General features: G+C 64.9%; 52 protein-coding genes, 1 tRNA gene and 1 pseudogene. 28 read left to right on the plus strand and 26 right to left on the minus strand.

Annotated features, from left to right (window positions below; all coding sequences use genetic code 11):
• Window positions 1–167, minus strand: a pseudogene (locus tag K289_RS50900) (IS5/IS1182 family transposase); the annotation flags it as partial.
• Window positions 168–558: 391 nt separating this feature from the next.
• On the opposite strand from K289_RS50900, the gene K289_RS0132800 reads away from it, so the two are divergent.
• Window positions 559–903 (plus strand): hypothetical protein, encoded by a 345-nt coding sequence (locus K289_RS0132800; RefSeq protein ID WP_027555326.1) that lies wholly within the window; start codon window positions 559–561, stop codon window positions 901–903.
• A gap of 80 nt (window positions 904–983) precedes the next feature.
• Here K289_RS0132800 and K289_RS0132805 read toward each other — a convergent pair whose 3' ends face one another.
• On the minus strand, window positions 984–2,039 hold the full coding sequence (locus K289_RS0132805) for a polysaccharide deacetylase family protein (protein WP_027555327.1): 1,056 nt from the start codon (window positions 2,037–2,039) through the stop codon (window positions 984–986).
• Window positions 2,040–2,295: 256 nt separating this feature from the next.
• On the opposite strand from K289_RS0132805, the gene K289_RS0132810 reads away from it, so the two are divergent.
• Complete coding sequence (locus K289_RS0132810) at window positions 2,296–2,604, plus strand: hypothetical protein (protein WP_027555328.1); 309 nt, start codon at window positions 2,296–2,298, stop codon at window positions 2,602–2,604.
• Between the two features lie 175 nt (window positions 2,605–2,779).
• Entirely contained in the window at window positions 2,780–2,995 is a 216-nt protein-coding gene (locus tag K289_RS0132815; RefSeq protein WP_027555329.1) for a hypothetical protein, read from the plus strand.
• Between the two features lie 127 nt (window positions 2,996–3,122).
• Here the strand turns inward: K289_RS0132815 and K289_RS0132820 are convergent, their stop codons facing one another.
• Window positions 3,123–4,811 carry an MFS transporter gene (locus K289_RS0132820; RefSeq protein WP_027555330.1) on the minus strand — a complete coding sequence of 563 codons (1,689 nt, stop codon included), beginning with the start codon at window positions 4,809–4,811 and terminating at the stop codon, window positions 3,123–3,125.
• Between the two features lie 147 nt (window positions 4,812–4,958).
• Between K289_RS0132820 and K289_RS0132825 the strand changes: the two genes are divergently transcribed.
• The 7 genes from K289_RS0132825 (at window position 4,959) to K289_RS0132855 (ending at window position 12,692) form a co-directional block, all read left to right on the plus strand.
• Window positions 4,959–6,326: a hydrolase gene (locus K289_RS0132825; RefSeq protein ID WP_027555331.1), complete on the plus strand. Its 1,368-nt coding sequence runs from the start codon at window positions 4,959–4,961 to the stop codon at window positions 6,324–6,326.
• A 50-nt stretch (window positions 6,327–6,376) separates the two neighbouring features.
• Window positions 6,377–7,744: a cytochrome P450 gene (locus K289_RS0132830; RefSeq protein WP_027555332.1), complete on the plus strand. Its 1,368-nt coding sequence runs from the start codon at window positions 6,377–6,379 to the stop codon at window positions 7,742–7,744.
• Window positions 7,745–7,796: 52 nt separating this feature from the next.
• Window positions 7,797–9,206 (plus strand): adenylate/guanylate cyclase domain-containing protein, encoded by a 1,410-nt coding sequence (locus tag K289_RS0132835; protein WP_027555333.1) that lies wholly within the window; start codon window positions 7,797–7,799, stop codon window positions 9,204–9,206.
• Window positions 9,207–9,357: 151 nt separating this feature from the next.
• Window positions 9,358–9,846, plus strand: a complete 489-nt coding sequence (locus K289_RS0132840; protein WP_027555334.1) for a TerB family tellurite resistance protein — start codon at window positions 9,358–9,360, stop codon at window positions 9,844–9,846.
• A 230-nt stretch (window positions 9,847–10,076) separates the two neighbouring features.
• A complete protein-coding gene (locus K289_RS0132845; protein ID WP_027555335.1) occupies window positions 10,077–10,856 on the plus strand; it encodes an SDR family oxidoreductase in 780 nt (259 codons plus the stop codon).
• Window positions 10,857–10,982: 126 nt separating this feature from the next.
• The gene (locus tag K289_RS0132850) at window positions 10,983–11,783 is read left to right on the plus strand and encodes a glutamine amidotransferase (protein ID WP_027555336.1); all 801 of its coding nucleotides are present in this window, start codon (window positions 10,983–10,985) and stop codon (window positions 11,781–11,783) included.
• Between the two features lie 96 nt (window positions 11,784–11,879).
• Entirely contained in the window at window positions 11,880–12,692 is an 813-nt protein-coding gene (locus K289_RS0132855) for an enoyl-CoA hydratase (protein ID WP_027555337.1), read from the plus strand.
• Window positions 12,693–12,805: 113 nt separating this feature from the next.
• On the opposite strand, the gene K289_RS0132860 is transcribed toward K289_RS0132855, so the two are convergent.
• Window positions 12,806–12,881: transfer RNA gene (locus K289_RS0132860), tRNA-Ala, on the minus strand.
• A 189-nt stretch (window positions 12,882–13,070) separates the two neighbouring features.
• Here K289_RS0132860 and K289_RS0132865 point away from each other — a divergent pair.
• From K289_RS0132865 to folD, 3 genes are read left to right on the plus strand one after another with little or no spacing between them, the layout of a single operon-like run.
• On the plus strand, window positions 13,071–13,361 hold the full coding sequence (locus K289_RS0132865; RefSeq protein WP_027555338.1) for a YggT family protein: 291 nt from the start codon (window positions 13,071–13,073) through the stop codon (window positions 13,359–13,361).
• An 18-nt stretch (window positions 13,362–13,379) separates the two neighbouring features.
• Window positions 13,380–13,712 (plus strand): DUF167 domain-containing protein, encoded by a 333-nt coding sequence (locus K289_RS0132870; protein WP_027555339.1) that lies wholly within the window; start codon window positions 13,380–13,382, stop codon window positions 13,710–13,712.
• Between the two features lie 23 nt (window positions 13,713–13,735).
• Window positions 13,736–14,620, plus strand: coding sequence for a bifunctional methylenetetrahydrofolate dehydrogenase/methenyltetrahydrofolate cyclohydrolase FolD (folD, locus tag K289_RS0132875; protein WP_027555340.1), 885 nt, complete (start codon window positions 13,736–13,738; stop codon window positions 14,618–14,620).
• 167 nt (window positions 14,621–14,787) lie between these two features.
• On the opposite strand, the gene ppa is transcribed toward folD, so the two are convergent.
• Window positions 14,788–15,324 carry an inorganic diphosphatase gene (gene ppa, locus K289_RS0132880; protein WP_027555341.1) on the minus strand — a complete coding sequence of 179 codons (537 nt, stop codon included), beginning with the start codon at window positions 15,322–15,324 and terminating at the stop codon, window positions 14,788–14,790.
• A gap of 177 nt (window positions 15,325–15,501) precedes the next feature.
• A complete protein-coding gene (locus tag K289_RS0132885; RefSeq protein WP_027555342.1) occupies window positions 15,502–16,011 on the minus strand; it encodes a GNAT family N-acetyltransferase in 510 nt (169 codons plus the stop codon).
• A 265-nt stretch (window positions 16,012–16,276) separates the two neighbouring features.
• Here K289_RS0132885 and K289_RS0132890 point away from each other — a divergent pair, with 265 nt between their 5' ends.
• From K289_RS0132890 to K289_RS0132905, 4 genes are all read left to right on the plus strand, one after another.
• Entirely contained in the window at window positions 16,277–17,176 is a 900-nt protein-coding gene (locus K289_RS0132890; RefSeq protein WP_027555343.1) for a S9 family peptidase, read from the plus strand.
• Window positions 17,173–17,640, plus strand: coding sequence for a DUF2269 domain-containing protein (locus K289_RS0132895; RefSeq protein WP_027555344.1), 468 nt, complete (start codon window positions 17,173–17,175; stop codon window positions 17,638–17,640). The genes K289_RS0132890 and K289_RS0132895 overlap by 4 nt, the downstream gene beginning before the upstream one ends.
• Before the next feature lie 8 nt (window positions 17,641–17,648).
• Window positions 17,649–18,968 carry an SDR family oxidoreductase gene (locus K289_RS0132900; protein WP_027555345.1) on the plus strand — a complete coding sequence of 440 codons (1,320 nt, stop codon included), beginning with the start codon at window positions 17,649–17,651 and terminating at the stop codon, window positions 18,966–18,968.
• A 61-nt stretch (window positions 18,969–19,029) separates the two neighbouring features.
• Complete coding sequence (locus K289_RS0132905) at window positions 19,030–19,437, plus strand: thiol-disulfide oxidoreductase DCC family protein (protein ID WP_027555346.1); 408 nt, start codon at window positions 19,030–19,032, stop codon at window positions 19,435–19,437.
• Between the two features lie 131 nt (window positions 19,438–19,568).
• Here K289_RS0132905 and K289_RS0132910 read toward each other — a convergent pair whose 3' ends face one another.
• From K289_RS0132910 to K289_RS0132920, 3 genes are all read right to left on the minus strand, one after another.
• Window positions 19,569–20,816, minus strand: coding sequence for an NAD(P)/FAD-dependent oxidoreductase (locus K289_RS0132910; protein WP_027555347.1), 1,248 nt, complete (start codon window positions 20,814–20,816; stop codon window positions 19,569–19,571).
• Between the two features lie 182 nt (window positions 20,817–20,998).
• The gene (gene typA, locus K289_RS0132915; protein ID WP_027555348.1) at window positions 20,999–22,825 is read right to left on the minus strand and encodes a translational GTPase TypA; all 1,827 of its coding nucleotides are present in this window, start codon (window positions 22,823–22,825) and stop codon (window positions 20,999–21,001) included.
• Window positions 22,826–23,102: 277 nt separating this feature from the next.
• The gene (locus K289_RS0132920) at window positions 23,103–23,873 is read right to left on the minus strand and encodes a Crp/Fnr family transcriptional regulator (RefSeq protein WP_027555349.1); all 771 of its coding nucleotides are present in this window, start codon (window positions 23,871–23,873) and stop codon (window positions 23,103–23,105) included.
• 184 nt (window positions 23,874–24,057) lie between these two features.
• Here K289_RS0132920 and K289_RS0132925 point away from each other — a divergent pair, with 184 nt between their 5' ends.
• A complete protein-coding gene (locus K289_RS0132925; RefSeq protein WP_027555350.1) occupies window positions 24,058–24,450 on the plus strand; it encodes a response regulator in 393 nt (130 codons plus the stop codon).
• Between the two features lie 6 nt (window positions 24,451–24,456).
• On the opposite strand, the gene K289_RS0132930 is transcribed toward K289_RS0132925, so the two are convergent.
• Complete coding sequence (locus tag K289_RS0132930; RefSeq protein ID WP_027555351.1) at window positions 24,457–26,004, minus strand: alkaline phosphatase; 1,548 nt, start codon at window positions 26,002–26,004, stop codon at window positions 24,457–24,459.
• A 237-nt stretch (window positions 26,005–26,241) separates the two neighbouring features.
• Window positions 26,242–27,687, minus strand: coding sequence for a TAXI family TRAP transporter solute-binding subunit (locus K289_RS0132935; protein ID WP_027555352.1), 1,446 nt, complete (start codon window positions 27,685–27,687; stop codon window positions 26,242–26,244).
• A 147-nt stretch (window positions 27,688–27,834) separates the two neighbouring features.
• Here K289_RS0132935 and K289_RS0132940 point away from each other — a divergent pair, with 147 nt between their 5' ends.
• Entirely contained in the window at window positions 27,835–28,137 is a 303-nt protein-coding gene (locus K289_RS0132940; RefSeq protein WP_027555353.1) for a 4a-hydroxytetrahydrobiopterin dehydratase, read from the plus strand.
• 88 nt (window positions 28,138–28,225) lie between these two features.
• Window positions 28,226–28,621 (plus strand): YkvA family protein, encoded by a 396-nt coding sequence (locus tag K289_RS0132945; protein ID WP_027555354.1) that lies wholly within the window; start codon window positions 28,226–28,228, stop codon window positions 28,619–28,621.
• A gap of 225 nt (window positions 28,622–28,846) precedes the next feature.
• On the opposite strand, the gene K289_RS0132950 is transcribed toward K289_RS0132945, so the two are convergent.
• From K289_RS0132950 to K289_RS0132960, 3 genes are all read right to left on the minus strand, one after another.
• Window positions 28,847–30,013 (minus strand): TAXI family TRAP transporter solute-binding subunit, encoded by a 1,167-nt coding sequence (locus K289_RS0132950; protein ID WP_027555355.1) that lies wholly within the window; start codon window positions 30,011–30,013, stop codon window positions 28,847–28,849.
• An 18-nt stretch (window positions 30,014–30,031) separates the two neighbouring features.
• On the minus strand, window positions 30,032–30,898 hold the full coding sequence (locus tag K289_RS0132955; RefSeq protein WP_027555356.1) for a hypothetical protein: 867 nt from the start codon (window positions 30,896–30,898) through the stop codon (window positions 30,032–30,034).
• Window positions 30,899–31,380: 482 nt separating this feature from the next.
• Window positions 31,381–32,355 carry an NADPH:quinone oxidoreductase family protein gene (locus K289_RS0132960; RefSeq protein WP_027555357.1) on the minus strand — a complete coding sequence of 325 codons (975 nt, stop codon included), beginning with the start codon at window positions 32,353–32,355 and terminating at the stop codon, window positions 31,381–31,383.
• A 217-nt stretch (window positions 32,356–32,572) separates the two neighbouring features.
• On the opposite strand from K289_RS0132960, the gene K289_RS0132965 reads away from it, so the two are divergent.
• From K289_RS0132965 to argG, 6 genes are all read left to right on the plus strand, one after another.
• Entirely contained in the window at window positions 32,573–33,412 is an 840-nt protein-coding gene (locus tag K289_RS0132965; protein WP_027555358.1) for an SDR family oxidoreductase, read from the plus strand.
• 113 nt (window positions 33,413–33,525) lie between these two features.
• Window positions 33,526–34,161 carry an invasion associated locus B family protein gene (locus tag K289_RS0132970; protein WP_027555359.1) on the plus strand — a complete coding sequence of 212 codons (636 nt, stop codon included), beginning with the start codon at window positions 33,526–33,528 and terminating at the stop codon, window positions 34,159–34,161.
• 184 nt (window positions 34,162–34,345) lie between these two features.
• A complete protein-coding gene (rlmN, locus tag K289_RS0132975; RefSeq protein WP_027555360.1) occupies window positions 34,346–35,548 on the plus strand; it encodes a 23S rRNA (adenine(2503)-C(2))-methyltransferase RlmN in 1,203 nt (400 codons plus the stop codon).
• A 170-nt stretch (window positions 35,549–35,718) separates the two neighbouring features.
• Entirely contained in the window at window positions 35,719–36,213 is a 495-nt protein-coding gene (locus tag K289_RS0132980; protein WP_027555361.1) for a hypothetical protein, read from the plus strand.
• Window positions 36,214–36,270: 57 nt separating this feature from the next.
• Window positions 36,271–37,047 carry a phosphatase PAP2 family protein gene (locus tag K289_RS0132985; RefSeq protein ID WP_027555362.1) on the plus strand — a complete coding sequence of 259 codons (777 nt, stop codon included), beginning with the start codon at window positions 36,271–36,273 and terminating at the stop codon, window positions 37,045–37,047.
• Window positions 37,048–37,141: 94 nt separating this feature from the next.
• Complete coding sequence (gene argG, locus K289_RS0132990) at window positions 37,142–38,479, plus strand: argininosuccinate synthase (RefSeq protein ID WP_027555363.1); 1,338 nt, start codon at window positions 37,142–37,144, stop codon at window positions 38,477–38,479.
• A 273-nt stretch (window positions 38,480–38,752) separates the two neighbouring features.
• On the opposite strand, the gene K289_RS49270 is transcribed toward argG, so the two are convergent.
• The 11 genes from K289_RS49270 to K289_RS45980 form a co-directional block, all read right to left on the minus strand.
• Window positions 38,753–40,933: an OmpA family protein gene (locus tag K289_RS49270; RefSeq protein ID WP_084788812.1), complete on the minus strand. Its 2,181-nt coding sequence runs from the start codon at window positions 40,931–40,933 to the stop codon at window positions 38,753–38,755.
• Window positions 40,934–41,103: 170 nt separating this feature from the next.
• Complete coding sequence (locus tag K289_RS52505) at window positions 41,104–41,364, minus strand: hypothetical protein (RefSeq protein ID WP_084788813.1); 261 nt, start codon at window positions 41,362–41,364, stop codon at window positions 41,104–41,106.
• Between the two features lie 80 nt (window positions 41,365–41,444).
• Window positions 41,445–41,831: a VOC family protein gene (locus K289_RS0133005; RefSeq protein ID WP_027555366.1), complete on the minus strand. Its 387-nt coding sequence runs from the start codon at window positions 41,829–41,831 to the stop codon at window positions 41,445–41,447.
• 24 nt (window positions 41,832–41,855) lie between these two features.
• Window positions 41,856–42,680 carry an FkbM family methyltransferase gene (locus K289_RS0133010; protein WP_027555367.1) on the minus strand — a complete coding sequence of 275 codons (825 nt, stop codon included), beginning with the start codon at window positions 42,678–42,680 and terminating at the stop codon, window positions 41,856–41,858.
• A gap of 87 nt (window positions 42,681–42,767) precedes the next feature.
• A complete protein-coding gene (locus K289_RS0133015; RefSeq protein WP_027555368.1) occupies window positions 42,768–44,723 on the minus strand; it encodes an ABC transporter ATP-binding protein/permease in 1,956 nt (651 codons plus the stop codon).
• 53 nt (window positions 44,724–44,776) lie between these two features.
• Window positions 44,777–46,915: a hybrid sensor histidine kinase/response regulator gene (locus K289_RS0133020; RefSeq protein WP_027555369.1), complete on the minus strand. Its 2,139-nt coding sequence runs from the start codon at window positions 46,913–46,915 to the stop codon at window positions 44,777–44,779.
• A gap of 192 nt (window positions 46,916–47,107) precedes the next feature.
• Window positions 47,108–47,890: a succinate dehydrogenase iron-sulfur subunit gene (locus K289_RS0133025; RefSeq protein ID WP_027555370.1), complete on the minus strand. Its 783-nt coding sequence runs from the start codon at window positions 47,888–47,890 to the stop codon at window positions 47,108–47,110.
• Between the two features lie 24 nt (window positions 47,891–47,914).
• Window positions 47,915–49,750 carry a succinate dehydrogenase flavoprotein subunit gene (gene sdhA, locus K289_RS0133030; protein WP_027555371.1) on the minus strand — a complete coding sequence of 612 codons (1,836 nt, stop codon included), beginning with the start codon at window positions 49,748–49,750 and terminating at the stop codon, window positions 47,915–47,917.
• Between the two features lie 3 nt (window positions 49,751–49,753).
• Entirely contained in the window at window positions 49,754–50,158 is a 405-nt protein-coding gene (gene sdhD, locus K289_RS0133035) for a succinate dehydrogenase, hydrophobic membrane anchor protein (protein WP_027555372.1), read from the minus strand.
• Complete coding sequence (gene sdhC / locus K289_RS0133040) at window positions 50,155–50,553, minus strand: succinate dehydrogenase, cytochrome b556 subunit (RefSeq protein ID WP_027555373.1); 399 nt, start codon at window positions 50,551–50,553, stop codon at window positions 50,155–50,157. Before sdhC ends, sdhD begins: the two co-directional genes overlap by 4 nt.
• A gap of 411 nt (window positions 50,554–50,964) precedes the next feature.
• The gene (locus K289_RS45980) at window positions 50,965–51,936 is read right to left on the minus strand and encodes a LysR family transcriptional regulator (protein WP_084788814.1); all 972 of its coding nucleotides are present in this window, start codon (window positions 51,934–51,936) and stop codon (window positions 50,965–50,967) included.
• 111 nt (window positions 51,937–52,047) lie between these two features.
• Here K289_RS45980 and K289_RS0133055 point away from each other — a divergent pair, with 111 nt between their 5' ends.
• On the plus strand, window positions 52,048–52,905 hold the full coding sequence (locus K289_RS0133055) for a sulfite exporter TauE/SafE family protein (RefSeq protein WP_027555374.1): 858 nt from the start codon (window positions 52,048–52,050) through the stop codon (window positions 52,903–52,905).
• Between the two features lie 181 nt (window positions 52,906–53,086).
• Here the strand turns inward: K289_RS0133055 and K289_RS0133060 are convergent, their stop codons facing one another.
• Entirely contained in the window at window positions 53,087–54,616 is a 1,530-nt protein-coding gene (locus tag K289_RS0133060; protein WP_027555375.1) for a malonyl-CoA synthase, read from the minus strand.
• Window positions 54,617–54,726: 110 nt separating this feature from the next.
• Between K289_RS0133060 and K289_RS0133065 the strand changes: the two genes are divergently transcribed.
• Window positions 54,727–55,488: an SDR family oxidoreductase gene (locus K289_RS0133065; protein WP_027555376.1), complete on the plus strand. Its 762-nt coding sequence runs from the start codon at window positions 54,727–54,729 to the stop codon at window positions 55,486–55,488.
• Window positions 55,489–55,587: the final 99 nt, after the last annotated feature.

A 55,587-nucleotide genomic window follows, 5' to 3' on the forward strand; every position in this document is an offset into this window, starting at 1 on the left:
AGTCCAGGCTGCCCCGGCCCTGTTTGGCACACCGAACCAAAGCGCTCATCCAAAAACTTCCAGTCGATCAGCGCCGCCAACCGCACCAGCGGATGGCCCATATCGATGATTTGATCCAGCGCCGGAAGCAGCAGGTCTTTCTGGCGATCGTCCCGCGGTTTGCTCATCGCCCTCTCCAATGCCGATGACCCGCTGTCAGGGAATCACGAATCGCTCCAGAGCAAAATCCCAAAACGCCAGAAAGCCAGGTCCAACACCCAGCTTTCCTGCAAAATCGAATACCTTATCGAGACAAATTCTTTCTATCTTTCAGGCGGATCTGCATTCTTCACGAAGGACTATCTGGGCCATCTGCGTCGCGGGGAACAGCGGATCGTCAGGGCCGAAGCGGAGCTCGTGCGACCAGCGCTTTCCCGAACATGTCCAATGCTGTGCTGCAGCGTCCCGTGCAGTCCATTGTCCTGGCGCACGGCAACGGCGTCCGGATGTGATCGCCGTCACATAACCTCGCTTCGGTCTTTCCTAGTGTCCGCTCACGCAAACACGGGGAGACGCCACATGCGCAAGATCATTCTGGTTGCCGCCATGGTTCTGGCCTCGGCCTCCGCACAGGCTGCTGGTACGCGCAGCTTGACCCTGGCTTCCGCCGAGACGCCCGCAGCTACGAACGCTACTCCTGCGGCAGCACCGGCAGAGACTCCGAAATACGTGGACCGGCCTGCCGCCGTCCCGACCACGCCTGCGGCCGCGACGACGACGCCTGCAACGAACTGCGCGCCCAGCAACGACGCCGCCAAGCCTGCACCGAAGACCACGGCGAAGGCCGACAAGCCCAGGCGCCACCGTGGCTGGACCGAGGGCCGCATCATCGGCGAGCTGCATCGCCACGGGATCTATTGGTAAGCGGCCGCTCGCCTCTCTCAAAATGCAAATGGCCGGGGTGAACCCGGCCATGCGCATTCAGGAGAGGGCTTGGTTCGAGCTTACTGCGAGACCGTCTGCACCACGCTCGAGATCGGACGCGCGCTCGACGTCGGCACTTTCAGGTCCTTGAGCAGCGCTTCGTCATATTCCGGCAGCGTCTGGAAGGTCGTCTTGGCCTTGATCTGCACGACCTTGTAGCCGCCGGCCTTCAGGCGCGCGAGCAGCGTCGGCAGCGCTTCGCCGGTGTGCTTCTGGAAGTCATGCATCAGGATGATGCCCTTGCCGAGCTTGTCGAGCTTGGTCATCACGTTGCTGACGATCTTGTCGGGCGTGCTCTCCTTGCGGAAATCGAATGAGTCGAGATCGGTCGAGAACATCGCGACGTTGCGGGTGCCGAAATAACTCACGATCGCCGGATTGTGCTGGAGCTGCGGGAAGCGGAAGAACGGTGCCGGATTGGTGCCGAGCGCGAACTTGACCGCGCTAAAGCCCTTCTCGACCTCGTCCTTGGCTTGGCTCTCCGTCATCTTCTTGCTGTTGAGATTGACGTGCGACCAGGTGTGCGCGCCGACGGTATGGCCCTGGGCCAGCACCTGGCGCAGGATTTCCGGATGATAAGTCGCGTGCTTGCCGACCGCAAAGAACAGGCCCTTGGTGCATTCGTCGGCGAGCGCCTTCAGCACGGCCGGCGTGTTGTTCGGCCACGGACCGTCGTCGAAGGTCAGCACGACCTCCTTGTCGGTCAGGAAGTCGAACTGCTTGAAGTGCTCGAAGCCGAAGCCGGGGCCGCCGGTGGTGTCGATCTCGACCACGCGGGCGACGCCAAGGGCGTTCGGATTGGCGCAGGTCGATTTCTGCTGAACCGGCATGGCCGGTGCGGGAGCGGACGCCTGAGCGACCGCAAGTGTCGCCGGCTTGCCCGAGAGTGCGGCGGTGACCTCGATGTCATCCCTGGCGGCCAGTTTCGCCGGTGCCGGCAACGGATCGGCGGCACGGGCGGCAATCGTCTTGGGCGCGGCCTGTTCGGCGCGCGAGGAATAAAAGAACCAACCTCCGGCGGCGATCACGACCGCCGCAATTACACTGGCCAGCATCAGGCCCAACGCATTACGCATCGCGCTACTCTTTCCAATTACGCAACCAAACCAGCGGTTTCTTTCCCGCGCCGAGCTATTAATGCGAAGGAAGAGTTAACGTGACACCAACACGACAGCGGTTCCGAAGGAATTTCAGGGAGGTGCGCCAAAGTGACCGATGTCACAGTGGCTGACTGTCCCGTGACCGTCATCACAGTGGAAACGACTTTGCTGGAACATCGTAGCTCCCATCAACAACCGGCCCCGCTTTCCGCGGCGCCAATGGGAGCTTCAAATGACCAAGTCTTTGATGAGCACGTCTCCGAGGAGCAAGATCCGCGACGCCAGCCTGGCTCTGGGCTTTGCCGCCATCGTCTCCATCCTGTTCGCGACAGCCAGCTTCGCGTTCTCGTCCGAGGCGCAGCAGATGTGCACCGGCGACGCCTTCCGCCTGTGCTCGTCGGAAATCCCCAATATTCCGAAGATCACCGCCTGCATGATCAAACACCGCACCGATCTCAGCGCCGGCTGCCGCGCGGTGATGGACAAGGACCTCGCCAAGGGCGCGTCACGCAAGGTCGCTGACGCCCAGGACAACAAGTAACAGCGCACACGACGAATCCGTCGTTTACGTCCTTTAGCTCCATCGCGACGTGCCCCGGCGTGAAAGCCGGGGCCACGCGGCAGCGCCAGCGCGGTCCACCAACAAAGCCGTTGCGGCGGTGGAACCATCGCTTTAGCTTCGCCCGCCTATCGTTCGGGTACGAGGCAATGACGCGATGAGCAGAATTCTTTTGATGATTCCGTTGGCCCTGATCGCATCGAGCGCATCGGCGCAGCAGCAGCCGGGGCACGACGCCTGCGCGCGCGATGTCTCGCGTCACTGCCGCGCCGTGATGAACAATGGCGATTCAGCCGTGCTCGCCTGCCTCAAGCAAAACCGCACGCGCCTCAGCAAGGCCTGCGACAAGGTGCTGACCGAGCACGGGCAGTAGTTTCTCCCCCGTCATTCCGGGGCATCGCGCGGCGATGAACCCGGAATCCATCGAGCCGCATTCGCCTGGAGGAATGGATTCCGGGCTCGCGCCTGACGGCGCGCCCCGGAATGACGAGGGAGAAGGCTTACGTACTGCTTCCCGCCGCGGTCGCGACCACCGGCAGCACTTCGGCGCTTGCGCGGTCCGGCGTCTCTTCCTTCCAGCGCACCGAGCCGAACGGGCGCTCCAGCATGCGGCGGATCCGCACCGGCTCGGGGCCGATGTGGAAGTCGATCGCGCTCTGGTGCAGCGCGCGTTCGGATTGGGTCGAGCGGTTGCGCTGGCGCAAATAATCGAGCCAGGTCGGGCAGTGATAGCGTTCGGTCCACAGCTCCGGATCGGCGATGTCGCGCGCGATCGACCAGCCATAGGCGCCGTTGCGCTGGCGACTGAGCTGCACGTCCTGCATCACATTGTGGAAGGCGCGCGCATTCTCCTGCGCCACGCGATATTCGATCTCGACCACGAGGGGGCCGCTGCGCCCCGTCAGCGACAACCGCACTTCCGGATCGGCCAGCACCTCGGCATCCTCGTTGCGCGCGCCGACGCGCGGCATCGCAAGCCAAAGTCCCAGGAGCGGCGAGATCAGCATCAGGCCAGCCGCGACCAGCAGCGCGACCTCCACGCCGGCGTAGTCGGTGAGGTGACCCCAGCCCCAGGCGCCGATCGCAATGCCGCCCGAAATCGAGGCCTGGAATGCCGCGAGCGATCGTCCTGCGACCCAGCGCGGCGCCGAGAGCTGCACGCCGATATTGAACAGCGCGACGGCGGCCATCCAGACCGCGCCCGCCAGCACCAGCGCGGTCGCGGTCAGCACCGGCTCGCTGCTCAAGGCAAGCGCGGCCATCGCGAACGCCATCGAGATGGTGCAGGCGCGAATCGCGGCCTCGCCGCTCATGCGCTTGCGCAGCTCGTGAATGTTGAGCGCGCCGACGACCGCGCCCATGCCGAAGGCGCCCAGCATGATGCCGTAGGTCTGGGCGCCGCCATGCAGGAGGTCGCGCGCGACCAGCGGCATCAGCGCCATGATGGCGCCGCCGATCAGGCCCATCACCAGCGTGCGCAGCAGCACAATCTTGATCGGCGGCGAATTGGTGATGTAGCGGAAGCCGGAGACCATGGCCCGGTTGAGCTTTTCCCGCGGCAGGCGCGAGGGCTCGGTGGTGCGTCGCCAGAGCAGCAGCACCACCAGAAGGGGCAGATAGAGGATGGCGTTGCAGGCAAAGGCGGCGACCGCGCCGGCCGCGGCGACGATGACGCCGCCGACCGCGGGACCGAAGCTGCGCGCGATGTTGTAGCTGATGCCGTTCAGCGCGACCGCCGACGGCAGCGCATCCGGCGGCACCTGTTCACTGACCGACGACTGCCAGGCCGGACCGAACAGCGCATTGCCGCTGCCGACGACGAAGCAGAAGGCGAGCAGTGTTTCCGGGGTGATCAGCTTGAGCCCGGCCAGGATCGTGAGCGCGGTCGCGCCGATCAGCGCGATCGAGAGCGACACCAGGGTCACGATGCGGCGGTCATACATGTCGGCGATGGCGCCGGCCGGCATCGAGATCAGCATGATCGGCAGCATCAGCGCGGTCTGCACCAGCGCCACCTTGTCGGCCGAGGCCGCCATCTGCGTCATCGCCCAGGCGGCGCCGACGCCCTGGATCAGGAGGCCAAGATTGGAGAGCAGGCTGGCGAGCCAGATGCGCCGGAACACGGTGTACCGCAGCGGTGCGGTGATGCCGTCGGCGGCAATTCTCTGACGTCTCGGCTGCTCGGTCATATCCCCTTCCATTTGGGTTGGCAGAAGTGGTCTTGGCAGTTTCGGCGATTCCAGCGGGTTCAGTGATGCCCGCGAAAGTCCTTCGCTGTCCAGTGCTTAGACGTCTATAAGCGGTGCAAAGGCGTGAGTTCGCCCGAAAGGAACATGATGAAGCTGTCGCGACGGACCATCCTGCAAGGCATCAGTGCCCTGCCCTTCGCGGCTGCGAGCGTCCGGATCGACGCCTTGGCCCAGACCGCGCCCGCGACCTCCGAGGTGCCGCCGATCCTGTTCGTCCATGGCAATGGCGACTACGACGCGCTCTGGATGACCACAATGTGGCGGATGGAATCGAACGGCATTGCGCGCGATCGCCTGCTGGCAATCAATTTCACCGATCCCCTGGCGCGTAGCGACGACAAGGTCGAGCAGGCGGGCCGCTCCTCAACCGCGGACCAGCGCCGCGAGCTCGCCGCTGCCATCGCGGAGCTGAAGCGCCGCACCGGTGCGACTCGCGTGGCGCTGGTCGGCAGCTCGCGTGGCGGCTACGCGATCCGCAACGTCATCAAGAACGGCGGCGCTGATGATGTCAGCCACGCCGTGCTGTGCGGCACGCCCAACCACGGCGTCTTTGCGACCGACGACGCGCTCGGCAGCGAATTCAACGGCCGCGGTGCGTTCCTGCGTGGTCTGAATGAAGGCGAGAGCGAGGTGACGCCGGGCCCGGCCTTCCTCACGCTGCGCAGCGACGGCATGGATAAGTATGCGCAAGCCGATGGCCGCTTCATCGGCAAGCCCGGCATGCCGACCGGCGTCACCACAGAGGGGCCGGAGCTGAAGGGCGCCACCAATCTCGTGCTCGGCGCACTCGATCATCGCGAGGTGGCGTTTCATCCGCGCGCCTTCCGCGAGATCTACAAATTCATCGCGGGGCGTGAGCCCGCGCGCATCGCGGTTCTGCCGGAGCAGAGCGTCAGGCTGAGCGGCCTCGTCACGGGCACGCCCGGCGGCGTGCCGACCAATCGCCCGGTCGCCGGCGCAACGGTCGAGATCTTCCGCGTCGATCCCGAAAACGGCGAGCGCAAGGGCAGCAATGCGGTGCATAGCTCGACAACGGCGGCCGACGGCCGCTGGGGGCCGGTACAGGTCGACCCCTCCTGGTCGCTCGAATTCGTCCTGACTTCGCCGGACGCGCCGACGACGCATATCTACCGCTCGCCGTTCCCGCGCTCGTCCGACGTCGTGCACCTGCGTGCCGCGCGTCCGCTCGGGCCGGCCGACAAGGATGCTGGCGCAGTCGTGATCATGTCCCGCCCGCGCGGCTATTTCGGCCTGCCGCGGGACGTGGTGCTGTTCGACGGCAAGGAGCCGGCCGACGTCAAGCCGGGCGTGCCCACGGATGCGGCAGCAACCCTGCGCCTTCTGCTCGCCGACGTCGGGCGTAACATCGTGGCCGAATTTGGCGAAGAACGGATTGTGGCGCGGGCCTGGCCTGCCGCCGAGAACAGGATTGCGATTGCCGAACTGACTTACTAGCTATTTGGCCACGCGAGACTTCTCAACGAACGATCTGCGGGGAGAGAGCCATGAACATCGCCAGCGTGCGTCGGCCTATCGTCCCCCCAGCCCCGCCGCGCGCGCCGGACGACATGTCGTTCCTGAGCAAGCTCGCGGTGATCCGGCGAAACATGATCGCGACCTGGGGGCAGCGTGCCTATGAGGAAGAGATCATCCCGGGCCGCTTCATCTTCCGCAACAGTTTCATCCTGAACCGCCCGGATGCGATCCGGCATGTTCTGCTCAGCAACTACGAGAACTACACGCGCACGCCGGCGGGCATCCGCATGCTGCGTCCCGTGCTCGGTGACGGTCTTCTGATCGCGGAAGGTCATTCCTGGACGTTTCAGCGCCGCACCCTTGCGCCGGCGTTTACGCCGCGCGCCACCGCCAACCTCGTCCCGCATATGACCGCGGTGCTCGACGAGACCATCGCGATGCTGGATGGGCGCGTGGGCGAAGCTGTCGACCTCCGCGAGGTCATGCAGCGCATGACGCTCGAGATTGCCGGACGCACCATGTTCTCCTTCGGCATGGACCGGCATGGTCCGACCTTGCGCAACTTCATCATGGAATATGCCGAGCGGCTGGGACGGGCGTATTTCCTCGACATGGTGCTGCCGGTGTCCTGGCCGAGCCCGATGGATTTTGCCCGCGCCCGCTTCCGCAAGCGCTGGACCGAATTCGTCGCGATGCTGATCGCCGAACGGCGTGCGGTGGGCAAGAAGGACGGTGCACCGCCGCGCGATCTGTTCGATCTCATGGACGAGGCGCGCGATCCCGAAACCGGCAAGGGCTTTTCCGACGCGCAGCTCGTCGATGAGGTCGCGACCATGATTCTCGCGGGTCACGAGACCACGGCGACCGCGCTGTTCTGGGCGTTGTATCTGCTCGCGCTCGATCCGGAGACGCAGGGGGAAGTTGCCTCCGAGACCCGCGGCGAACACCTCGACAGCATCGCGGACATCGATCGCCAGAAATTCACCCGCGCGGTGATCGAGGAGACGATGCGGCTCTATCCGCCCGCCTTCCTGATTGCGCGGGCGGCCCGCGACAAGGACAATGCGGCGGGCGTCGCGATCGGCAAGGGCGACATCATCATGATCGCGCCGTGGCTGTTGCACCGCCACGAGAAGCTGTGGGATCAGCCGAACGCGTTCATCCCGAAACGCTTCATGTCGGCCGAGGCACCCGACCGCTTCGCTTACTTGCCATTCGGCGCGGGGCCGCGCGTCTGCGTCGGCGCGCCGTTTGCTCAGGCAGAATCCGTGCTGGCGCTGGCGAGGCTCATCGGGGCGTTCCGCGTCGAGCTCGTCGACACCAATCCCGTCATTCCGCTCGGCGTCGTCACGACCCAGCCGGATCACTCACCCATGTTCCGCATCACGCGTCGGTGACAGGCGATTGCCATCGCCGATGGCGTGATACACCCGAGATAGAGCCCCCGCCATGAGCGACACACAGGCGCAGTTTTCCGTTCTGAAGCAGACCGCAGATCCGAAGGTCGTCGACGCGATTGAGCAACTGGTCGCGCAGGGCGGGGATCACGAGCTCAATCGCATCAATGTCATCGACTTCTCGAAGCGACATGATCTCGACGAAGAACGCTCGATCTCGGCTTTCCTGCATTCGGCGCGACTAGGCCTGTTCGATCTCGGCTGGAACGTGCTGTGCCCGGGTTGCGGCGGCGTGCTTGGGGCGCACTCGACCCTGAAGGCGCTCAAGCCCGATGATTATCACTGCGCGCTGTGCGCCTGCGGCTACAAGCCGAACGTCGACGATCAGGTCGAAGTGTCATTCACGGTCAACCCCCGGGTGCGGCGAATTGCTGCCCATGATCCCGACACGCTGCCCGTGTGGGAGTACTACAAGCAGATGTACTGGAGCTCCGGCGTCGATTTCACGGAGGAATCGGTTGCAACGCTGGCGAACGAGGTGACGCTGGAGACACGCGATCTGCCGCGCGGCGAAACAACGACAATCCTGCTGCAGCTTCCCCAGCAGTTCATCATCGTTTTCGAGCCGATCACGCACGCTGCGCTGTTCATCGACGTGCAGGGCGAGCCGGTCAGCGAGCCGCAGGAGCTCTCGATCACCTACACCAACGAACCGGCGCCGACAAAGACGGTCAACCTGCGCCCAGGTCCGCTAAACCTCACGCTCAAGAACCGGGCGAGCACCCGCGCGCTTCCATCGATATTCATCGCGGCCGAGGCGCTCCATCATCTCATCGGCAAGCGCAAGCCGTTCCTCACCGCCAAGCGGATGCTGTCGAACCAGACCTTTCGCGATGTGTTCAAGGCCGACAACCTCAACATCGACCAGCGGCTCCAGATCACCTCGCTGACGTTCCTGTTCACTGATCTGAAGGGCTCGACCGCGCTCTACGAGCGCGTCGGCGATCTCGCCGCCTTCGATCTCGTGCGCGCGCATTTCCACGCATTGCTTGAGATCATCTCTTCGGAGAAGGGCGCGGTGGTGAAGACCATCGGCGATGCCGTGATGGCGACCTTCATTCGTCCCGAGCATGCGATCGTCGCGGGCCTGAGGATGCGCGCGGCCATGGACAAGCTCAACGAGCAGCGCGGCACCACCGATCTGATCGTCAAGATCGGCATCCATGAAGGGCCGTGCCTCGCGGTGATGCTCAACGAGCGGCAGGACTATTTCGGCCAGACCGTCAACATCGCCGCGCGCGTGCAGAGCCTGTCGACCGCGCAGGAGATCCACATCACCGGCCCGGTGCTGGATGCGCCGGCTGTCGCCGAGCTCCTGGAGCAGCGCGCGATCAGGCCGATCCAGAAACAGGCCGCGCTGCGCGGCATCGCCGACAAGATGGTGGTGTACGAGATACCGTGATGTTGTCGTCCGGCGAAGGCCGGGACGACAACAGATTGCAGAAACGTAATGCACACGCCGAACTGACGCACGTTGCGCCGGTTGAGTTTCCTGCTCATATAATGGCTTGTAGAAGCCGCTTCCCGCGGCTTCATCGATTTCGGTGGGACTCATGCTGGACGGCCTGCGCCAATTCATCGCTGAGATTGTTGCTCCCCATGCCCAGGACCGCGCCTTCGGCGACAGCGATTACCGGCTGGCGGCAACCGCGCTGTTGATCCATGTGATCTCGCTGGACGGCCAGCCGACCGAGGCCGAGCAGCGCAAGCTGCATAGCCTGATCGAAAGCCATTTCGGGCTGGATCACGGCACCGCGGACCGCCTGATCGCGGACGCGACCCAGGTCGAGGGCGAAGCCGTCGATCTCTACCATTTCACCAGCGTCATCATGCGTTCGGTCGACGAAGACGGACGCAAGCGCATCGTCCAGATGATGTGGGAGCTGGTCTATGCCGACGGCCAGGTGACCGAGTTCGAGGACAACGTCGTCTGGCGCGCGTCCGACCTGCTCGGCGTGTCGCAGCGCGACCGCATCGACCTGAAGCACGCCATCGCCAATCGCGCAGGTGGTCAGGTGAAGGATGGCGTCGTCGACGCCTGAGCCGGTTCGTCCCGCCGCTCGCTCCGGTGGTGATCACGACATGACGAAACTTTAATGTATCGGCGGACCGCCCTCGCCGCAGAAAACGCCTGCAAATCAGCGGGTTTTTCCGCTTTGCCTATCATTCGTGCAACGCGCCATGCCGCCGGGCAGCTTGCGTCGCGCACAGGGCCCATGCTCTCGTTTCGGCGTTGTCGTTAGCATTTTCCCGCCGTCAAGAGATTTGGATCGTGACCGAGCGCGTGACGCTGATTACCGGTGCTTCGGCCGGCATAGGTACGGAACTGGCGCGCGTGTTCGCCGCGAACGGACACCGCCTGGTGTTGACGGCGCGCAGGGCCGATCGCCTCGAGGCACTGGCGAACGAGCTCTCGGCCAAGAGCGGCAAGAAGCCGATCATTGTCCCCTGCGATCTCGAAGCGGCCGATGCCGGCGAGAAGATCGCGGCAGCGCTCGCGGCCGAAGGCGTCGAGCTCGATCACCTCGTCAACAATGCAGGCTTTGGCGTGTTCGGCGATGCGATTGAGTGTGATCGCGCCGAGCAGCTCGGCATCGTCGACGTGAACATCCGCGCGTTGACCGATCTGTCGCTGCGCTTTGCCGACCAGCTCGTCAAGAATAAGGGCGGCATTCTCAATGTCGGCTCGATCGCCGGTTTCCTGCCCGGCCCCGGCATGGCCGTGTACTACGCATCCAAGGCCTATGTGATCTCCTTCACCGAGGCCTTGCGATCCGAACTCGGCAAGCGCGGTGTTCGCGTCACCGTCCTGTGCCCGGGTCCGGTGCCGACGGAGTTTCAAGCGCGCGCGGGCTTTGCTCCGGGATTTGATTCCGTGATCCTCAACGTCTCGGCTGCCGATGTTGCGCAGGCCGCCTATCGCGGTCTGATGGCCGATAAACGGGCGGTCCTGCCCGGGCTCGGCATCAAGATCGTGCCGTTCCTGCTGCGCCTGTTTCCGCGCGGCTTCATCCTGGCCGCGGTCGGCCGGTTTCAGACGCGCAAGCGCTAGGATACGGGCGCGGCAGCCCGTATTGGCCCGGGGCTTGCTTCATGAACCCCGTGTGCGCGAACTCACACGAAATTAACGATCGCTTAGCTATGCTGGCGGTCTGAATCGATAGCACCCGCAGAGGCAATGTCGTTCCGGACGGACAGGTTTGGTGGCGCAGAGGTGGTGCCCTTCCCGCGAAGGGCGCCCGGCGCGGCCGCCTCCGATCGCGAGAGCCGTCTGCCGGTTCTGATCGTCCTGCACCAGGAATCCTCCACCCCCGGCCGTGTCGGCAACGCCTTGCGCGCGCTCGGCCATCGCCTCGACATCCGCCGGCCGCGCTTCGGCGATCCCTTGCCCGAAACGCTCGAGAAGCATGCCGGTGCCGTGGTCTTCGGCGGGCCGATGAGCGCCAATGATTCCGACGACTACATTCGCCGCGAGATCGACTGGATCGAAATTCCGCTCCGCGAACAGCGCCCGTTCCTCGGCATCTGCCTCGGCGCGCAGATGCTCGCGATGCAGCTCGGTGCCCGCGTCGCGCCGCATCCCGACGCGCTGACGCAGATCGGCTATTACCCGATCCGCCCGACCGCGGCAGGACGAGCGGTTTGCCCGGATTGGCCGGGGAAGGTCTATCACTGGCATCGCGAGGGTTTTGAGCTGCCTGTCGGCGCCGAACTGCTCGCCGAAGGCGATGATTTTCCGGTGCAGGCGTTTCGGACCGGCAATGCCGTCGGCGTCCAGTTTCATCCTGATGTGACCTACGCGATGATGCATTGCTGGACCACGCGCGGCTATGACGGTCTGAGCGCGCCCGGCGCGCGGCAGCGGCATCATCATTTCGCGGATCGCGCCGTCTATGACGTCGCGGAGCGCGCCTGGCTCGATCATTTCATCGAGGGCTGGCTGGTGCGCCGGCCGATGCTGGCACAAGCGGCCGAGTGATCGCGCGCCGCGCCTTGTCCTTGCCTCATCGCTGGATGTGCTAGGCTTGCTCCCAATGAGCACGCGCATACGCGTGCGGATAAAAGGGAGAGCGCCGTGGCCTATGAACACATTCTCTATGAGGTGAGCGACAAGGTCGCGACCATCACGCTCAATCGCCCCGATCGCATGAATGCGTGGACGCCGATCATGGAGCGCGATGTGCGCCACGCGATAGAAGCGTCAGCCGCTGACGAGAATGTCCGCGTCATCGTGCTGACCGGCGCGGGCCGCGCCTTCTGCGCCGGTGCCGACATGGATGCGCTGAAAGGCCTCGATCCCGATGACGTCAGGCGCGCATCGAACCTGCCGCCCTTCGACATGAACCGTCGCCCGGACTGGCAGACGCGCTATGGCTTCTATCCGTCGATCGGAAAACCCGTCATCGCGATGCTCAATGGCGCCACCGCCGGCATCGGGCTCGTGCACGCGCTCTATTGCGACCTGCGCTTTGCCGCCGACAACACCGTATTCACCACCGCCTTCGCGCGGCGCGGGCTTATCGCCGAGCATGGAATCTCCTGGATGCTGCCGCGCATCGTCGGCCATGCCAATGCAATGGATCTGTTGCTGTCGGCCCGTCGCGTTGCAAGCGACGAGGCGCTGCGGATCGGGCTGGTCAACCGGCTCTGCCCGCCCGAGAAGCTGCGCGAGGAGACCTTTGCCTACGCCCGCGATCTCGCCGATTTCGTCTCGCCGAGTGCCATGGCCGTGATCAAGCGGCAGCTCTACGAGGCGCCGTTCCAGACGCTGGCCGAAGCCACGATCGAGGCCAACCGGGAGATGCTGATCGCGCTGGGCGGCAGCGATTTCAGGGAGGGCGTGGCGAGCTTCATGGAGAAGCGGCCGCCAAGGTTTACGGGGAGGTAGGGCTGAATTTGGGGACTTCGGTCCGTCTTCGCCCTTTGGGCTTCGCCTGACACCGCGCTTCGCCGTTCAGGCTCCGGCGTGGCTGCGCCACGCGTAGCCCGAAGGGCGAAGCGTGGTGGAGCCAGGCGGGATCGAACCGCCGACCTCGTCATTGCGAACGACGCGCTCTCCCAGCTGAGCTATGGCCCCGTCGCGGGCCGCTCTGGTAAACGCGGCCGACAACCGGGCGCCATTTAAGTCCCCGCCAAGGTCAAGTCAAGGACGGGCGTAACCCGGTTTTAGCCTTATCCGGGCCCGGACTTCCCTTGTTTGAGCCGGGGGGAACCGATATCTAGCAAAAGGCGTCACATCCCCACCGGAACCAGAGTTTCCCCAGCCATGCGTGCCGTTCTCGACATCGTCATCATCGTGCTCGACCTCTACGTCTGGCTGCTGATCATCTCCGCGATCCTGTCGTGGTTGATCGCCTTCAACGTCGTGAACACCCGCAATCAGTTCGTCTCGGCCGTGGCGGAGTTCCTGTACCGGATCACCGAGCCGGTGCTGGCGCCGATTCGCAACTTCATGCCCAATCTCGGTGGCATCGACATCTCGCCGATCATCCTGATTCTGATCATCATGTTCATCGAACGGGTGATCATGTACTACATCTACCCGAACGTGCTCTAACGCGGCGCGGGCGGAGCCTTGGTCGCAAGCGAGCCCTGGCGCATCTCCGCCTCGGGCATCAGCATCGCTTTGCGGGTGACACCGCGCGGCGGCCGCGACGGCATCGACGGGATCGAGCAGCTTTCCGACGGCCGCAGCGTGCTCAAGGTGCGCGTGCGTGCCATTGCCGATGGCGGCGAGGCCAATCGGGCGGTATTGGCACTGCTGGCGAAATCGCTCGGCGTGCCCAAGGCCAGCGTGAAGCTCCTGTCCGGAGCAACGTCGCGCTTGAAGCAGATCGGGGTCGATGGCGATCCGGAGCGGCTCGGCGACACGCTGCGGCAGCTCGCCTCGGCCAAACCCAAGACCTAAAGGACGAGACCTAAGGAACCGACATGACGGCCAAGATCATCGATGGGAAAGTCATTGCCGCGGAGCTTCGCGGCCGCGTCGCCGACGAGGTCGCCCGCGTCAAGCGCGAGCACAATCTGGTGCCGGGGCTTGCGGTGGTGCTGGTCGGCAATGACCCGGCGAGCGAGGTCTATGTCCGCTCCAAGCACACCCAGACCCAGGCCGCGGGCATGGCCTCGTTCGAGCACAAGCTGCCGGCCGATGTGTCGCAGGCCGACCTGCTGGCGCTGGTCGCAAAGCTCAACCGCGAGCCCGCCGTGCACGGCATTCTGGTGCAGCTGCCGCTGCCGAAGGGCCTCAACACCGAGGCCGTCATCAATGCCATCGATCCCGCCAAGGACGTCGACGGGCTGCATCCGAACAATGCCGGCCGGCTCGCCGGCGGATTCGAGGCGCTGTCGCCCTGCACGCCGCTCGGCTGCATCATCCTGACCAAAAGCGTGCACGCCTCGCTCGAAGGCATGAACGCCATCGTCATCGGTCGTTCCAACCTGGTCGGCCGTCCGCTGGTGCAATTGCTGCTGAACGAGAACGCCACGGTGACGATCGCGCATTCGCGCTCGCGCGACCTGCCCGGGCTCGTGAAGCGCGCCGACCTCGTCTACGCCGCGGTGGGCAAGCCCGAGATGGTGCGCGGCGACTGGCTGAAGCCGGGCGCGACCGTGATCGACGTCGGAATCAACCGCATTCCGAAGGATGACGGCAAGACCCGCCTCGTCGGTGACGTCGCCTATCAGGAAGCACTTGGGGTTGCCGGCGCGATCACGCCGGTGCCGGGCGGGGTCGGCCAGATGACGGTGGCCTGTCTCCTGGTGAATACGCTGCGCGCCGCCTGTGCGATCGCAGGCCTGCCGAAACCGGCGGTGTAGGATTTCTTCACCTCGCCCAGCTTGCGGGGAGAGGTCGGCGCGAAGCGCCGGGTGAGGTGGACTCTCCGCGAGTCTCTTTGTCACCGAAGTTGCGGAGGCAGCCCCTCATCCCAACCCTCTCCCCGCAAGCGGGGCGAGGGAGCAGAGCCGGGTCCGGGACACAGAGCTCAGGCCTTCTTTTTCTTCTCGCGATCCATGCCTTCGAGGATCAGCTTGTGCGCGTCCTCCGGGCCGCCCCAGCGCAGGATCTTCACCCACTTGCCCTTCTCGAGATCCTTGTAGTGCTCGAAGAAGTGCTGGATCTGCTGCAGCGTGATGTCCGGCAGGTCGCTGTACGACTTCACCTTGTCGTAGCGCTGCGTCAGTTTTGACGATGGCACCGCCAGAATCTTCTCGTCGCCGCCGGCTTCGTCCTCCATGAACAGCACGCCGACCGGGCGCACGCTCATCACGGCGCCGGGGATGATGGCGCGGGTGTTGACGATCAGGACGTCGCAGGGGTCGCCGTCGTCGGACAGCGTGTGCGGGATGAAGCCGTAGTTACCGGGGTAACGCATCGGCGTGTAGAGGAAGCGGTCGACGACCAGCGTGCCGGCCTCCTTGTCCATCTCGTATTTGATCGGTTCACCGCCCACAGGCACTTCGATGATGACGTTGACTTCGTGTGGGGTGTTGGTCCCGATCGAGACCGCATCGATACGCATTCAAGGCTCCGTTGTTGCCGAGGTGAAATCGCGCCCGGCAGCGATTTTGGCATTGTCATACGCGGGCTGGGCCCGCCTATCCATCGAACTTTTGTGAAATTATGAATCCAGCGACCACCGGCTCAAAAGGCAACGGTATCGACGGAGGGAATCGCTGCCGGCTGACGTTTCAGCAGCTCAATTGGTCCAAGCGAAGGCGACCTTGTCGAGCGATTTCGGCCCGAACCGCTCCGAGGAGCGCGCCACCATGCGGCCACCCAGCGCCCGGTAAAACTCCGTCGCCGGATCGTTGTCGGAGAGCGCCCACACCACCATGCTCTTCAAATTGCTCTGCATCAGGTCGCGGCGGGCGGCGGCGAACAGGCGCCGGCCGAAGCCGAGGCCCTGGAATTCGGGACGCAGATAGAGTTCGTAGATCTCGCCGTCGAAATGCAGGCTACGGGCGCGGTTGCGACCGTAGTTGGCGTAGCCGGCGATCTTGTCGCCGAATACCAGCACGCTGACGCGGCTGCCCTTGCGGATCGCGCTGTCCCACCATTGCGGACCGCGGCGGTTGATCAGCTTTTCCAGCTCTGCGCCGGGAATGATGCCCTGATAGGCCGAGCGCCAGGCTTCGTCATGGGTGGACGCCACCGCAGTCGCATCTGCAGCTTTGGCCGGCCGGACCTCGATCAGGGTTGTGCTCATGGACACGATCAAACCAAGTCGCCGCGCCGGCGGCAAGACCTATCGTTAATTATGGGTTAACCTGTGGACTTTCTGCATCAGTATTTTGACCATGTTGTACCGAAAGAGGACAAGACGGCGCTTTGACCGGCAATGGCTTGTCGTACGTCGGTGCAAAACTGCGTTGCGGCAGCGAATGGACGGCAGGAGCTACGCAGAAAGTCCGCCCAGAATGATTCGTTCCTACTAGTCTGGCCTTCGCGATCCCTCTCGCTTCCAGCGATTCATGCGGTTTTCTTACGCGCTTGCCCTTCTGCCCGTACTGGCCGCGCTCATCGCGCCGCCGCTGCGCGCGCAAGTCGCGTTGGGTCCCTCTGGCGAGGAAGGCGAGCCGTTTCGGCGGCAGCAATGGCGCGTGCCATCGCCGGGCAGTGAGGTTGCGTCACATGCCCTGCTCTTTCGTCCCGCAGGCGACGGGCCGTTTCGGCTCGCCGTCATCGCCCATGCCTCGACGCAGAACGTGCTGCGTCGCGCGCAAATGCCGCAACCGGAATACCGCGCGCTCGTTGCGTTTCTCACTGTGCGCGGCTTTGCCGTGCTTGTGCCGGAACGGCTCGGCCATGGCGCGACCGGCGGCCGCTATGTCGAGGACCAGGGCGGCTGTGACGAGGCCGATTATGTGCATTCAGGCCGCATCACCGCGGACGAGATTTCGTTCGCTCTGGAATTCCTGCGGAAGCAGGATTTCGTCCGCAAGGACGGTGCTGTCGTGATCGGCCATTCCGCCGGCGGATGGGGCGCGCTGGCGCTCGCCAATGCCGATCCGAAGACCATTTCCGCGATCATCGTATCTGCGCCCGGCCGCGGCGGCCACGCCAATGACGTCCCGGACAAAGTTTGCGCGCCAGATGCGCTGAAGCTCGCGGCGGGTGAATTCGGCAAGGCCGCACGCGTGCCTGTGACGTGGTTCGTGGCGGCGAACGATACATATTTTTCGCCGGCCTTCGCGGGGCAATTGGCCGATGCGTTTCGCAGCGCCGGTGGCAAAGTGGATTTCCAGGCGGTGCCGGCCATTGGCAGCGAAGGCCACTGGATGATCGAGACGGAGGCGGGCGTCAAAGCCGCGGGCAAGGCGCTCGAACGTGCGCTGAACCTGCCAAGGCCGGTTGCGACCAAGAAGCCATGACACTGTATTTCCTGATCAAATATCTGCATGTGCTCGGCGCCATCGTCATTCTCGGCACTGGAGCCGGCATCGCCTTCTTCATGCTGATGGCGCATCGCACGCAGGACGCGGAATTCATTGCGCGCACCGCGTCGGTGGTGGTGATCGCGGACGCGATCTTCACGTTCTCGGCCGTGATCATGCAGCCGGTCAGCGGCGGTCTCCTGATGATGCTCTCCGCCACGTCGATCACGGAGCGCTGGCTACTCGCCGCGCTCGCGCTCTATGTCGTGGCCGGTCTGTTCTGGATCCCCGTCGTGCTCATGCAGATCGAGATGCGCGATCTCGCGCGCAAGGCCGCCGACCAGCGCACCGCCCTCCCACCGCGCTATTTTGTGCTGTTCCGCCGCTGGTTCGCGTTCGGCTTTCCCGGCTTCGGCGCGACCATGCTGATCCTCTGGCTGATGATCGCAAAGCCGTTTTGAGGGACGCGATGAGTAAGGCCAACGTTCTCCTGCTCGGCGCTTCCGGCCTGATCGGCCGCTTCGTCACCGATGATCTCCGGGCGCGAGGCTTTCGCGTGATCGGTCTCGCGCGGAGCCTGTCGCCAGCGCAGAAGATGAGCCCGCTGGACATCGAACTGCCGATCCTCTTCCTCGATGCGGCCGCGCTGACGCATCTCTTGAACGAGCACGCGGCCGACGTCGTCGTGAACTGCCTTGGCGTGCTCCAGGACGGCGCTGGTAGCGACACCAATGCCGTGCATCGCGATTTCGTCGCGCGCCTGCTTGAGGCGATCGGCGATAGCGGCCGTGCGATCCGCCTCGTGCACGTCTCGATCCCCGGGACGGCTGAGGCCGATCGCACCGCGTTCGCAACGACCAAGCGCGAGGCCGAGCGGGTGATCGCGGCCTCCGGCATCGTCCATGCGATCCTGCGGCCTGGCTTCGTGGTCGCACCGTCAGCCTATGGCGGCAGCGCCCTGCTGCGGGCGCTCGCCGCGTTTCCGATTGATCTGCCGGACAAGGAGATGGCGACGCCGTTCCGGCCCGTCGCAGTCGAGGATATTGCCGCCACCATCGCCTGGCTTGCCGCGCGCGATATCGATGATGCGTCGGTGAAGGCCGTGAGCTGGGACCTGATGCAATCAGAGCCGGTCACGATGGCCGGCGTCATCAAGCAGTTTCGCGTTGCGTTCGGCACGGCCGGCTGGCCGCATGTTGCGATGCCGTCGTTTGCACTCGAACTCGGGGGGAAACTAGGCGATGTCGCCAATTATCTTGGCTGGATGCCGCCAATGCGTTCGACGGCCATCACTGAGTTGCGCCGCGGTGTCAGCGGTGATCCCTCGGCGTGGATCGCCGCGACCGGAATTGCGCCGAAAACGCTGACGGATGCGATCGGCCGGCATCCGGCCACCATCCAGGACAAATGGTTCGCGCGGCTGTTTCTGGTCAAGGCGCTGATCATCGGGAGCCTGGTGGCGTTCTGGGTCGTCTCCGGCTTCATCGCGTTGTTCGTCTCCTACCGCGCCGCCGCCGGCATCCTGACGGCGCACAACTTCCCATCGGCGCTGGTCGATCCTATCACGATCGGCACGAGCCTGATGGATATGAGCATCGGCGGGCTGATCGCCTTGCGCCGTACGTCGGCCTTCGGCCTCGTCGCAGGTATCATCGCCTCGCTCGGTTACATGGTCGGCTCTGCGATCCTCGCGCCCGATCTCTGGATCGAGCCACTCGGCGCGCTCGTGAAGACCGGACCTGCCATCGTGTTGATGCTGGTGGCGCTCATGATGTTGGATAACCGATAGCGTTTTCGAGCGAAGTGGTCGCCGGTTCGCGCGAAGAAAACGCGTCAAGAAAGAGACCCTGATGCCCAAATGGCCCGACGACGACGTGATCCTGTTCGACGGCGTCTGCATCTTCTGCTCGCGCTGGGTCCGCTTCGTCGCGCAGCGCGATACGGCGAAGCGTTTCCGTTTCACGCCGATCCAGTCGGACTACGGGACGCGGCTGGCGAAGACGTTCGGGATTGATCCTGAGGATCCCGACACCAACGCCGTAGTTCACGGCGGCGAGGTATTCTTGAAGTCAGACGCTGCGCTGACGGTGCTGTCGCAGCTCTCCGGTTGGGGCTGGGTGCGCGCGCTGCTTGCCGTGCCGAAGCCGCTGCGTGATGCCGTGTACAGTCTCATCGCGCGCAACCGCTACCGCATTTTCGGCAAGTATGATGCGTGCTTCGCGCTTGACGCGGACTTGCGGGCGCGGGTGATCGAATAGCCTGTCATTGCTGCGAGCGCTGCGAAGCAATCCAGGATGTTTCCGCGGTGACAGTCTGGATTGCTTCGCGGAGCCTGTCATCGGGCCGCGCTTTGCGCGGACCCGGTGGCTCGCAATGACGGAGTCTGCTGCTACGCCTTCGGCATCGCCGCCAGCACTTCCTTCGCCGCCCGCTCCCCACTGTCCCGCGCCCCGTGCGCGGTCGTGAAGAAGTTCGGCGACGTCGCTTCCCCCGCGAAGAACAACCGGCCGTCGACCGGCGCGGCCAGAATGGCGCGGTCGCCGGCGTGGCCGGGCAGGGCGTGCGAATAGGAGCCGCGTGCGAAGGGATCCAGGGCCCAGCGGGACTCATAGAGCGGCTTCAGCTTGCGGCGGATGTCGTTGCCGAGGAAGCCGGCGATCTCGTTGATGCTGTGCGCAGCGATGGCACCATCACCGGCGTCTTCCAGCTCGCGCGCAAAACTGCCGCCGAAAAAGCCCTCGATACAGGGCTGGCCGAACGGGCGGATATGATAGGTGCCCATCTCTGTGCGCATGGTCGCGCCGCGCAGGTTTCCTTCCTTGGGGAAGGCATCCGCGCCGTCGAGTGCAAGCGTCACCTTGTCGTCGACGCCGAGCGGCAGGCCGCGAGCGGCATCGACCTTGGCGCGCAAAGGCGGCGAGAAGCGAATTGCTTCGTCAGCGATCAAATTGGTCGGAACGGTGACGATCACCTTGTCCGCGGTCAGCGTGCCCTGCGATGTTTCGAGACGGATGCGCTTGCCGGAATGATCGATCAGCGCGACATTGCAGTTCAACGCCACCGGGCAGTTTTCGCCATAGGCCGCAATCAGCGCGCCATAGCCGAGGCGGATGCGCCAGTTGAGGTTGCTGTCCTCGTAGGCGTCCCAGTCCAGCGTCGACATATCCTTCAGTTCGCAGCCGTTGATGTAGGTCGAGATCGCGTCGATCATCGGATTCCAGCGATTGCCGGGCTCAAGGCTTTGGCTCGCCGGCTCGTCCTTGCCTTTTTGCGCGGCGTCCCAAAGACGTTCATAGAATGCGTCTATTGCGCGCATGAATTCGTCGCGTTCGCTTTGCGGAAAAGCGTTGCCATAGGCGCGCTCGCGCCATGGCGGCAGGTCTTTGTTGATCTCGAAATCAAGCCGTTTGGCGATCGGGACGAAGGAGTTGTTGTCCGCCGAATGCAGCCAGCCACAGCCGACGTCGAACGTCACCTCCGGCGAGGCCTGCACGGTCCACGCGCGTCCGCCGGTGCGGTCGCGCGCTTCAAGTACGACCACGGACAGGCCGGAATCCTTCAGTGCATGCGCCGCGCCGAGCCCGGCAGCGCCGGCACCAATGATCGCGACGTCGACTGAGGAGGGGAGGGAGCTCATGCGCTGCCTCTAGCACGTTCGCAATGCGCGCTGAAGCCACCACAATGTGAGCGTCATCACCCGCCTTGTGCGCAATTGCGCACTGGAGCGGGCGGTTCAGTAGTCTAGAGGCGGTGACGAATACGGAGAAGCTGCGGCGTACTGGATTCCCCGCTTTCGCGGGGAATGACAGCGGGGTGGCCTTACGCCACCGCTTCCTTGGCCTTTTCCGCGCGCTTGCGCTCGTTCGGATCGAGGTGCTTCTTGCGCAGGCGGATCGACTTCGGGGTGACCTCGACGAGCTCGTCGTCCTCGATATAGGCGAGCGCCTTTTCCAGCGTCATCTTGATCGGAGGCGTCAGACGCACCGCTTCGTCCTTGGACGTGGTGCGGATGTTGGTGAGCTGCTTGCCCTTGAGCACGTTGATCTCGAGATCGTTGTCGCGCGTGTGCTCGCCGACGATCATGCCGCGATAGACCTTCCAGCCCGGCTCGATCATCATCGGGCCGCGGTCTTCCAGCTTGAACATGGCGTAGGCCACCGCGTCGCCCTGGTCGTTGGAGATCAGGACGCCGTTGCGGCGGCCCTGGATCTCGCCCTTGTACGGGGCATAGCCGTGGAACAGGCGGTTCATGATCGCGGTACCGCGGGTGTCGGTGAGGAGCTCGCCCTGATAGCCGATCAGGCCGCGGGTCGGCGCGTAGAACACCAGGCGCTGGCGGTTGCCGCCGGACGGCTTCATCTCGATCAGCTCGGCCTTGCGCTCGCTCATCTTCTGCACGACGACGCCGGAATGCTCCTCGTCGACGTCGATCACGACCTCCTCGATCGGCTCCATGGTGGCGCCGGTGGCTTCGTCCTTCTGGTACACGACGCGCGGGCGCGACACCGAGAGCTCAAAGCCTTCGCGGCGCATGGTCTCGATCAGGATCGCGAGCTGCAATTCGCCGCGGCCCGAGACTTCCATCGCGTCCTTGTCGGCGGCCTCGACGACGCGCAGCGCGACATTGCCTTCGGCCTCGCGCAGCAGACGGTCGCGGATCATGCGGCTCGTCACCTTGTCGCCTTCGGTGCCTGCGAGCGGGGAGTTGTTGACGATGAACGACATCGACACGGTCGGCGGATCGATCGGCTGCGCCGGTAGCGGCACTTCGACGGTGGGATCGCAGAAGGTGTCGGCGACGGTGCCCTTGGTCAGGCCCGCGATGGCGACGATGTCGCCGGCTTCGGCTTCATCGAGCGGCGTGCGCTCGAGGCCGCGGAACGCCAGGATCTTGGTGATGCGCCCGGACTCGACCAGCTTGCCGTCGGCGTTCAGCACCTTGACCTGCTGGTTCGGCTTGAGCACGCCGGACGAGATTCGGCCGGTGATGATGCGGCCGAGATAGGGATTGGCCTCCAGGATGGTGCCGATCATCTTGAACGGACCTTCCTCGACCTTCGGCGGCGCGACATGGCGCAGGATCAGGTCGAACAGCGGCTCCATGCCCTTGTCCTTCGGACCCTCGGGGCTCTCGGCCATCCAGCCCTGCTTGGCCGACCCATAGAGGATCGGGAAATCGAGCTGCTCCTCGCTGGCGTCGAGCGCGGCGAACAGGTCGAACACCTCGTTGATGACTTCGGTCGGGCGCGCGTCGGGGCGGTCGACCTTGTTGATGACGACGATCGGCTTGAGGCCGACCTTGAGCGCCTTGGAGACCACGAATTTGGTCTGGGGCAGCGGGCCCTCGGCGGCGTCGACCAGCACCAGGGCGCCGTCCACCATGTTGAGAATGCGCTCGACCTCACCGCCGAAATCGGCGTGGCCGGGAGTGTCGACGATGTTGACGCGGGTTTCCTTCCACTGCACCGAGGCCGCCTTGGCCAGGATGGTGATGCCACGCTCACGCTCCAGATCGTTGGAGTCCATGGCGCGTTCGGTCACCTTCTGGTTCTCGCGGAACGTGCCGGATTGCTGGAGGAGGCGGTCGACGAGGGTCGTCTTGCCGTGGTCGACGTGGGCGATGATGGCGACGTTGCGAAGGTTCATGAGTGAGCTTCTTTGCGGTCGAACAATGGGTTAAGCGCGATCTCGCCGGTCAGACCGGGACCTCTTCTCGAAACAACGCTGGAAGACAGGAAACGGGGGCGCTTTCGGCCCAAAAAGGAAACCCGGCCAGCCAGCCGGGCACCCTACGCGTTTGCAGCGCAATATAGGCAAAAAACGCCAAAAAACAATGCGTTCTTACGCGCTTGGTTGACTGAATTTTGTCCGGGAATCCCCGGGGCTTAGCGGGGCGTCGGGGGACTTGGCCGGTGTTCCGGCCTCAGGCCGGGCTCCGATCCGCCTCCTCGGTCGGGTAGACCCCGCGCAGGACCTCCTCGAAATGGGTCTTGACCGCGTCATTGCACAGGCAGGCGCGCAGGCGCAGGCCGTCGCGGCTCCGGACCAGGATCGAGCCGCGGCGGGTATCGAGAATGCCCTCCGCCTTGAATGACTGGAGGACGCGGCTGGCATAGCTGCGACCGACACCGAGCAGGGTCGCGAGCTGCTCATGCGTCAGCGGCACGCTGCTCTCGTCGCCGGTCCGCTCCATCGCCGCCAAAATCCACTTTGCGGTCCGTTGCTCGATCGAGTGGATGGCGTTGCACGCGGTCGACTGGAAGATCTGCGCCAGCAAGCAATCGGCGTAACGCGCGAAAACGTTGCGCAACGATGGCGAATGCAATTTGGCCGCTTCCAGCTTGCCGACATGGATGCGTGCAAACGGCCCGCCGAACTTCACGCAGATGCGAGTATAGGCCGGCAGAAACCCCTCACTGACGATGCCGCCGACTGCACCTTCACGGCCAACCAGAATGGTCTCGACGTCGCGGCCGTCCTCGTTCGGTACGAGGAAGGTGGCAAGCGATGGCCCACAGGGAAAATGCACGACCTGGACATCGTCGCCGGGATTGTAGAGCAGATCACTTGCCGCAGCGTTCTCAAACGCGACGTGCGGCGCGAGCAGCGCATAATCCGCCGCGCTCAAGCACCGCAGCAGATTGTTGGCAGGTCGACCATCGACCGCGAAGGCCTTGCCCGTGCGTGCAACCATCGTATGTCCCCTGCTCTCCTTTCGACATTAGCGAGGTCCGTTCGTCGGCTGTGTGCACAAGTGGACAGACGTAAAAACGGCTCTGTGGTGAGCTTTGTTCCGGGAACCCTCCGATGCGCTGGGCGCGGGCGTCGGGCTGAGGCTGTCCTGACCCGAAAAAATGCAGCCTTCGATAACCAGGATCATGGAACCTGCTCTCCCGGACGACTTGGTCGGCGTTCCCGCCGATGTGTTGATCGTCGAGGACGATCCGATCATCGCGATCGATTTCGAGGATCGCCTGATGGGATTCGGTGTGAAGAGTGTGCGGACAGTGGCCTCGGTCGCACAGGCGCTCCAGGCGATCGCGAAGCGCGCACCCGATTTTGCATTGCTCGATGTCGAACTCGTCCGCGAGAAGAGTTTTGCCATCGCGGAACGCCTGGCCGTGCTGAAGATCCCGTTCGTCTTCGTCACCGGCTATGGCGCCGAAGCAAGCATTCCGCCGGAATTTTCCAAACGGGCGCGACTGCAGAAACCGTGTTCGAGCGACGCGCTGGAGGCGGCGCTGCAGGTGCGCGCCGCCAGCTCGCGCTGAGGCGCATCAGGCCGGCATCGGGTCCAGTGTAGTCGACCACAGCGCGACATCAGCGCGGTCGCGCAAGGTCACCGTCATCTGACCGGACGCGCCATCGATCTTGACGTGACCGAAGAACTGCATGCCGGCGGACGGCGGCAGGTTCTGCTTGTCGAGGCCGGGCGCCTTGATGAAGCGCACGTCAGGCCCGAACGTATTGTCGAGCTCGTTCGGACCGAAGGTGCCGGCGTGCAGCGGGCCCGAGACGAATTCCCAGAACGGTTCGAAATCCTGGAATTGTGCCTTGTTCGGGTCGTAATAGTGCGCGGCGGCGTAGTGCACGTCTGCGGTCAGCCACACCGTGTTCCTGATCGGCGCCATCTTGATGAAGCGCAGGAGATCGGCGATCTCGAGCTCGCGACCGCGCGGCGGTCCGTCGCCTTGCGCGAAGGCCTCCGAGCCCTTCTTGTTCGCCGCATCGTCATAGACGATCAGGCTGAGCGGCATGTCGGAGGCGATCACCTTCCATGTCGCGCGCGAGTTGAGCAGGCCGCGCTTCAGCCAGGCCATCTGATCCGGCCCGAGGAAGTAGGCCGCTGGGCCGTAAGCCGTCTCCTGGTTCGCTCCGTTCGGGCCGCGATAACTGCGCTCGTCCAGCACGAACACGTCGAGGTGCGGGCCGTAGGAGATCTGGCGATAGACCCGACCCGGCTCCACGATGCTCTCGCGCATCGGATACATCTCGTGGAAGGCTCGCGCGGCGCGCGCCGCCAGCAGCGTGATGTTGCGCTCCTTGTAGGTCGCGGGCAGCTCTTTCGACGGCGACCAGTTGTTGGTCACCTCGTGATCGTCCCACTGCACGAAGATCGGCACCTCGGCATTGAAGGCGCGGACATTGTCGTCGGTGAAATTGTATTTGTGCGCGGCGCGATACTCGTCCAGCGTCTCGGCGACCTTGGCCTTCTCGGGGATCGTGACGTTCTTCCAGATCTTGCCGTCGGCGAGCTTGACCTCGGACGGGATCACGCCGTCGGCGTAGATGGTGTCGCCCGAGTGCAGCAGAAAATCCGGACGGTGCTTGCGCATCGCCGAGAAGGTGAACATGCCGCCATCATCGGGATTGATGCCCCAGCCTTGACCTGCGACGTCGCCGCCCCAGACGAAGCTGACGTCGCGGCGATCGGCCGGCGCGGTGCGGAAGCGGCCGACCGCCGGCTCGCCTTCGATCGCGGTGTGGGAGAGGTCGCGGAAGCGGACGCGGTAGAAGATATCCTGGCCTGCGGGAAGGTTTTCCAGCAGCATCTTCGCGGTGAAGTCGCTTTCAGGCAGCGCCGCGATCGGCGGCAGCGCGCGGGCGTCCTTGAACGACTCCGTCGTCGCCACGTCGACCAGCATCTGCGACGGACGGTCGGCACGGGCCCAGACCACGCCGCCATCGACGGTGACGTCACCGGATTGCACGCCATGGCTGATCGCCGGCCGGTCGGCCGCGCGCGACAGATGCGGCATCGCGATCGCGCCAAGTGCACCGGCGCTGGTCGAGAGGAAACGGCGGCGGGAGAATTTGATTGTCATGGCGGGTTCGTTTCGAGAGGGGCGTCGCAGACAGCACCGACATACCGGGTGGCAGTACCTGGTTTCCGCGGATTCTTACGTTCGTCATTCCGGGGCGCGCCGTTAGGCGCGAGCCCGGAATCCATTCCTCCCGGCCTATGCGGTTCGATGGATTCCGGGTTCGCGCGTCGTGCGCCCCGGAATGACCACGAAAGCTATATTGAGACAATGTGACGCAGCAATAACGCACGCAAGTGCTTACGCGTTGCCGGCGGCCCGGAATTGCGCGCCGGCGCGTTGCAGGCTTGCCGGCATGCTGAGCAGCAGCGCCTTGCGGTCGGCGACCGCCACGTGGAATTGCTCGAGCGCGATGTTGAAAGCCGTGAGCGCACTCTCCTCGATCGCGCCGTGATCGAAGCAGCGCAGCGTGTCGCGCAGGATGTCGTCGGCCTCGGCCTGCATCTGGTCGAGCTCTTCGGTGGTCTCGCTCTTCCGCGCGGCGGCGATCATGTCGAGCAGTCGCTCACGCAGGTGGCTGTTGCCGTCGCGCTCGTCCTTCTTCAGATAGCCCGCGAACCAGGCGCCGATCGAGCCCATGGCGGAGAGCGCCATCAGGCTCCACCAGATGTAGTCGCTGTATTTGTCGAGGAAGGTCTTTTCCTCGCCGTCGACGAAAGCGGCCGCTCCGGGATGCACCGGAATCACGGCGTCCTTGTCGGTATCGGGCGTTTCGATCTTCGCCGCCAGCGGGAACTCCGCCACCAATTGCTGACGCACGGCGAAGAGCTGCCGGGTGAAGGCCGCGACGGTGGTCTCCGACAGGCCTTTGCGCGCCACGATGTGATGGGAGAAGCTGATCGTCTTGACCTCCTCGTCGGGACGGTCGGGCGAGCCGCCATAAGTGCCGGCGGGGATTTCGGCGGATTCATAGGCCGGATGGTTTTGCGCGATCGCATCGGCGGAATCGATGGCGAGGAAGGTCGGCGAACCGCCCTCCTTGACCGATGCCGCAATCGCGTCCGACGTGATCTTGCTGTTGACCGGACCGGCCGCGAGATAGACATCGGCCTTCTGAGCCTTGATCGCCTCGGCGACCTCACTGGCCGGGAATTGCACGACCTCGACTTTGGCGGGATCGACGCCGTATTGCTGCAGGATCACCTTGAGCAGATTGACGTTGGCCTGCGTGCGGCCGACGACGCCGACACGACGGCCGGCTAGCTGCGCGATCTTGGTGATCTTGGCGCCCTTCTTCTTGCCCTTGCCCGCGACGGCCCACAGCACGACGACGTTCTTGCGCAGGGTCGCGACGGCTTGCGCGTTCTTCGGCACGTCGAGATCGCCGCGCACGATGGCGAGATCCACCTTGCCCGCTGCGAGCGCGTCGGCGCTTGCAGTCGCGCCCTCGGTCTGGATCGGGCGCAGCCGCACATAGCCCTTGCTCTGCGAGAAGGCCTGCGTCAGCGTCTGCACGACCTTGACGTCATCGCTGTTGGCGGGGCCGACCGCGATCTTCAGCGTGACCGGCCGCATCGCGAAATAGTAGCCGCCGGCGAGCGTGCCGACGATCGCGAGCACCAAAGCCAGGGACACGAGCGCCGTCTTCCGCGCCGCGGATCGCGGCGAAGGCGGCGTGGGCGCTTCGGCGAGGTCCAGACCCCCGGTCATCGATCTTCCAAACAGGCGTTTCAGGCTCGGTTTCATCTTGGCCGGCGATTTAGGCCCGTAATTGTAGCAAATTTCCTGTCCAGCGCGGGTTACATCTGCGTCATGGTTAGCGGACGAAATCCGGATGAACCAGGGCGCCAGCACGGTGTTAGGGTAAAGTTCCGCTGAAGGACGGAGGCGATCATGGCAGAGCGGCTGTCGGCAGATGCACGAAAGCAGGCGTTGAGCGGGATACCGGGCTGGGCCGAGCTGGGGGGCCGCGAGGCGATCGGGAAGACCTTTGTCTTCAAGGATTTCAACGAAGCCTTCGGCTTCATGACGCGCGCGGCGTTGGTCGCCGAGAAGATGGATCACCATCCCGAATGGCGTAACGTCTACAAGACGGTCGAGGTGGTGCTGGCGACCCATGACGCCGGCGGCGTCACGGCACGCGACATCGAGCTCGCCAAAGCGATGAACGCGATCGCCAAGCTTACACCTACCTGACGTCTTGCGGGGGGCGGCGGCATCCCCATCTTGTGATCAGCACCGGATGCGGCGATCCGCCGCGCCGGGCTGAACGGGGAGTTTGACCATGTCCGCCGAACAGAGTGTCGGCTTCGAGCCGGCCGATCGGCTCGCGGAAGATCGTGAAGGCGTGCGCCGCCGCTTCTGGCGCAAGCTGAAGCGTGTCGTCGCGCGTCTGCCGTTCGCGGAGGATCTGCTCGCCGCCTATTACTGCGCCTTCGACAGGCAGACGCCGCGCCACGTGCAGGCGTCGCTACTTGGCGCGCTCGCCTATTTCATCCTGCCGTTCGACTTCGTCCCCGACATGATGCCGATGCTCGGCTTCACCGATGACGCCGCCGTGCTCGCCACCGCCATTCGTCTGGTCGCCGGCCACATCACGAATGAGCATCGCGAAGCCGCGCGCGCTGCGCTGAAGCGTGGCATGAGTGAAGCGGAAGTGGAAGTGGAAGCTGCGTCGTAACGAACCCGCACGTTCCACTGTCGTGCGCCGCGGCCTCTGTATCCTCGCAGTGTCTCTGGAATACTGGATCGCCCGCTCCAGTGCGCAATTGGGCACAAGGCGGGCGATGACGTCGTGTGTGTGGGCGGCGCGCACCACAAGCTCGTCACTGCGAGCGAAGCGAAGCAATCCAGAGATGTCTCCGCGGCGATTGCTTCGTCGCTTCGCTCCGCGCAATGACGCCCCTTACTTCTTCTCCGGCTTCGCCTGCGCCCGCGCATTCTCGGCGTCCCAGGCCTGGAATTGCTTGAACAGCGTTTCCCTCTCTGCGTCGGACACCTTTGCGGCCGCGGGATTCTGCTTCAGGAACGCTTCGAAGCGCTGCCGCGTCACTGGCTCGATGCCATGCTTGTCGAGCCATTGCTGCGCCACGGGCAACCTGTTCCAGCCGGCCAGCGGCGCTGCGAGCGAGACCTCCTTCCACTTGGGATGGAACGGCGGATTCTGCAGCGCCGGGAATTTGGTGAAGAACGCGTCCACGAACAGCGACAGCTTGCGATAGCGCTCGGTGTTCGGCGCCCAATTATAGGCCGCGAGCACCGCAGGCACCGCGATCGTGTCCACGGTCTCGCCTTCCTTGATCAGGTTCGGATAGTCCTTGGACGTCAGCGTCGCCGGCAGATAGTCGCTCTGCAGCGGCTTTGCATAATCCACGCCTGCGAGATGGAAGCGGCCGTCATTGCTGAAGGTCGAGACCGATTTGTACGGCTTGCCGCCGACCACGATGACGGCGTCGATCTGGCCGGCCTTCAGCTTCTCCATCGCGATCCGCTGCTCGATATAGACGAAATTCGCCTTGATCCCGAGCCGCTCGAACACCGTGAGCGCGGTGACGAAGGTGCCGCCATTGGGCAGGTCGACGCTGACCGTCTTGCCTTCGAGATCCTTGAGCGTGGCGATCGATTTCGGCGCGATCACCTGCATCTCTTCGTTGTAGAGCTTCGTCACATAGGTGAACTGCTTCTTGATGTCCTTGGCAAAACCCTTGCGCTCGAGATAGTCGAGCGTGTCGGCACGCACGACGCCGAGATCGACGCCTTGCAGGAACAGGATGTCGGCGACGCTCTGCACCGAGCCGCGGCCGACGATCGGCAGAACGCGGATCTTGTTGCCGTCGTCGAGCACGGACGCGAGGTCGGCGCCGAATTGCACATAGGTGCCGCCGATCGTGCCGGTGATCAGCGTGACGGTGTTGGCGTTCAGCGCCTGCTTGGTCGAGCTCGATCCGAACTGGAAGATGGCCTTCAGGCTGTCCGAGACCTTGGCCGGATCGTATTCGGTCTGTTCGGCGCGCGCCGCGAAGGCACAGACGGTCATGATGGCGGCCAGCGCCATTCTCAAAGCATTACGCATGATATCCTCTAAAAAGTTCTAGTTCTGAAGCTGGGTGAGGCGCTGCCGCGCCTCCGCCGATCCGAGACCCGCCGCCTTCTGGTACCAGTCGCGCGCGACCGTCGCGTCGGCGGTGATGCTCCGCGTGTCGTTGGTGCCGAGCACCGCCGCGTCATAGGTCTGCGCCAGCAGAAACGCCGCGGTCGCATCCTGTGCATTCGCCGCCCGTTCGAGCAGCAAGCGCGCGGAAACGATATCGCCGACCGTCAACAGGCTCTTCGCGCGCGTCATCAGCCCGGCCAGCGTGTCGGCATCGAGTGTTCTGGCGGGGAGTGCCTTGGCGGGCGGAGGAGGAGGCACAGGCACAGGCGCAGGCTGCGCCGCGACGGGCGCGGGCGCCGGCGTCTGGGCTTGCAGCGCGTTCTGATAGGCGGTCGCGATCGCTTCGCGGCTCGGCGTTGACGGTGCAGCGACATCCTGCGCGTCGGCGCTCGCCAGCTTCGTGTCGCTCACGCGGGCCGCATCCTTGACCGGCGTCTGCGGCTTTGCGGGCAGCGGATTGGCCGCCGCCATGGCCTGGTCTGCCGCACCTGCCAGGCCACCGGCATAGGAGACGACAAGGTTACGAAGGTCGGACTGAAATACCGCGCCCAAAGTTACCGCGGCGGACGCCACCAGAATGGCGGCGAGGATCCGCGGGACGATCCTGCCTCTGGGCTGCAACACCAGTGGCGCGAATTCTTCTGGGTCCGGCGCGCTGAGCGGATCGGACAGAAAAAGTGGAACCGGATCGTCCGGTGAAAGGTCAGCCCGTGCGGCGCGCGCACGGATATAAGGGTAAGATGCGGCTTGATCGGAACCGAACGCGCTCGATTCCCTGGACGCGCGGTACGCCGTCGTCTCCATGGTTATGCTCCCCATTATTACGCAACGCAGGGGCATTCCCGCTTCAGTTTTCTTGCTTTTGTCCAGAAGCGCCCCGGCAAACTGGAACCGGTAAATCGCCGTTTGAATCAGCCCAAAAAACGACAGCCGTTTGTGCGAATCTGGAAAAATTTAGGTTTGATTTAGGCGGCGAGACGAAATGCACCATAATTTTGCTCGCAGTGGTTGAGGCCACTTTACCATGCCGCGGCGCCCAAATACCCTCTGGGGTTGTCACGCACTTGTCACACACCCTGCCGTCATGCCCACGCTTGCCGTCTTCGCTGAAGCTTCGGCGGCCGCGCGACCTTGTGGCCCGGCGTGGCCTTGGCGGAGCCGGGATCGGAGCATCCTGTATCCTGCGGCTTCCCGGCTAGATCTCTGGATCGCCCGCCCCGTGCGCAATTGCGCACAAGGCGGGCGATGACAGTTGAGAGCACCGGCGCGGTAACGCCAGCATCACCTCAGGGATGCAGGATCACCTTGCCCATGGCCTGGCGGCCGGCGAGCACCTTCAGCGCATCCGCGGTCTGTGCCAACGGGAAGGTGCGGTCGACATGCGATGAAATCTTTCCTTCCGCCGTCCACTTCACAAGCTTCTCGAGATTGGCGCGGTTCTTCGCCGGGTTGAGCCGCGTCCAGGCGCCCCAGAACACGCCGCGGATGTCGCAGCCCTTCAGCAGCGCGAGGTTCAGCGGCATCTTCGGAATGTCGCCGGCGGCAAATCCGATCACGAGGAAGCGGCCTTCCCAGGCGATCGAACGCAGCGCCTGCTCGGCATAGGCGCCGCCCACGGGATCGAAGATGATGTCGACGCCTTTGCCGTCGGTGAGCTTGCGCAGGCCTTCCTTCAAATCTTCCTTGCCATAATTCAGCGTCAGCTCGGCGCCATGCGCCTTGGCGAAGGCGAGCTTCTCGTCGGACGAGGCGCAGGCGATCACCTTCAGCCCCATCAGCTTGCCGAGCTCACAAGCCGCAAGGCCGGTGCCACCGGCTGCGCCAAGCACCGCGAGCGTCTCGCCCGGCTTCGGGCTCGCGCGATCTTCCAGCGCATGCAGCGCCGTGCCGTAGATGATGATGATGCCGGCCGCGCGGTCGTAGTCGAGATTGTCGGGAATCTTCACGATCGATGCCGCCGGCAGCGCGATCTTCTCGCGCGCGCCGTTATGACCGCAGGACGCAACGACGCGATCGCCGACTTTGAGATCAGTAACGCCGGGGCCGATGCTCTCGATCACACCGGCGACCTCGGCGGCCGGTGAGAACGGGAAGGGCGGCTTGATCTGATACTTGCCCTGGATCATCAGGATGTCGAAGAAGTTCAGCGCCGCGGCCTTGATCGCGATCACCGCTTCACCGGGACCCGCCACCGGATCCGGCACATCGGCCAGAACGAGATCGTCGGGTTGGCAATATTGCGTGCAGAGGATGGCTTTCATGGCGGCACCTGAAGCGTTTCAGACAGAATTATAGTTTGCCTGTTTCTGCCGGATTTAGCGTCGGGCGACAATCCGGTTTCTTTGTCGAATGTGGCGCTCTGGCCTATCCTCGTCATTGCGAGCGAAGCGAAGCAATCCAGAATCCGTGTCGCGGAAATAGTCTGGATTGCTTCGCTGCGCTCGCAATGACGGGAGTATCGAAGGGAGGATTCAAACGATGTTTGAAACAGGTCTGCTCAGGGACAAGCGCATCCTCGTCACTGGTGGCGGCTCGGGCCTCGGCGCCGCGATGGCGCGGCGCTTTCTCGCGCTCGGCGCCGAGCTCGTGATCTGCGGCCGCAAGCTCGACCGGCTAGAGGCAGCTGCGACGGAGATGCGCGAACAGACCGGCGGCAAGGTCACGACCATCGCTTGCGACATCCGTGACGGTGCCGCCGTCGACGGCATGATGGACGCGATTTGGCGCGCGGTGCCGCTCGACATTCTCGTCAACAACGCTGCCGCGACCTTCATTGCGCAGAGCGAGCATCTGTCGTTTCGCGCCGCGGATGCGATCCTGGCGCCGACGCTGCACGGCGCGATGTATTGCACGCTCGCGGCCGGCAAGCGCTGGATCGAGGGCAGGCATGACGGCGTCGTGCTCTCGATCCTCTCGACCTCGACCATCACGGGGCGGGCCTTCACCGTGCCGTCCGCGATGGCGAAGTCGGCGGTGCTGGCGATGACCAAAAGCCTTGCGGTGGAATGGGGCCCGAAGGGCATCCGCACCGTCGCGATCGCACCGGGGCCGTTCCCGACCGCCGGCGCCTCCGGGCAGCTCCGCCCGGAGGCCCGCGACGAGGGGTGGGCATCGCGCAATCCGCTCGGTCGTACCGGTGAGCACAGCGAGCTTGCCGACCTCGCCAGCTTCCTGGTCTCGGACCGCGCGGGCTACATCAACGGCGAGATGGTGGTGATCGACGGCGGCGCGCATTTGCGCAGTTCCGGCGCCGAGGACCTGTTGCGCTGGACCGATTCTCAATGGGCCGAACAGCGTGCCGCACGCACCCGCAGCTAGCCGCATGTCCTGCTAACTGCCTTCCCAAGCTAGGCTTTCCCCGCTATCCCTGGCTGGGGACACGATTCACGCGGGCCATCTTCCAGTCACAATATTGAGGGAACCACTCGGGCATGTGGCGGGTGCTTGTTTTAGCTTTGGTGACTGGCGTGGCGGCGTGGGGAACCATGGGTTCCGCGCGCGCGCAGACGGCGCAACCGGCGCCAAAGGCAGCGGCAAAACCCGCCGCTCCGGCCGCAAAGACGGCTGCCAAGCCCGAGAGCAAACCGGTGGCGCCTCCCGCGGCGGTTGCCGGCGGCGCCGAGCCGACCCTGATCGGCCAGTTTGGCACCTGGGGAGCGTATTCCGCCACGCCCAACGGCAAAAAGGTCTGCTTTGCGCTGGCAAAGCCCGCATCGTCGAAAACCAACCCGCCGAATCGGCCGCGTGACCCCGCCTATGCCTTCGTCTCGACCCGGCCGGCGGAAAAGGTAAACAACGAAGTCTCGGTCATGATCGGCTACGCCCTGAAGCCGGGCTCGGAATCGACGGTCGAGGTCGGCGGCGCTGCCTTCGCCATGTACACGCAGGGCGACGGCCTCTGGATCAAGAATGCGGCCGAGGAGGAGCGGATGGTCGAGGCGATGCGCAAATCCGCCGATCTCGTGGTCAAGGGCGTCTCGGCCAAGGGTACGGAGACGACGGATACCTTCTCGCTGAAGGGCCTCGCCCAGGCACTCGACAAGATCGCCCAGGATTGCCGGCGGTAGAGTTGTAGGCGGTTAGTCGTAATCGCGGTCTCAGTCGCTATATAAGGGGCGCCATTAGCGCTATACGCTTCCTGAATTCCGTCATTCCGGGGCGATGCGAAGCATCGAACCTAGAATCTCGAGGTTCCGGGTCTGGTCCTTCGGACCATCCCGGAACGACCAAGATAACCTCCAGGTCCATTCAATGCAGTCGACTGCCGAGCCGCACAACGCAACACTGGTGGAGAAGACTCCGCTCGAGACCTATGTGCCGCCGGCCAAGCCGTCGCTCATCGGACTGTCGCGCAGCGAGCTCGCCGATTGCCTCGGCGAGATCGGCGTGGCGCTGGCGCAGCGCAAGATGCGCGTGCAGCAATTGTGGCACTGGATCTACTTCCGTGGTGCCAGGAATTTCGACGAGATGACGTCGATCTCGAAGACCATCCGTACCGAGTTGTCGGAGCGTTTCACCGTCGACCGGCCCGAGGTCGTGGCCGAGCAGATTTCGAACGACGGCACCCGCAAATGGCTGTTGCGGCTGCCGAGCGGCGACAATGTCGAGAAGGCGCACGAGGTCGAATGCGTGTACATTCCCGAGACCGATCGCGGTACGCTCTGCGTCTCCTCCCAGGTCGGCTGCACGCTGAACTGCGCGTTCTGTCACACCGGCACGCAGCGGCTGGTGCGTAACCTCACCGCCGGCGAGATCGTCGGCCAGGTGATGGTAGCGCGCGACCGCCTCAACGATTGGGCCGATCGCGAGAACGGCACGCGCCTCGTCACCAACATCGTGATGATGGGCATGGGCGAGCCGCTCTATAATTTCGATGCGGTGCGCGATGCGCTGCTCATCGTCGGCGACAATGAAGGCATCGGCATCTCCCGCCGCCGCATCACGCTGTCGACCTCCGGCGTGGTGCCGAACATCGTGCGCGCCGGCGACGAGATCGGCGTGATGCTCGCGATCTCGCTGCATGCGGTGCGTGATGAACTGCGCAACGAGCTCGTGCCGCTCAACCGCAAATATCCGATCGCAGAATTGCTGCAGGCATGCCGCGACTATCCGGGTGCGTCGAATGCGCGGCGCATCACCTTCGAATATGTGATGCTCAAGGGCGTCAACGATTCGCTCGACGATGCGAAGCTGCTGGTGAAGCTGCTCAAGGGCATTCCGGCCAAGATCAACCTCATTCCGTTCAATCCATGGCCGGGCACGGCCTATGAATGCTCGGACTGGGACCAGATCGAAAAATTCTCCGAATACATCTTCAACGCCGGCTATTCCTCGCCGGTGCGCACGCCGCGCGGCCGCGACATTCTCGCGGCCTGCGGCCAACTCAAGTCGGAGACCGAAAAGCTCTCGGCCCGCGAGCGCCAGGCGCTGCGCGCCATGGCGATGACGGATTAGTAGAATATGCCTGCGCTATCGCAGCTTCGTCATTGCGAGGAGCGCAGCGACGAAGCAATCCAGGCTGTCTCCGCGGACCCGTTTCTGGATTGCTTCGCGCAGCCTGTCATCGGGCCGCGCTTTGCGCGGACCCGGTGGCTCGCAATGACGACAATTTTGGCTTTCCCGCTATGCCACTGATCGGCCGCCTCGTCGTGATCTTCATCGGCTTTCTCGCCTCCTGCGTGGTGGGAGGCATGATCGTCGTCGGTGCGCTCTTGTTTCCGGAATTCTCCGATCTTGGCGCCGGTCCCGTCGATGCAGGCACGATCGACATCCTGCTCGGCTTCGGCTTCATCTTCGTCTCCGGCTTCGCACTGGTGCCAGCCATGGTGATCGTGGCGATCACCGAAGCGCTCTACATCCGCAGCGTGCTCACTTATGCGGTCGGCGGTGGCCTCGTCGGGCTGGCCTGCTATCTCGGCCTCGTGCCCTTCCATCCCGAGACGATGCAGTTCGAAGGCATCGTGCGGCGCCATCTGGAAATCATGACAGGGGCGGGCATCGTCGCGGGCGTCGTCTACTGGTTGATCGCCGGCCGTAACGCCGGTGCCTGGCGCCATCCGCCGCCCTCGCGCAAGCCGCCACCGCCGCTGCCGTTGAATTCTCGGCCGGACCCGCCGTAGTTGCGTGATGACTGACGAGGGTTTCCATCTCCTCTCCACTCCGCTAAACCGCGCGCCATGAACCGGACCGGACTCTTCATCGCCCTGGCGCTTTGGCTCGTGATCGGCGTCGTCTTCGGCCTCTATCCCGAACTCGATCTCAAGCTCGCATCGCTGTTCTTCGATCCCGAAGCAAGGACCTTTCCGCTCAAGCTGAACGGCTGGGCCAGCTTTGCGCGTGACGCCGCGATGTGGGTCGCCTGGGCGTTCGCGCTGCCCTCGCTGGTGGCGCTCGTGGTCAAGCTGATCCGCCCCGACCGGCCGCTGATGGTCTCGGGGCGCGCGATGATCTTCCTGCTCGCGACGCTGACGCTGTCGGCCGTGATCCTCGCCAATCTCACCTTCAAGACTTATTGGGGTCGGCCGCGCCCGGTGGTCGTGACCCAGTTCGCCGGTGATCAGCAGTTCGTGCCGTGGTGGGATCCACGCGGCGCGTGCACGCGCAATTGCTCGTTCTTCTCCGGCGAGGGCTCAACCGCTTTCTGGACGCTGGCGCCGGCCGCTTTGGCTCCGCCGGCGTGGCGGCCGCTCGCCTATGCCGGAGCATTGGTATTTGGAGCCGTGACCAGCGGGCTCCGCATGGCCTTCGGCGGCCATTTCTTCACCGATGTCGCGATCGCCGGCCTCGTCACCTTCGTCGTGATCTGGTTTGCCTACGCCCTGATTTACCGCTGGCCGCGGACACGGCTGTCGGACGAGGCGGTCGATGCCGCCCTGACCCGGCTGGCCTGGCCCGGATACCGGCTTCGCCAGCGCCTGTTCAGCCGCAAAACCGGCCCCGCAGCCTCGCTCTGAGCCATTAAACGCGTGCTCCGGCGCGCGAAATTTGATATTCGCGCGGTCAAACCCTTCAATGACATCAGCCCTTTAAGACCCGATTGGAAGCCCCATGACCACGATCCTGAAAAGCCTGCCCAAGGGAGAAAAAGTCGGCATCGCTTTCTCGGGCGGTCTCGACACCAGCGCTGCGCTGCTCTGGATGAAGCAGAAGGGCGCGCGCTGCTACGCCTACACCGCCAATCTCGGCCAGCCGGATGAGGCCGACTACAACGAGATCCCGCGCAAGGCGATGGAGTTCGGCGCCGAAAAGGCGCGGCTCGTCGATTGCCGCACGCAGCTGGTCCATGAGGGCATCGCCGCGATCCAGTCCGGCGCATTCCACATCTCGACCGGCGGCATCACTTACTTCAACACCACGCCGCTCGGCCGCGCCGTGACCGGCACGATGCTGGTCGCCGCGATGAAGGAGGACGGCGTCAACATCTGGGGCGACGGCTCGACCTTCAAGGGCAACGACATCGAGCGCTTCTATCGTTACGGCCTTCTAACCAATCCGAGCCTGCGCATCTACAAGCCCTGGCTCGACCAGCAGTTCATCGACGAGCTCGGCGGCCGCGCCGAAATGTCGGCGTTCATGACCGCCCAGGGCTTTGCTTACAAGATGAGCGCCGAGAAGGCCTATTCGACCGACAGCAATCTGCTCGGCGCCACGCATGAGGCGAAGGATCTCGAGAGCCTCGACAGCGGCATCAAGATCGTCAACCCGATCATGGGCGTGCCGTTCTGGCGCGATGACTGCGCCGTGACGGCCGAGAAGGTCGTGGTGCGTTTCGAGGAAGGCCAGCCAACGGCGCTCAACGGTCAGACGTTTGCCGATCCCGTCGCGCTGTTCCTCGAAGCCAATGTCATCGGTGGCCGCCATGGTCTCGGCATGAGCGACCAGATCGAGAACCGCATCATCGAGGCCAAGAGCCGCGGCATCTACGAGGCGCCCGGCATGGCGCTGCTGCACATCGCCTATGAGCGGCTTGTCACCGGCATCCATAACGAGGACACCATCGAGCAGTACCGCATCAGCGGCCTGCGCCTCGGCCGTCTGCTCTACCAGGGCCGCTGGTTCGATTCGCAGGCGCTGATGCTGCGTGAGACCGCGCAGCGCTGGGTCGCGCGCGCCGTCACCGGCGAGGTGACGCTGGAGCTGCGCCGCGGCAACGATTATTCGCTTCTGAATACGGAAAGCCCGAACCTCACCTATGCGCCGGAGCGGCTCAGCATGGAGAAGGTGGAAGACGCGGCGTTCACGCCGGCCGATCGCATCGGCCAGTTGACGATGCGCAATCTCGACATCGCGGACACCCGCACCAAGCTGAAGCTTTACACCGACACCGGCTTGTTGTCGGGCAGCGAAGGCTCGCAGATATTTCGGCTCGAGAGCGACAAGGGCTGATGCCGGGAATCGTAGGGTGGTGGGCAAAGCGAAGCGTGCCCACCATCCTTCTATAACTGCAGCGGCGCGGTGGGCACGGCGCTAATGCGCCTTTGCCCACCCTACGAGTTCGCACTGTGCTGTAACCTCAATCGTCATTGCGAGCGAAGCGAAGCAAGCCAGAATCTTTCCGCGGGCGGCAGTCTTGATTGCTTCGTCGTTTCGCTCTTCGCAATGACGCAACAAAAAATGGCCGGGATCGCTCCCGGCCATTTTGCATTTGTGCGCTTCGCCTCAGCGCGGCGGTGCGGTGCCGGGCGGGGGCGGCGGCAGCGAGGCCTGACCGCCGTTGAGCAGCGGCGTGATGCGGCGGATGGTGACGCGCCGGTTGATCCGGCTCGGTCCGTCCGTCTGCTCCTTCAGATACTGCCTGCCGTAGCCCTGCGACGTCAGGTTCTCTGCCGGCACATTGAACTGCTGGGTCAGCAGTTCGGCCGCGGACTGCGCACGGCGGTCCGACAATGACAGATTGTCGACGTCGTTGCCGACCGCGTCGGTGTGTCCCTCGATCAGGAACACCTCGCGCGGGTTGCGCTGGATCGCCCGGTTGAGACCGTCGGCGATCACTTGCAGCCTCGCAGCCTGGTCCGGCGGGATGGTCCACGATCCCGTCTCGAAGTTGATCGTGTTGATGTCGATGCTCGGCATCTGCATGCGAACATTGGGGCTGTAGCGGATCTCGTCGAGCGAGTAGCGCCGATCGATCCGCTGTACCGGCGGAGCCTCCATGGTCTCGTAGATCACGTCCGGCGACGCATCCGCGGAGTCGACGATGTAGCGATCGTAGGGAATGTTGACCACCGGCGGCGGCACGTCGACATAGAAGCCGCCGACCGCGCGCGGATCGCGGTAGCTGTTGTCGATGATGACGATCTCGCGCCCGCCGGGGTCCCTGCGGATTCGCCGCAGCAACTGACCGTCGGCTCCGACCACGGTGATCACCTCGCTGCCGTCGGGACGGATCACGACGGTGCGGGTTTCGCCGCCGACAACGTCGGTGCGGATGTCGCGAGCGCCATAGCGGAAGCGATAGAGGTCGTTGCCGCGAACGTACTCCTGCCCGCTCGGGTCGCGGATGATGATGCGGTCGGGCTCGGTATAGATGGTGCGGCCGCCTTCGACGACCTCCTGCCGCTGATTGCGGTAGTCGGCGATGGTGGCGCCGATGACGGCGCCGGCCACCACGCCCGCACCGATCGCGAGCGGCGTCAGGTCACGCTGCTGCGGACGCGGCGGAGGCGGCAGCGGTGCTGCGACCGCCGGTGCGGCCTGGAAGGCCGGTGCGACCGTCGGCGGAGCGTATTGCGCCCTGTTGGGCGGCGGCGCTGCGGCCGGCGAGCCGGGGACGACAGTTGGCGCCGCGGCGCCGGCGGGAGCCGCGGGCCGTGCCGGGGCACCACCCGCCTGCGGCTGCGCAGGCGGAGTTCCGGCAGCGGGCGCGCCCGTGGGCGGCGTGCCACCCTGACGTCCGGGTGCCGGCGTCACGGTGCCGCCAGGAGCGGGCGTCGCCGTCGGGGCTGGGGTTGCGCCGGGTGCCGGCGTTGCTGCCGGACCCGTACGTCCGGCCGGCGGCGTGGTCGTCGCGCCGCCAGGAGCGGGTGTAGCAGTTGGTGTGGGCGTCGGGGTCGGCGTCGCCCGAGTTGTCGGCGCCGCTGGAGCAGGCGTGGCCGTCGGCGCTGGCGCTGCTGTGGGCGTCGGGGTCGGCGTGGCCCGAGTCGTCGGCGCCGCTGGAGCAGGCGTAGCTGTCGGCGCTGGCGCTGCTGTGGGCGTTGGCGACGGGATGACCCGTCCCTGCGGAGGCGTCGCGGTCGGCGCAGGTGTCGGTGTGGCCGTCGGGGCAGGCGCGGCCGGACGCGCCGCCGGCGCGGCGGGCGCAGGAGCTGGGGTCGCGGTGGGCGCCGGCGCGGGACGCACCTGAGGCGCCGCTGCGGGCGGCGGGGCTGTGGGCGTCGGAGCCGGACGTGCCGCGGGCGGTGCCGGAGGCGGCGGCGGGGTCGGCGCGTGCTGCTGCGGGGCCGCGGCCGGAGGCGGCGACGGCTGCTTCGGAGCGGCAGGCGGTGCCGGCGGCGGTGCCTGGTGCGTCGGGGGCGGCGGCGGAGGTGGCGTCGGACGCGTCGGCGCGGCAGCCGGCGGCGGCGTTGGAGCATGGGGCGGAGCCGCAGCGGGAGGCGGTGCGGTCGGACGCGTGGGAGCTGCAGGCGGCGGTGTCGGCGCCGGCGGGTGCACAGCGGGCGGCGCGCCCTTCGGCTGCTCCTTCGGAGGCTGCTTCGGTTTTCCGTCAGGGCCCGTTTCTTGTTGTGTCTGGGCCTGCGCGAGCACGAGCGGCGGCGCGCTTTGCGCATGCGACGCGGAGCTTGCGAATTGCATCGCGGTCAGAGCCGTCGTGGCAAGCAGCACGAAGCGAAGATTGGTCATGTCGTGAAATTCCCCGGAAGGTTCTTTGACGAAGAAAGTTGGATGATGAACAGCTACGCGTTGGGCCGCATTGTGGCGGGCGAAGACGTGGCGGCCCGATTTATTTCTGCATGCAAATCATGTCACACGAACAACGTTCATTGCGCATTCAGAAGCAGGTTGCAATCGCCTCATATGTGGTCGTTCGCCTCATGTTTGATCCTGCGGCGAACTGCATCCGTCGCGGGATTCGGTGTAAGTGGTCCATTCGGTCCACGCTGTGGAACCTCTTCTGGAATGCGAGGCGGCAATTCATCCGGACGCGGCGGTGCGTCGGGCTCATGCACGGGCGGCGCGATGTCGGGCTGCGGCGTGCCCGGCGGAATTCTCGGCGGCGGCTCGGAGGGAGTCCCCGGTGTCGCAGGCGGAATCTCGGGCGGTTCGATCGGCATCAGCACCTTCACGTTCGGTTGTCCAGAGGACAACGACGATGCTGCGTAGATGTTCCTCGCCGCGTGGTGTCAAGAACCGCTCATTCCGGCGCGTGACAGACGGCCTCGATGTTGTGGCCGTCGGGATCGAGCACGAAGGCGCCGTAGTAGTTCGCATGATAATGCGCGCGAATGCCGGGCGCTCCATTGTCGCGGCCGCCGGCCGCCAGCGCCGCCACATAGAAGGCGTCGACCGTCGCGCGGTCCTTGGCCAGGATCGCGACATGCACCGGCTTGTTCAGCGCGCCTTCGCCGCCGATCCAGAAATCCGGCTTGCCGTCGGCGCCGAAGCCGGCGGCCGGATCGTGACCGGTCTGCTCCTGCGTGACCTCCATGATCAGGCCGTAACCGAGCGGCGCCAGCGCCTCGGTGTAGAACGCTTTCGCACGCTCATAGTCGGAGACCGGGAAGCCCAGGTGATCGATCATCGCAACCTCCGTTGTTGGTCGACGTCAGCGTGACAGGAACGTGTTGCTCCGTGTCTTGCGCGCGATCGCAAAACCGCGCGCGACCATGTCAGCAATACAATCCTCGCGCCATTCGTTTTGTGACAGATGCTCGATGACGACCGCGCGCGGCCACAATGAGGGCGGCGCATCCCTGAAGAAGCCGATCAGCACGCGGTCCTCGAAACCCTCGACGTCGATCTTCAGCGCGTCGACCTTGGTGACGCCGGCCTCGTCGAGAATGCGCGTCAGCCGCAACGACGGGACCTTGATCGCATCGGCGCCGGCCGTGCCGGTGACGACGTGAGTGGCGCCGAGATTGCCGCCGCCGGTCTCGATCATCAGCTCGCCGTCGCTGTCGCCCGCGGCCGCCTGCACCAGGCGAACCTGCGTCGCTCTCGAGGCGGCGTGGTTGAACGAGAGCCGTGCAAAGGTCATTGGATGCGGCTCGATCGCGACCACCTTGCCCTCAGGCCCGACCTGGCGCGACATCACCAGCGCGAAGGTGCCGACATTGGCGCCGACATCGATGAACACGCCGCCGGCCGGCGTGTGCTGGCGCAAGAAATCGAGTTCGTCGAGATTGTAGTCGGGATTGAACAGCGCGCCGCGCTCGGTCGCGCTGCCCTGATGATAGAAGCGGAACGAGGCGCCCTGATAAGTCACGTCGACCGGGCCGCCGCGCATCAAATTGACCAGCCGCGACAGCCACGGGCGGAATGCACCGCGCTTCAGCCCCGATTGCTGGGCGAGGCGAATGATCGCGGCCTGCGCCGCGTTCGGCGCAAACGCGCCGAACGGCGCGAGCGAAGGGTCGTTGTCGGGCGTCAAGCAGGTAGTCCTCGTTGCAAGCGGCGCATGCATAGCCGGTTTTGCCGGCGACTCCAACGGTGAGGTGTCGGGAATGCGGCCCGGATGTCACGCTGCTTTCTTCGCGGCCTCCTCGCGCTGGCGCAGGAAGCGGCTGAGCAGCTTGCGCCGGCCCTTGCGCGGGATCAGGTTGACGTCGCTTACGAGCTTGGCGCCGCCCTTGCGGCGCTCCAGCACGATCTTGCGGCTGTGGAAGGCCTCCAGCTCGACGCGATGCGCGACGCTGACGATGGTCGCCTTCGGCAGCTCGTCCGTGATCATCTTCATCATCTTGTCCTGGCTCTTCTCGTCGAGCGCCGAGGTAGCCTCGTCCAGCACGACGATGTCGGGGCTGTGCAGCAGAAGCCGCGCGAAAGCGAGGCGCTGCTTCTCGCCGCCCGACAGCGTCTGGTCCCACGGACCCTCCTCCTCGATCTTCTCCTTGAGATGATCCAGGCCGACCTTGTGCAGGGCCTCACCGATCTCGTCGATACTCCAGTCGTCCACGGCGCCGGGATAGGCGACGGCGCGGCGCAGGGACCCGGACGGCACGTAGGGCTGCTGCGGCAGCATGAACAGCCGCCGGTCGGGATGGAGGTTGACGCTGCCGCCGCCCCAAGGCCACAGGCCTGCGATGGCGCGCACCAGCGTGCTCTTGCCGGTACCGGATTCGCCGGCGACCAGGAGGCGCTCGCCGGCCTCGATCATCACCTCGGTCTCGCCCACGACGGCGGTGCCGTCGTCGAGCGTGACGGAGAGGTCGTTGAGCTCCAGCATGGCGTCATTGCTGGTCTCGCCGCGCTTGATGCGGCCGAAACCGTCGCCCTGCTCGGCGCGCTCCAGGCCATCGAGCGACATCATCAGCGAGGCGATGCGGCGTGCGCAGGCATTCCAGTCGGCGAGCCGCGGATAGTTGTCGACCAGCCAGCCGAACGCGCTCTGCACGATGGTGAAGGCGGAAGCCGCCTGCATCACCTGGCCCAGCGTCATGCTGCCGTCGAGGAATTTGGGCGCGCAGAGCAGCAGCGGCACGACCGGCGCAACGAGGCTGGAGCCCTGCGACACCAGCGTGGTGCGCATGTGCTGGCCTGCGAGCCGCGCCCATTGCCGCAGCACGCTGGAAAAGTTGCGGTCGATGCCGTCGCGCTCCTCGTCCTCGCCGCCGAGCAGCGCGATACTCTCACCGTTCTCGCGCACGCGCGTCAGCGTGTAGCGGAAATCCGCCTCGGCCTGGTTCTTGTCCTCGGATATCTGCACGAAGCGCCGTCCGATCACCATGATCGAGCTCGAGGCGATCGCGGCATAGAGGATGGCGGCGATCACGAGAAAGCCGGGAATGGTGATCGAGGAGCCGCCGAGCGAGACGTTGAGCGCGCCGCCGATGGTCCAGAGCACGACGATGAAGGTCGCGGCCGACAGCAGCGCCGACGTCACGCCGGCGAGAAAATCGACCGGCGAGTCCGTGGCAATGCGCAGGTCCTCGGCGATCCGGTATTCGGGATTCTTGTGGTCGCCGTCGACGAGGTTGAGCTGATAGTAGCGGCCGTTGGCGAGCCAGCGCGTCAGCACGCTACTCGTGAGCCAGGCGCGCCAGCGCCGCTGGATGCCCATGCGCGCGAACACCTGCGCCACGCCGAGCACGATGCTGCCGATCGCCAGCGGGAAGAACAACGCGGTGAGATGGAAGACGGCGGGCGCATCGCGCTTCTCGATCGCATCGAAAATCGCGCGGTTCCAGACATTGATGCCGTATTGGAAGCCGACGGTCAGGACGATCAGCACGCCGAGGCCGATCGAGAACGGCCAGGCCAGCCGGTCGCCATTGCGTCCCCAGAAGCCGCGTGCGCTGATCCAGAAGCGGGTGAGCAGATAATCCTTGCGTGCCTGCTCGGCTTCCTCAGGCGATAGTTCCGGGTCGGGCTCGAGCAATTCCGGCGGCGGAGCCGTCTCCTCGCCGCTCTCCCCGGTGATCTCGACATTAGGCGCTTTTTCGCCTCGTTCGCGCTTTGCGGCCGGCTTCTGCATGGCCGGACAACGCGAGAAAAATCAGGCGGTTCCCGCTGGTTCCTGGCAACGGCTTACTTGGCTGCCCCATCGCGCACCCGCCGCAGCCGTGCAGCCCGGTGCAGCACGCGGGACAATTCCTCGATCGAATAGGGCTTTTGCACGAGGTCGAAGCCGGCGACGCCGTCCTGGGACAGCGCCTGGCTGTAGCCCGTTGTCAGCACGACCGGCACGCCGATGCTGCGGTCGCGGATCGCCTGGGTGAGATCGAGCCCGGTCATGCCGGGCATCACCACGTCCGAGAACACGACATCGAATCGATCGGCATCGACGATCAGCTCGGCGAGCGCGTCGGTGGCGTTGTCAATCAGCGTGACGCTGTAGCCGAGCTCGGTGAGGCCGTCGGCGGCGAAATTGGCGAGCTCGATATTGTCCTCGACCACCAGTACCGCGATGCCGCTGCCGGCCGGGGCCGGCGCGGTGTTGGGCGCGAGCCGCTGCGGCAGCTGGTCCTGCGGCACGCGCGGCAAATAGAGCGAGAAGGTGCTGCCCCGGCCCACCTCGCTCTCGACGGTCACCTCGCCGCCGGATTGCCTCGCGAAGCCGAACACCTGCGACAGGCCGAGGCCGGTGCCGTGGCCGACCTGCTTGGTGGTGAAGAACGGCTCGAAGATGTGCCCGATCTGGGCTGCGGGAATACCGACGCCGGTGTCGCTGACCGCGATGCTGATGAAGCCCTGGCTGCCGGTCTGATGCGCCACGGCGTTCGGAACGCTCGTCGCCGGCTGCACGGTGAAGGCGATCTTGCCCTTGCCCTTCATGGCATCGCGGGCATTGGTCGCCATGTTGATCAGCGCCGTCTCGAACTGGCCGGCATCGGTATTGACGAGGCAGGGTTCCGCCGGCAGCCGCATCGTGATCTCGATGGCGGGTCCGAGCAGCGTGGCGAGCATGTCGTGCAGCGATTGCATCCGCGCGCCGACATCGAACACTTCCGGCTTCAGGTTCTGGCGCCTCGCGAAGGCCAGGAGCTGCGAGGTCAGCTTGGCGGCGCGCGCGACTGCGTCCGCGATCGCGGTGATGTAGCGCTGGCGCCGCTCCTCGGGCAATTGCGGCCGGTTCAACAGGTCGACGGAGGCGCGGATCACGGTGAGCAGGTTGTTGAAGTCGTGCGCGACGCCGCCGGTGAGCTGTCCGAGCGCCTCCAGGCGCTGGCTGTGCTTGAGCGCCTCCTCGGCCTCGCGCCGCTTTGCGGCTTCGGCCTGCAGATGCTGGGTGCGCCGAAACGCGAGCGCCAGCAGCAGGAACAGCAGCGCGGTCGCGGGCACACCGAACACCAGATGCTGGCCCATGGTCGCGTACCAGCGCGCGCGGATCGCCGAGGTTTCGAGCCCCGCGCTGACATAGATCGGATATTCGGCGACGCGCCGGTAGCCGATGCGGCGCTCGACGCCGTCCGATTGCCAGGCGATGGTGATGAGGCCGTGCTCGGGATTGGCCGCGATCTTCTGGCCGACCGGTCCGCCGGGGTCGAGCCGGACGTCGTGATCGAGCCGCGGAAAATGCGCAAGCACGACGCCGTCGCTGCGGCCCATCGCGAAGAAGCTGCCGGGCTCTGTGCCGATCCGGGCGTAGAAGCTCTCGAAATATTCCGGCAGCACGGACGCCTGGATCACGCCGATGAAACGGCCGTCATCGGAATCGCGGCGGCGGCTCATCCCGAAGAAGCGCGCTCCCTGATAGGGCGTGCGCGGCGTCAGCGGTGTGCCGATGAAGGTGCCGATGCTCTGGTCGACATGGGCGTAGAAGTAGTCCCGGTCGGCGAAGGTCAGCTGCGGCGGCGGCGAGGCGAGGCTGTTGACCAGCGAGCGTCCGTCCGCGTCGAAGATCCATGCCGATTTGAGCTGCGGCAGCGAATCGGTCAGCCGCTTCAGGCGGCGGTGCAGCACCGGTTCTCGCGACCGGATGACGTCGTCGGGAAGACCGCGCACAACTTCATTGAGCTCGGCGAGGCTGCGGTCGATGGTCTCGAACACCTTGAGCGCGTGCTCATGCGCGACGTCGAGCGTGCGCTCGATCTCGCGGTCGGCAATGTCTCTGGTCGAGGTGTAGGAGATCGTGGAGGCGATCGCGAACAGCGCAATGGGCAGCGCCAGGGATGCTGCCATCATCCACTGCAATAGCCTCAACGAGTTGCGTTGCGCTCCCTGCACAGTCGCTCCGGTCCCCCGACCACAGAGCTTACTTGAATTTCCCGCAAGGAAGGAAGCGGCTTGTAGCTGGAACCTTTGGTTGCAATCCAAGGGTTCGCTCGCGACGCGGGTTGCGGCCAATTCTATTCAAACTGGCGCCGATCGCGGCATAGCCCCGGCCGTCGCGGCCGGGGATGGAAGCAGGTACGAGGTTTAGATCTGCCGCTCGACCATCTTGAGCTTCAGCTCGGCGATGGCTTCCGCCGGGTTGAGGCCCTTCGGGCAGGCCTTGGCGCAGTTCATGATGGTGTGGCAGCGGTAGAGCCGGAACGGATCCTCGAGATTGTCGAGCCGCTCGCCGGTCGCCTCGTCGCGGGAGTCGGAGACCCAGCGGTTGGCCTGCAGCAGCGCGGCGGGGCCGAGGTAGCGGTCGCTGTTCCACCAGTAGCTCGGGCACGAGGTCGAGCAGCAGGCGCAGAGGATGCACTCGTAGAGACCGTCGAGCTTCTCGCGGTCCTCGTGGCTCTGGCGCCATTCCTTCTGCGGCGTCGGCGAGGTCGTCTTCAGCCACGGCTCGATGGACGCATACTGCGCGTAGAAATTGGTGAGGTCGGGGACGAGGTCCTTCACCACCGGCTGGTGCGGCAGCGGGTTGATCTTCACCGCGCCGTCCTTCACGTCGTGCATCGAGCGGGTGCAGGCCAGCGTGTTCTGGCCGTCGATGTTCATGGCGCAGGAGCCGCAGACGCCTTCGCGGCAGGAGCGGCGGAAGGTCAGCGACGGGTCGATGTGGTTCTTGATCCAGATCAGCCCGTCCAGCACCATCGGACCGCAGTCGTTGGTATCGACGTAATAGGTGTCGACGCTCGGATTCTTGCCGTCGTCCGGATTCCAGCGATAGACGCGGAATTCGCGCAGCTCGGTCGCGCCCGCGGGCTTCGGCCAAGTCTTGCCGCCGGTGATCTTCGAGTTCTTCGGAAGTGCGAATTCAACCATTTCGATAGGGCCTTCGCTGTTCGATCAATACACGCGCGCCTTCGGCGGGATGTACTGCACGTCGTTGGTCATGGTGTAGTTGTGAACCGGCCGGTACTCGATCTTGACCTTGCCGGCGTCGTCCAGCCAGGCCAGCGTGTGCTTCATCCAGTTCTTGTCGTCGCGCTCGGAATAGTCCTCGCGGGCATGCGCGCCGCGGCTTTCGGTGCGGTTGGCGGCCGAGTTCATCGTCACCACCGCCTGCGAGATCAGATTATCGAACTCGAGCGTCTCGACCAGGTCGGAATTCCATACCAGCGAGCGGTCGGAGACGGCGATGTCGGTGATGCCGCTGTGGACCTTCTGGATCAGGTTCTGGCCTTCGCTCAAAACTTCGCCGGTGCGGAACACGGCGCAGTTGTTCTGCATCACGTGCTGCATGCCCTCGCGCAGCTTCGCGGTCGGCGTGCCGCCGGAGGCGTAGCGGTAATGGTCGAGGCGGCCGAGCGCCATCTCGGACGAGTTCGCCGGCAGCTCCGGCTGCTTGGCATTGGCCGTGAGCTTCTCGGCGAGGCGCAGCGCGGCCGCGCGACCGAACACGACGAGGTCGATCAGCGAGTTGGAGCCGAGGCGGTTGGCGCCGTGCACGGAGACGCAGGCGGCTTCGCCGATCGCCATCAGGCCGGGGATCACCGCGTTGTCGTCGCCGTCCTTCTTGGTCAGCACCTCGCCGTGATAGTTCGTCGGGATGCCGCCCATGTTGTAGTGCACGGTCGGCACGATCGGGATCGGCTCGCGCGTCACGTCGACATTGGCGAAGATCTTCGCGGATTCGGAGATGCCCGGCAGCCGCTCGGCCAGCACCGCGGGATCGAGGTGGTCGAGATGCAGGAAGATGTGGTCCTTCTTCTTGCCGACGCCGCGGCCTTCGCGGATCTCGATGGTCATCGCGCGCGAGACGACGTCGCGCGAGGCGAGGTCCTTGGCGGACGGCGCGTAGCGCTCCATGAAGCGCTCGCCTTCGGAGTTGACGAGATAGCCGCCCTCGCCGCGCGCGCCTTCGGTGACGAGACAGCCCGAGCCGTAGATGCCGGTCGGATGGAATTGCACGAACTCCATGTCCTGCAGCGGCAGGCCGGCGCGCAGCACCATGCCGCCGCCGTCACCGGTGCAGGTGTGCGCCGAGGTGCAGGAGGCATAGGCGCGGCCGTAGCCGCCGGTCGCCAGAATCGTGGTCTGGGCCCGGAACCGGTGCAGCGTGCCGTCGTCGAGCTTGAGCGCGATGACGCCGCGGCAGACGCCCTGGTCGTCCATGATGAGGTCGATGGCGAAGAACTCGATGAAGAACTCGGCCGCATGGCGCAGCGACTGGCCGTACATCGTGTGCAGCATGGCATGGCCGGTGCGGTCGGCGGCGGCGCAGGTGCGCTGCGCCTGGCCCTTGCCGTAGTCCATGGTCATGCCGCCGAACGGACGCTGGTAGATCTTGCCGTCCTCGGTGCGCGAGAACGGTACGCCCCAATGCTCGAGCTCGTAGACCGCCTCGGGTGCGTTGCGCACCATGTACTCGATCGCATCCTGGTCGCCGAGCCAGTCCGACCCCTTCACGGTGTCGTACATGTGCCAGCGCCAGTCATCCTTGTGCATGTTGCCGAGCGAAGCGGAGATGCCGCCCTGCGCCGCGACCGTGTGCGAACGAGTCGGAAACACCTTGGTGATGCAGGCCGTGCGCAGGCCCGCTTCGCTGCAGCCGACCACGGCGCGCAGGCCGGCACCGCCGGCGCCGACCACGACGACGTCATAGGTGTGGTCTTCGATGGGGTAGGCTTTGCCGTTGGTGGCGGGAGCGGCGTTGCCCTTGCCATTCGTCGCTGCGGCCATGGGTTACACTCCGGAGGAAAGCTTCAGGATCGCATAGATCGAGGCGAGCGCCACGGCGATCGAGAAGAAATTGTTGAGCATCATCGAAACGAGCTTCACCTTCTCGTTATGGACGTAGTCGTTGATCACCTCCTGCATGCCGATCTTCATGTGCCAGGCGCTGGCGATGATGAAGAGCAGCATGATCACAGCGATCGGCAGCGAGCCGAGGATCTGCGCGGCGCCGGCCTGGTTGCGGCCGAGCAGCATCATGATGATCACCAGCACCGGGATCATCAGCAGCGTCATCGCAACGGCGGTGAGGCGCTGGCGCCAGAAATCGGACGTGCCCGAATGCGCCGCGCCGAGATTGCGGACGCGGCCGAGCGGGGTGCGCATGCTGCGCTTCGGCGTATCGGTCGTGCTCATCGTCCACCTCCGATCGCGTAGGCGATGATCCAGATCAGCACCGTCAGCACGATGCCGCCGATCAGCGCGCCCCAGGTCAGCGCTTCGCGCTCATTGGCCTTGAAGCCAAAGCCGAGGTCCCACACGAAATGCCGGATGCCGCTGAGCATATGATGCATCAGCGCCCAGGTGTAGCCGAACACGATCAGGCGGCCGATGACGCTGCCGGTGAAGGCCTGCACGTTGGCATAGGCCGCGGGACCGGAGGCCGCCGCGATCAGCCACCAGGCCAGCAGCAGGGTTCCAACATAAAGAGCAATGCCGGTGGCGCGATGGACGATGGACAGCGCCATCGTCAGCGTCCAGCGGTAGGTTTGCAGGTGTGGTGAAAGCGGTCGTTCGATCCGTGCGGTCATGGGCTTTGATGTTTTATGGCGGCCCAGCAAGGGCGCGCGGGGATCGCGAAAGGTCGGCCCTATTTACGGAGTCGAATCTATCCACGCAATCACCAAATCGCCATAAACCGAACCTGGGTTCAGCTCTACAACGACGAGAAGCAAGGCCATTCAGAGGCTTGGTATACCAGAGCGCCTTGGGCTCGTCTAAGAATAGAATCATGAATCAGTTCTTTTTAAGCTTCCTCGATCAGCATTGAAAACACTATTGGAACGCCTCTAACTCACCTGCCGTCAGAGGTCGTCTCGCATGCCGACGCGCAGGGCGGACTTCGGCTGGCGTGCCCCGGCGCCCGCGATGCCGGCCATTCGGATCACCCTCGGTCGTTGGCAATGGATATGCGCAGTCCGCAATCCGCCCCGCCGCAACGCTTAATCGCCGACGGAGTTGCTCGGCCCATCATCCTCGGAAAGGGCGTGACGAAACTGCTTGGGCTCCGCCGAATCGAATGGGTGGCCCTTGCGCCAGCGTTCGACCAGGAAATCCACGAAAGCCCGGATCTTTGCCGATCCGCGGCGGGACGGCTGATAGAGCGCATGAAGCGGCGCGGGCGCCGGTTCGTACTCCCCGAGGATCCGACACAGCCGTCCCTCGGCCAACTCCGCACCCACCTGCCATGACGGCACGCGGACGATGCCTGCGCCGTTCCCCGCGGCCATGACCAGCGCGTCGAGGCTATTGACCCAGAGCCGGCCGGAAATCCGTACGCTGGATGCGGTCTTCGTGTCGCGACCGAATCGCCAGATGGCAACGCCCGGCGTGTCGGAAAACACGAGGCAGTCATGCCCGACGAGATCCGATGGCGTATGCGGCGTGCCCCGGCGCGCCAGATAGTCCGGCGAGACGCAGTGGATCATCTGCACCTCGCCGAGCTTTCGCGTGACGAGCTGCGAATCCGGCTGGCGTCCGACCCGCAGCGCCAGATGCACATCCTCCTCGACCAGCTCGACGCGGCGATCGACCAACAACAGCTCGACCGAGAGCGATGGATAGCGGCGCAGGAAATCGCCCAGCAGCGGTGAGATCAGCAGGCGCCCCATCAATGTCGGGGCGCTGACGCGCAGCCGTCCCGACGGCTCTCCGCGTGTCCCCGCCAGCGCCTCCTCGATCTCCCTGATGTCGCCGAGGATCGATCGGGCGCGCTCATAGAGGATCCGTCCCTCTTCCGTGAGTGCCACCTGCCGGGTCGTTCGCACCAGGAGGCGCGTGCCGAAATGTTGCTCCAGCGCGGTGATCTGCCGGCTCACCGACGTCAACGAGCTCGGCAACGACCTCGCCGCGGCGGACAGGCTGCCGGCGTCCACCACCTGGACGAAGGTCGCCATGGCCTCGAGCTGGTCCATGTCCATCCTTCCGCATTTCGCAAACTAGCTCTCCCAGCTTCGCGCATGGTCGCGGAATGTGAAAGGGTCTATGCAGGGCGCGACCACCGGGAACCAAGGTTTGGACGTGCGATGGCGGGACTTGATATTGCGGAAATCGTCGAGTTGGCGCTGCTGCTGATCGCAGTCGGTGCGCTCTCCGGCTTTCTCGCTGGTGTATTCGGCATCGGTGGCGGCGCCATCCTGGTGCCGGTGTTCTACGAATGCTTCCGCATCGCCGGCGTGCCGCTGGAGGTGCGGATGCCGCTCTGCGTCGGCACTTCGCTTGCCGTGATCATCCCGACCTCGATCCGCTCGTTCCAGGCGCATTACAAACGCGGTGCGGTCGATATGACGATCCTGCGCGTGTGGTGGCTGCCGATCGTGATCGGCGTCGTCGCCGGCAGCGTGGTCGCGCGCTACGCGCCGGAACGGCTGTTCAAGGTCGTCTTCGTCTGCGTCGCCTACTCAGCGTCGGCGCGTCTCATCTTCGCACGCGAGGGCTGGAAGTTCGGCGACGACCTGCCGAAGGGGCCGTTGACGCGCGCCTACGGCTTCTGCGTCGGCATTTTGTCGACGCTGATGGGCATCGGCGGCGGCCTGTTCTCGAATTTGCTGATGACCTTCTACGGCCGTCCGATCCATCAGGCGGTCGCGACCTCGTCGGCACTTGCCGTGCTCATCTCGATCCCCGGCGCGCTCGGCTACATCTATGCCGGCTGGCCGGCGGCGGCGGCCTATCCCAGCGTTTCGGCTCTGCAGGTGCCGTTCGCACTCGGCTACGTCTCGCTGATCGGCGCCGTGCTGGTGATGCCGATGAGCCTCGTCACAGCGCCGCTGGGCGTGAGGGCCGCGCATGCGATGTCGAAGCGGACGCTGGAGGTCGCGTTCGGCTGCTACCTCTTCATCGTCGGCAGCCGGTTCGTGCTGAGCCTGACAGGCGGCCACTAATTGATGGACCGATCCTTCAATCTCACTTCGCTGCGGCCCCACACTCGGAGATCGCCTTGCGCATCCAGAAGATCGGCCTCGGCCAATGCCTGAATGCGAGCTGCAAACACTTCATAATCGATAGGAGTGCCTAGCTCTCGACTTTCTCAACCGCGCAGTAGAGAACGGAGCAATTGCGCCCCTACTTCTTCGCGTAAATATCCTTGTAAGTATCCCGCAAGATGTTCTTCTGCACCTTGCCCATGGTGTTGCGCGGCAGCTCGTCGACGACGAAGACGCGCTTGGGCACCTTGAATTTGGCCAGCCGGCCGTCGAGCGCCTTCAGCACCGAGGCTTCGCTCACATCCGCGTCCTTGGTGCAGACCAGGACGGCGGTGACGCCCTCGCCGAAATCCGCGTGCGGCACGCCGATCACGGCGGATTCGATCACGCCCGGCATGGCGTCGATCTCGCTCTCGATCTCCTTCGGATAGACGTTGAAGCCGCCGGAGATCACGAGATCCTTGCCGCGGCCGAGGATGTGGACGTAGCCCTTGGCGTCGATCTTGCCCAGATCGCCCGTGATGAAGAAGCCGTCGGGCCGGAATTCGGACTTGGTCTTCTCCGGCATGCGCCAATAGCCCTTGAACACGTTCGGGCCCTTCACCTCGATCATGCCGATCTCCTCGTGCGCCAGCTCCTTGCCGGTCTCGGGGTCGGTCACGCGCACGGAGACACCGGGAAGGGGGAAGCCGACCGCGCCGGGCACGCGCTCGCCGTCATAGGGGTTCGACGTGTTCATGTTGGTCTCGGTCATGCCGTAGCGCTCGAGCACCGCATGGCCCGTGCGCGCCGACCATTCGCGATGGGTTTCGGCGAGCAGCGGCGCCGAGCCCGAGATGAACAGCCGCATGTGCCTGGTCGTCTCGCGCGACAGCGCGGGATTCTGCAGCAGGCGGGTGTAGAAGGTCGGCACGCCCATCAGCACCGTGGCGCGCGCCATCAGCTTGATGATGAGATCGGGGTCGAGCTTCGGCAGGAAGATCATCGACGCCCGCGCGAACAGCGTCACGTTGGTCGCCACGAACAGGCCGTGGGTGTGATAGATCGGCAGCGCGTGGATCAAGACGTCCTTGTCGGTGAAGCGCCAGTACCCGACGAGGCTCAGCGAGTTCGACGCCAGATTGTCGTGCGTGAGCATCGCGCCCTTGGAGCGGCCGGTGGTGCCGGACGTGTAGAGGATCGCGGCGAGGTCGTCGCCCGCGCGCCTGACGGTCGCAAATTCGCTGCCGGCCTTGTCGGCGGCCTCGGTCAGCGAGCCCTTGCCGTCCGGTCCGAGCGTCTCGACTTTCGCCTTCACCTTGGCGGCGATCGGCGCGAGCCCCTCGGCCTTGGAGGGATCGCAGACTACGAGCGACGGCTCGGCATCGCCGATGAAGTAGTCGAGCTCGTTCAGCGTGTAAGCGGTGTTGAGCGGCAAATAGACTGCGCCGGCCCGCACGGTTGCGAGATACAGCACGATGTTGGCGACGGACTTCTCCACCTGCACCGCGACGCGGTCGCCGGGCTTCACGCCGCGCGCGACCAGCACGTTCGCCATTTGCCCGGCGCGCGCGATCAGATCGCCATAGCTGATGCGAGCCCCGTCATGCGTCTCGATCGCAAGGCGCGCAGGGCTGTCGAGGTCGTCGAACAGGCGGGAAAACAGGTTGGCGTTGGCAGCTTGGTTCATGCAAGATTTCCTCGACCGCAAGGCTTGTAAAGGCTTGTAAAACAAGGCCGGTCAAAACCGAGGGCTGGATTAGCAAAAACCGCCCCAATGAAGCAACGGAGACAGTTTGCATGACAAAAAACGGGAAACGCGTGGCCTGGGTTACCGGCGGTGGCAGCGGGATCGGGGAAGCCGGCGCCGAGGCGCTCGCGGCCGACGGCTGGACGGTGGTGGTCTCCGGCCGGCGCAAGGAGGCCCTGGATATCGTGGTTGCGAAGATCACCAGGGACGGTGGCGTGGCGGAGGCCCTGGCGCTGGACGTATCCGTTGCCGCCGACGCCCAGAGGACGGCCGATCAAATCGTCGCGAAGCACGGCCGTATCGACCTGCTCGTGAACAATGCCGGCATCAACGTCCCCAAGCGGAGCTGGCAGGACATGGAACTGGAGGGCTGGGACAAGCTGGTCCAGGTCAATCTCAACGGCGTGCTCTATTGCATGCGCGCGGTGCTGCCGACGATGCGCAAGCAGAAGGACGGCTCGATCATCAACGTCTCGTCCTGGGCCGGCCGCCACGTCTCGAAGATGCCGGGCCCGGCCTACACCACCACCAAGCACGCGGTGCTGGCGCTGACCCATTCCTTCAACATGGACGAATGCGTCAACGGCCTGCGCGCCTGCTGCCTGATGCCGGGCGAGGTCGCGACCCCGATCCTGAAGCTGCGCCCGGTGGTGCCGAGCGAGGAGGAGCAGGCCAGGATGCTGCAGTCCGAAGACCTCGGCCGAACCATCGCCTTCATCGCATCGATGCCGCCGCGCGTGTGCATCAACGAGCTGCTGATCAGCCCGACCCACAATCGCGGGTTCATTCAGACGCCGCTGAGCAGGGATTGATCCCAGTCCTGTAGGGTGGGCAAAGCGAAGCGTGCCCACCACGCGCCTCCAATCGCCGAGAGATGGTGGGCCGGTCTCCACTCTGAGCAGGGATTGAAG

The organism is Bradyrhizobium sp. Cp5.3, assembly GCF_000426265.1.
GTDB lineage: Bacteria > Pseudomonadota > Alphaproteobacteria > Rhizobiales > Xanthobacteraceae > Bradyrhizobium > Bradyrhizobium neotropicale.

What these genes read in the sequence shown, in the direction of transcription:
- K289_RS0132800 (WP_027555326.1), top strand. Translation starts at nt 559, where the DNA reads ATGCGCAAGATCATTCTGGTTGCCGCCATGGTTCTGGCCTCGGCCTCC.
- K289_RS0132805 (WP_027555327.1), bottom strand. Translation starts at nt 2,039, where the DNA reads ATGCGTAATGCGTTGGGCCTGATGCTGGCCAGTGTAATTGCGGCGGTC.
- K289_RS0132810 (WP_027555328.1), top strand. Translation starts at nt 2,296, where the DNA reads ATGACCAAGTCTTTGATGAGCACGTCTCCGAGGAGCAAGATCCGCGAC.
- K289_RS0132815 (WP_027555329.1), top strand. Translation starts at nt 2,780, where the DNA reads ATGAGCAGAATTCTTTTGATGATTCCGTTGGCCCTGATCGCATCGAGC.
- K289_RS0132820 (WP_027555330.1), bottom strand. Translation starts at nt 4,811, where the DNA reads ATGACCGAGCAGCCGAGACGTCAGAGAATTGCCGCCGACGGCATCACC.
- K289_RS0132825 (WP_027555331.1), top strand. Translation starts at nt 4,959, where the DNA reads ATGAAGCTGTCGCGACGGACCATCCTGCAAGGCATCAGTGCCCTGCCC.
- K289_RS0132830 (WP_027555332.1), top strand. Translation starts at nt 6,377, where the DNA reads ATGAACATCGCCAGCGTGCGTCGGCCTATCGTCCCCCCAGCCCCGCCG.
- K289_RS0132835 (WP_027555333.1), top strand. Translation starts at nt 7,797, where the DNA reads ATGAGCGACACACAGGCGCAGTTTTCCGTTCTGAAGCAGACCGCAGAT.
- K289_RS0132840 (WP_027555334.1), top strand. Translation starts at nt 9,358, where the DNA reads ATGCTGGACGGCCTGCGCCAATTCATCGCTGAGATTGTTGCTCCCCAT.
- K289_RS0132850 (WP_027555336.1), top strand. Translation starts at nt 10,983, where the DNA reads ATGTCGTTCCGGACGGACAGGTTTGGTGGCGCAGAGGTGGTGCCCTTC.
- K289_RS0132865 (WP_027555338.1), top strand. Translation starts at nt 13,071, where the DNA reads ATGCGTGCCGTTCTCGACATCGTCATCATCGTGCTCGACCTCTACGTC.
- folD (WP_027555340.1), top strand. Translation starts at nt 13,736, where the DNA reads ATGACGGCCAAGATCATCGATGGGAAAGTCATTGCCGCGGAGCTTCGC.
- ppa (WP_027555341.1), bottom strand. Translation starts at nt 15,324, where the DNA reads ATGCGTATCGATGCGGTCTCGATCGGGACCAACACCCCACACGAAGTC.
- K289_RS0132885 (WP_027555342.1), bottom strand. Translation starts at nt 16,011, where the DNA reads ATGAGCACAACCCTGATCGAGGTCCGGCCGGCCAAAGCTGCAGATGCG.
- K289_RS0132890 (WP_027555343.1), top strand. Translation starts at nt 16,277, where the DNA reads ATGCGGTTTTCTTACGCGCTTGCCCTTCTGCCCGTACTGGCCGCGCTC.
- K289_RS0132895 (WP_027555344.1), top strand. Translation starts at nt 17,173, where the DNA reads ATGACACTGTATTTCCTGATCAAATATCTGCATGTGCTCGGCGCCATC.
- K289_RS0132900 (WP_027555345.1), top strand. Translation starts at nt 17,649, where the DNA reads ATGAGTAAGGCCAACGTTCTCCTGCTCGGCGCTTCCGGCCTGATCGGC.
- K289_RS0132905 (WP_027555346.1), top strand. Translation starts at nt 19,030, where the DNA reads ATGCCCAAATGGCCCGACGACGACGTGATCCTGTTCGACGGCGTCTGC.
- K289_RS0132910 (WP_027555347.1), bottom strand. Translation starts at nt 20,816, where the DNA reads ATGAGCTCCCTCCCCTCCTCAGTCGACGTCGCGATCATTGGTGCCGGC.
- typA (WP_027555348.1), bottom strand. Translation starts at nt 22,825, where the DNA reads ATGAACCTTCGCAACGTCGCCATCATCGCCCACGTCGACCACGGCAAG.
- K289_RS0132920 (WP_027555349.1), bottom strand. Translation starts at nt 23,873, where the DNA reads ATGGTTGCACGCACGGGCAAGGCCTTCGCGGTCGATGGTCGACCTGCC.
- K289_RS0132925 (WP_027555350.1), top strand. Translation starts at nt 24,058, where the DNA reads ATGGAACCTGCTCTCCCGGACGACTTGGTCGGCGTTCCCGCCGATGTG.
- K289_RS0132930 (WP_027555351.1), bottom strand. Translation starts at nt 26,004, where the DNA reads ATGACAATCAAATTCTCCCGCCGCCGTTTCCTCTCGACCAGCGCCGGT.
- K289_RS0132935 (WP_027555352.1), bottom strand. Translation starts at nt 27,687, where the DNA reads ATGAAACCGAGCCTGAAACGCCTGTTTGGAAGATCGATGACCGGGGGT.
- K289_RS0132940 (WP_027555353.1), top strand. Translation starts at nt 27,835, where the DNA reads ATGGCAGAGCGGCTGTCGGCAGATGCACGAAAGCAGGCGTTGAGCGGG.
- K289_RS0132945 (WP_027555354.1), top strand. Translation starts at nt 28,226, where the DNA reads ATGTCCGCCGAACAGAGTGTCGGCTTCGAGCCGGCCGATCGGCTCGCG.
- K289_RS0132950 (WP_027555355.1), bottom strand. Translation starts at nt 30,013, where the DNA reads ATGCGTAATGCTTTGAGAATGGCGCTGGCCGCCATCATGACCGTCTGT.
- K289_RS0132955 (WP_027555356.1), bottom strand. Translation starts at nt 30,898, where the DNA reads ATGGAGACGACGGCGTACCGCGCGTCCAGGGAATCGAGCGCGTTCGGT.
- K289_RS0132960 (WP_027555357.1), bottom strand. Translation starts at nt 32,355, where the DNA reads ATGAAAGCCATCCTCTGCACGCAATATTGCCAACCCGACGATCTCGTT.
- K289_RS0132965 (WP_027555358.1), top strand. Translation starts at nt 32,573, where the DNA reads ATGTTTGAAACAGGTCTGCTCAGGGACAAGCGCATCCTCGTCACTGGT.
- K289_RS0132970 (WP_027555359.1), top strand. Translation starts at nt 33,526, where the DNA reads ATGTGGCGGGTGCTTGTTTTAGCTTTGGTGACTGGCGTGGCGGCGTGG.
- rlmN (WP_027555360.1), top strand. Translation starts at nt 34,346, where the DNA reads ATGCAGTCGACTGCCGAGCCGCACAACGCAACACTGGTGGAGAAGACT.
- K289_RS0132980 (WP_027555361.1), top strand. Translation starts at nt 35,719, where the DNA reads ATGCCACTGATCGGCCGCCTCGTCGTGATCTTCATCGGCTTTCTCGCC.
- K289_RS0132985 (WP_027555362.1), top strand. Translation starts at nt 36,271, where the DNA reads ATGAACCGGACCGGACTCTTCATCGCCCTGGCGCTTTGGCTCGTGATC.
- argG (WP_027555363.1), top strand. Translation starts at nt 37,142, where the DNA reads ATGACCACGATCCTGAAAAGCCTGCCCAAGGGAGAAAAAGTCGGCATC.
- K289_RS49270 (WP_084788812.1), bottom strand. Translation starts at nt 40,933, where the DNA reads ATGACCAATCTTCGCTTCGTGCTGCTTGCCACGACGGCTCTGACCGCG.
- K289_RS52505 (WP_084788813.1), bottom strand. Translation starts at nt 41,364, where the DNA reads ATGCCGATCGAACCGCCCGAGATTCCGCCTGCGACACCGGGGACTCCC.
- K289_RS0133005 (WP_027555366.1), bottom strand. Translation starts at nt 41,831, where the DNA reads ATGATCGATCACCTGGGCTTCCCGGTCTCCGACTATGAGCGTGCGAAA.
- K289_RS0133015 (WP_027555368.1), bottom strand. Translation starts at nt 44,723, where the DNA reads ATGCAGAAGCCGGCCGCAAAGCGCGAACGAGGCGAAAAAGCGCCTAAT.
- K289_RS0133025 (WP_027555370.1), bottom strand. Translation starts at nt 47,890, where the DNA reads ATGGTTGAATTCGCACTTCCGAAGAACTCGAAGATCACCGGCGGCAAG.
- sdhA (WP_027555371.1), bottom strand. Translation starts at nt 49,750, where the DNA reads ATGGCCGCAGCGACGAATGGCAAGGGCAACGCCGCTCCCGCCACCAAC.
- sdhD (WP_027555372.1), bottom strand. Translation starts at nt 50,158, where the DNA reads ATGAGCACGACCGATACGCCGAAGCGCAGCATGCGCACCCCGCTCGGC.
- sdhC (WP_027555373.1), bottom strand. Translation starts at nt 50,553, where the DNA reads ATGACCGCACGGATCGAACGACCGCTTTCACCACACCTGCAAACCTAC.
- K289_RS45980 (WP_084788814.1), bottom strand. Translation starts at nt 51,936, where the DNA reads ATGGACCAGCTCGAGGCCATGGCGACCTTCGTCCAGGTGGTGGACGCC.
- K289_RS0133055 (WP_027555374.1), top strand. Translation starts at nt 52,048, where the DNA reads ATGGCGGGACTTGATATTGCGGAAATCGTCGAGTTGGCGCTGCTGCTG.
- K289_RS0133060 (WP_027555375.1), bottom strand. Translation starts at nt 54,616, where the DNA reads ATGAACCAAGCTGCCAACGCCAACCTGTTTTCCCGCCTGTTCGACGAC.
- K289_RS0133065 (WP_027555376.1), top strand. Translation starts at nt 54,727, where the DNA reads ATGACAAAAAACGGGAAACGCGTGGCCTGGGTTACCGGCGGTGGCAGC.